Annotated in this window: 69 protein-coding genes and 1 pseudogene (1 of these 70 cut by a window edge); 39 read left to right on the top strand and 31 right to left on the bottom strand. The window is 63.2% G+C overall.

Going from position 1 to position 53,317, the window contains the following annotated elements:
• The 21 genes from HLH48_RS15655 to HLH48_RS15555 all read left to right on the top strand — a co-directional run.
• Positions 1-1,620, top strand: partial view of a type IV secretion protein DotO gene (locus tag HLH48_RS15655; RefSeq protein ID WP_182998425.1) — the 3' portion only. It extends 1,461 nt beyond the left edge of the window; 1,620 of the gene's 3,081 nt are visible here — the last part of the coding sequence; its start codon lies off the left edge, out of view; the stop codon is at positions 1,618-1,620.
• 41 nt (positions 1,621-1,661) lie between these two features.
• Positions 1,662-2,642, top strand: a complete 981-nt coding sequence (locus tag HLH48_RS15650; protein ID WP_182998424.1) for a TrbG/VirB9 family P-type conjugative transfer protein — start codon at positions 1,662-1,664, stop codon at positions 2,640-2,642.
• Positions 2,642-3,562 carry a toxin co-regulated pilus biosynthesis Q family protein gene (locus tag HLH48_RS15645; protein WP_182998423.1) on the top strand — a complete coding sequence of 307 codons (921 nt, stop codon included), beginning with the start codon at positions 2,642-2,644 and terminating at the stop codon, positions 3,560-3,562. Before HLH48_RS15650 ends, HLH48_RS15645 begins: the two co-directional genes overlap by 1 nt.
• 41 nt (positions 3,563-3,603) lie before the next feature.
• Complete coding sequence (locus HLH48_RS15640; RefSeq protein WP_246387388.1) at positions 3,604-5,280, top strand: pilus assembly protein PilN; 1,677 nt, start codon at positions 3,604-3,606, stop codon at positions 5,278-5,280.
• Positions 5,277-5,903 carry a type IV pilus biogenesis protein PilP gene (pilP, locus tag HLH48_RS15635; protein ID WP_182998421.1) on the top strand — a complete coding sequence of 209 codons (627 nt, stop codon included), beginning with the start codon at positions 5,277-5,279 and terminating at the stop codon, positions 5,901-5,903. The genes HLH48_RS15640 and pilP overlap by 4 nt, the downstream gene beginning before the upstream one ends.
• Positions 5,900-7,036, top strand: coding sequence for a type 4b pilus protein PilO2 (locus tag HLH48_RS15630; RefSeq protein WP_182998420.1), 1,137 nt, complete (start codon positions 5,900-5,902; stop codon positions 7,034-7,036). The genes pilP and HLH48_RS15630 overlap by 4 nt, the downstream gene beginning before the upstream one ends.
• The gene (locus HLH48_RS15625) at positions 7,033-8,733 is read left to right on the top strand and encodes an ATPase, T2SS/T4P/T4SS family (RefSeq protein ID WP_182998419.1); all 1,701 of its coding nucleotides are present in this window, start codon (positions 7,033-7,035) and stop codon (positions 8,731-8,733) included. The genes HLH48_RS15630 and HLH48_RS15625 overlap by 4 nt, the downstream gene beginning before the upstream one ends.
• Positions 8,730-9,881, top strand: coding sequence for a pilus biosynthesis protein PilR (locus tag HLH48_RS15620; protein WP_182998418.1), 1,152 nt, complete (start codon positions 8,730-8,732; stop codon positions 9,879-9,881). Before HLH48_RS15625 ends, HLH48_RS15620 begins: the two co-directional genes overlap by 4 nt.
• A 100-nt stretch (positions 9,882-9,981) precedes the next feature.
• A complete protein-coding gene (locus HLH48_RS15615) occupies positions 9,982-10,509 on the top strand; it encodes a type 4 pilus major pilin (RefSeq protein ID WP_182998417.1) in 528 nt (175 codons plus the stop codon).
• 5 nt (positions 10,510-10,514) lie between these two features.
• On the top strand, positions 10,515-10,991 hold the full coding sequence (pilM, locus tag HLH48_RS15610; protein ID WP_182998416.1) for a type IV pilus biogenesis protein PilM: 477 nt from the start codon (positions 10,515-10,517) through the stop codon (positions 10,989-10,991).
• Positions 10,991-12,523: a shufflon system plasmid conjugative transfer pilus tip adhesin PilV gene (gene pilV / locus HLH48_RS15605; RefSeq protein WP_182998415.1), complete on the top strand. Its 1,533-nt coding sequence runs from the start codon at positions 10,991-10,993 to the stop codon at positions 12,521-12,523. The genes pilM and pilV overlap by 1 nt, the downstream gene beginning before the upstream one ends.
• A 133-nt stretch (positions 12,524-12,656) precedes the next feature.
• Positions 12,657-13,214 (top strand): lytic transglycosylase domain-containing protein, encoded by a 558-nt coding sequence (locus HLH48_RS15600; protein WP_246387387.1) that lies wholly within the window; start codon positions 12,657-12,659, stop codon positions 13,212-13,214.
• Positions 13,215-13,292: 78 nt separating this feature from the next.
• The gene (locus HLH48_RS15595; RefSeq protein WP_182998413.1) at positions 13,293-13,736 is read left to right on the top strand and encodes a DotD/TraH family lipoprotein; all 444 of its coding nucleotides are present in this window, start codon (positions 13,293-13,295) and stop codon (positions 13,734-13,736) included.
• Positions 13,733-14,644: a type IV secretory system conjugative DNA transfer family protein gene (locus HLH48_RS15590; protein ID WP_182998412.1), complete on the top strand. Its 912-nt coding sequence runs from the start codon at positions 13,733-13,735 to the stop codon at positions 14,642-14,644. The genes HLH48_RS15595 and HLH48_RS15590 overlap by 4 nt, the downstream gene beginning before the upstream one ends.
• Positions 14,641-15,807: a secretion/conjugation apparatus DotM-related subunit gene (locus HLH48_RS15585; RefSeq protein WP_182998411.1), complete on the top strand. Its 1,167-nt coding sequence runs from the start codon at positions 14,641-14,643 to the stop codon at positions 15,805-15,807. Before HLH48_RS15590 ends, HLH48_RS15585 begins: the two co-directional genes overlap by 4 nt.
• On the top strand, positions 15,794-16,936 hold the full coding sequence (locus HLH48_RS15580; protein ID WP_182998410.1) for an ATPase, T2SS/T4P/T4SS family: 1,143 nt from the start codon (positions 15,794-15,796) through the stop codon (positions 16,934-16,936). Before HLH48_RS15585 ends, HLH48_RS15580 begins: the two co-directional genes overlap by 14 nt.
• A gap of 1 nt (position 16,937) precedes the next feature.
• The gene (icmT, locus tag HLH48_RS15575; protein ID WP_182998409.1) at positions 16,938-17,198 is read left to right on the top strand and encodes an IcmT/TraK family protein; all 261 of its coding nucleotides are present in this window, start codon (positions 16,938-16,940) and stop codon (positions 17,196-17,198) included.
• Positions 17,195-17,560, top strand: coding sequence for a hypothetical protein (locus HLH48_RS15570; RefSeq protein WP_182998408.1), 366 nt, complete (start codon positions 17,195-17,197; stop codon positions 17,558-17,560). The genes icmT and HLH48_RS15570 overlap by 4 nt, the downstream gene beginning before the upstream one ends.
• A 19-nt stretch (positions 17,561-17,579) precedes the next feature.
• Entirely contained in the window at positions 17,580-18,080 is a 501-nt protein-coding gene (locus HLH48_RS15565) for a lytic transglycosylase domain-containing protein (protein WP_182998407.1), read from the top strand.
• Positions 18,077-18,541 (top strand): hypothetical protein, encoded by a 465-nt coding sequence (locus HLH48_RS15560; protein WP_182998406.1) that lies wholly within the window; start codon positions 18,077-18,079, stop codon positions 18,539-18,541. Before HLH48_RS15565 ends, HLH48_RS15560 begins: the two co-directional genes overlap by 4 nt.
• Positions 18,538-20,907 carry a type IV secretory system conjugative DNA transfer family protein gene (locus tag HLH48_RS15555; protein ID WP_182998405.1) on the top strand — a complete coding sequence of 790 codons (2,370 nt, stop codon included), beginning with the start codon at positions 18,538-18,540 and terminating at the stop codon, positions 20,905-20,907. Before HLH48_RS15560 ends, HLH48_RS15555 begins: the two co-directional genes overlap by 4 nt.
• 19 nt (positions 20,908-20,926) lie before the next feature.
• Here HLH48_RS15555 and mobF read toward each other — a convergent pair whose 3' ends face one another.
• The 4 genes from mobF to HLH48_RS15535 all read right to left on the bottom strand — a co-directional run bounded on the left by mobF (position 20,927) and on the right by HLH48_RS15535 (position 25,139).
• Positions 20,927-24,085: a MobF family relaxase gene (gene mobF / locus HLH48_RS15550; protein ID WP_182998404.1), complete on the bottom strand. Its 3,159-nt coding sequence runs from the start codon at positions 24,083-24,085 to the stop codon at positions 20,927-20,929.
• Positions 24,082-24,378, bottom strand: a complete 297-nt coding sequence (locus HLH48_RS15545) for a hypothetical protein (RefSeq protein WP_182998403.1) — start codon at positions 24,376-24,378, stop codon at positions 24,082-24,084. Before HLH48_RS15545 ends, mobF begins: the two co-directional genes overlap by 4 nt.
• A gap of 93 nt (positions 24,379-24,471) precedes the next feature.
• Positions 24,472-24,795 (bottom strand): PIN domain-containing protein, encoded by a 324-nt coding sequence (locus HLH48_RS15540; protein ID WP_264812346.1) that lies wholly within the window; start codon positions 24,793-24,795, stop codon positions 24,472-24,474.
• 98 nt (positions 24,796-24,893) lie between these two features.
• A complete protein-coding gene (locus HLH48_RS15535; protein WP_182998402.1) occupies positions 24,894-25,139 on the bottom strand; it encodes a FitA-like ribbon-helix-helix domain-containing protein in 246 nt (81 codons plus the stop codon).
• A gap of 402 nt (positions 25,140-25,541) precedes the next feature.
• Here HLH48_RS15535 and HLH48_RS15530 point away from each other — a divergent pair, with 402 nt between their 5' ends.
• The 3 genes from HLH48_RS15530 to HLH48_RS15520 all read left to right on the top strand — a co-directional run bounded on the left by HLH48_RS15530 (position 25,542) and on the right by HLH48_RS15520 (position 27,955).
• Entirely contained in the window at positions 25,542-26,438 is an 897-nt protein-coding gene (locus HLH48_RS15530; RefSeq protein ID WP_182998401.1) for an NUDIX hydrolase, read from the top strand.
• Between the two features lie 75 nt (positions 26,439-26,513).
• Entirely contained in the window at positions 26,514-27,305 is a 792-nt protein-coding gene (locus HLH48_RS15525; RefSeq protein WP_182998400.1) for a hypothetical protein, read from the top strand.
• Complete coding sequence (locus HLH48_RS15520) at positions 27,302-27,955, top strand: hypothetical protein (protein WP_182998399.1); 654 nt, start codon at positions 27,302-27,304, stop codon at positions 27,953-27,955. The genes HLH48_RS15525 and HLH48_RS15520 overlap by 4 nt, the downstream gene beginning before the upstream one ends.
• Positions 27,956-28,800: 845 nt before the next feature.
• Here HLH48_RS15520 and HLH48_RS15515 read toward each other — a convergent pair.
• The 17 genes from HLH48_RS15515 to HLH48_RS15435 all read right to left on the bottom strand — a co-directional run bounded on the left by HLH48_RS15515 (position 28,801) and on the right by HLH48_RS15435 (position 41,517).
• Positions 28,801-29,079: a hypothetical protein gene (locus HLH48_RS15515; protein ID WP_182998398.1), complete on the bottom strand. Its 279-nt coding sequence runs from the start codon at positions 29,077-29,079 to the stop codon at positions 28,801-28,803.
• A gap of 81 nt (positions 29,080-29,160) precedes the next feature.
• Positions 29,161-29,850 carry a hypothetical protein gene (locus HLH48_RS15510; RefSeq protein ID WP_182998397.1) on the bottom strand — a complete coding sequence of 230 codons (690 nt, stop codon included), beginning with the start codon at positions 29,848-29,850 and terminating at the stop codon, positions 29,161-29,163.
• 359 nt (positions 29,851-30,209) lie between these two features.
• Entirely contained in the window at positions 30,210-30,437 is a 228-nt protein-coding gene (locus tag HLH48_RS15505) for a hypothetical protein (RefSeq protein ID WP_182998396.1), read from the bottom strand.
• Between the two features lie 14 nt (positions 30,438-30,451).
• Complete coding sequence (locus tag HLH48_RS15500; protein WP_182998395.1) at positions 30,452-30,652, bottom strand: hypothetical protein; 201 nt, start codon at positions 30,650-30,652, stop codon at positions 30,452-30,454.
• 72 nt (positions 30,653-30,724) lie between these two features.
• Positions 30,725-31,180, bottom strand: coding sequence for a single-stranded DNA-binding protein (gene ssb / locus HLH48_RS15495; RefSeq protein ID WP_182998394.1), 456 nt, complete (start codon positions 31,178-31,180; stop codon positions 30,725-30,727).
• 621 nt (positions 31,181-31,801) lie between these two features.
• Positions 31,802-32,509 carry a hypothetical protein gene (locus tag HLH48_RS15490; RefSeq protein WP_182998393.1) on the bottom strand — a complete coding sequence of 236 codons (708 nt, stop codon included), beginning with the start codon at positions 32,507-32,509 and terminating at the stop codon, positions 31,802-31,804.
• A complete protein-coding gene (locus HLH48_RS15485; RefSeq protein WP_182998392.1) occupies positions 32,506-33,012 on the bottom strand; it encodes a hypothetical protein in 507 nt (168 codons plus the stop codon). The genes HLH48_RS15490 and HLH48_RS15485 overlap by 4 nt, the downstream gene beginning before the upstream one ends.
• A gap of 168 nt (positions 33,013-33,180) precedes the next feature.
• Positions 33,181-33,771, bottom strand: a complete 591-nt coding sequence (locus tag HLH48_RS15480) for a cytochrome b/b6 domain-containing protein (RefSeq protein ID WP_264812347.1) — start codon at positions 33,769-33,771, stop codon at positions 33,181-33,183.
• 6 nt (positions 33,772-33,777) lie between these two features.
• Complete coding sequence (locus HLH48_RS15475) at positions 33,778-34,143, bottom strand: hypothetical protein (RefSeq protein WP_182998390.1); 366 nt, start codon at positions 34,141-34,143, stop codon at positions 33,778-33,780.
• A gap of 106 nt (positions 34,144-34,249) precedes the next feature.
• Positions 34,250-34,825: an HD-GYP domain-containing protein gene (locus HLH48_RS15470; RefSeq protein WP_182998389.1), complete on the bottom strand. Its 576-nt coding sequence runs from the start codon at positions 34,823-34,825 to the stop codon at positions 34,250-34,252.
• A 14-nt stretch (positions 34,826-34,839) separates the two neighbouring features.
• Positions 34,840-35,112, bottom strand: coding sequence for a DUF2312 domain-containing protein (locus HLH48_RS15465; protein WP_182998388.1), 273 nt, complete (start codon positions 35,110-35,112; stop codon positions 34,840-34,842).
• Positions 35,093-35,578 (bottom strand): transcriptional regulator, encoded by a 486-nt coding sequence (locus HLH48_RS15460; RefSeq protein WP_182998387.1) that lies wholly within the window; start codon positions 35,576-35,578, stop codon positions 35,093-35,095. The genes HLH48_RS15465 and HLH48_RS15460 overlap by 20 nt, the downstream gene beginning before the upstream one ends.
• Complete coding sequence (locus HLH48_RS15455) at positions 35,565-36,950, bottom strand: DUF1173 family protein (protein WP_182998386.1); 1,386 nt, start codon at positions 36,948-36,950, stop codon at positions 35,565-35,567. The genes HLH48_RS15460 and HLH48_RS15455 overlap by 14 nt, the downstream gene beginning before the upstream one ends.
• Entirely contained in the window at positions 36,938-37,624 is a 687-nt protein-coding gene (locus HLH48_RS15450; RefSeq protein ID WP_182998385.1) for a hypothetical protein, read from the bottom strand. The genes HLH48_RS15455 and HLH48_RS15450 overlap by 13 nt, the downstream gene beginning before the upstream one ends.
• Positions 37,625-37,870: 246 nt before the next feature.
• Positions 37,871-39,805, bottom strand: coding sequence for an ATP-dependent helicase (locus HLH48_RS15445; RefSeq protein ID WP_182998384.1), 1,935 nt, complete (start codon positions 39,803-39,805; stop codon positions 37,871-37,873).
• Complete coding sequence (locus HLH48_RS15440; protein ID WP_182998383.1) at positions 39,798-40,484, bottom strand: hypothetical protein; 687 nt, start codon at positions 40,482-40,484, stop codon at positions 39,798-39,800. The genes HLH48_RS15445 and HLH48_RS15440 overlap by 8 nt, the downstream gene beginning before the upstream one ends.
• A gap of 40 nt (positions 40,485-40,524) precedes the next feature.
• The gene (locus tag HLH48_RS15435; protein WP_182998382.1) at positions 40,525-41,517 is read right to left on the bottom strand and encodes a DUF3991 and TOPRIM domain-containing protein; all 993 of its coding nucleotides are present in this window, start codon (positions 41,515-41,517) and stop codon (positions 40,525-40,527) included.
• A 413-nt stretch (positions 41,518-41,930) separates the two neighbouring features.
• Between HLH48_RS15435 and HLH48_RS15430 the strand changes: the two genes are divergently transcribed.
• Positions 41,931-42,206: a WGR domain-containing protein gene (locus tag HLH48_RS15430; RefSeq protein ID WP_182998381.1), complete on the top strand. Its 276-nt coding sequence runs from the start codon at positions 41,931-41,933 to the stop codon at positions 42,204-42,206.
• On the opposite strand, the gene HLH48_RS15425 is transcribed toward HLH48_RS15430, so the two are convergent.
• Both HLH48_RS15425 and HLH48_RS15420 read right to left on the bottom strand, forming a co-directional pair.
• Positions 42,207-42,458 (bottom strand): hypothetical protein, encoded by a 252-nt coding sequence (locus HLH48_RS15425; RefSeq protein WP_182998380.1) that lies wholly within the window; start codon positions 42,456-42,458, stop codon positions 42,207-42,209. It lies immediately after the preceding gene.
• The gene (locus HLH48_RS15420) at positions 42,455-43,357 is read right to left on the bottom strand and encodes a DNA/RNA non-specific endonuclease (protein WP_182998379.1); all 903 of its coding nucleotides are present in this window, start codon (positions 43,355-43,357) and stop codon (positions 42,455-42,457) included. Before HLH48_RS15420 ends, HLH48_RS15425 begins: the two co-directional genes overlap by 4 nt.
• Before the next feature lie 38 nt (positions 43,358-43,395).
• Here HLH48_RS15420 and HLH48_RS15415 point away from each other — a divergent pair, with 38 nt between their 5' ends.
• A complete protein-coding gene (locus tag HLH48_RS15415) occupies positions 43,396-43,917 on the top strand; it encodes a hypothetical protein (RefSeq protein WP_182998378.1) in 522 nt (173 codons plus the stop codon).
• Here HLH48_RS15415 and HLH48_RS15410 read toward each other — a convergent pair.
• The gene (locus HLH48_RS15410; protein ID WP_182998377.1) at positions 43,882-44,115 is read right to left on the bottom strand and encodes a hypothetical protein; all 234 of its coding nucleotides are present in this window, start codon (positions 44,113-44,115) and stop codon (positions 43,882-43,884) included. The genes HLH48_RS15415 and HLH48_RS15410 overlap by 36 nt on opposite strands.
• 75 nt (positions 44,116-44,190) lie before the next feature.
• A complete protein-coding gene (gene ssb / locus HLH48_RS15405) occupies positions 44,191-44,682 on the bottom strand; it encodes a single-stranded DNA-binding protein (RefSeq protein ID WP_182998376.1) in 492 nt (163 codons plus the stop codon).
• 91 nt (positions 44,683-44,773) lie between these two features.
• Here ssb (HLH48_RS15405) and HLH48_RS15400 point away from each other — a divergent pair, with 91 nt between their 5' ends.
• On the top strand, positions 44,774-45,574 hold the full coding sequence (locus tag HLH48_RS15400; protein WP_182998375.1) for a hypothetical protein: 801 nt from the start codon (positions 44,774-44,776) through the stop codon (positions 45,572-45,574).
• A 43-nt stretch (positions 45,575-45,617) separates the two neighbouring features.
• On the opposite strand, the gene HLH48_RS15395 is transcribed toward HLH48_RS15400, so the two are convergent.
• From HLH48_RS15395 to HLH48_RS15385, 3 genes are all read right to left on the bottom strand, one after another.
• Positions 45,618-46,136, bottom strand: a complete 519-nt coding sequence (locus HLH48_RS15395; protein WP_182998374.1) for a hypothetical protein — start codon at positions 46,134-46,136, stop codon at positions 45,618-45,620.
• Positions 46,133-46,531 (bottom strand): hypothetical protein, encoded by a 399-nt coding sequence (locus tag HLH48_RS15390; protein ID WP_182973656.1) that lies wholly within the window; start codon positions 46,529-46,531, stop codon positions 46,133-46,135. Before HLH48_RS15390 ends, HLH48_RS15395 begins: the two co-directional genes overlap by 4 nt.
• 159 nt (positions 46,532-46,690) lie before the next feature.
• Entirely contained in the window at positions 46,691-46,849 is a 159-nt protein-coding gene (locus tag HLH48_RS15385) for a hypothetical protein (protein WP_220795150.1), read from the bottom strand.
• Here HLH48_RS15385 and HLH48_RS15380 point away from each other — a divergent pair.
• From HLH48_RS15380 to HLH48_RS23285, 12 genes and pseudogenes are all read left to right on the top strand, one after another.
• A complete protein-coding gene (locus HLH48_RS15380) occupies positions 46,806-46,994 on the top strand; it encodes a CopG family antitoxin (protein ID WP_343065429.1) in 189 nt (62 codons plus the stop codon). The two genes, HLH48_RS15385 and HLH48_RS15380, sit on opposite strands and share 44 nt — an antisense overlap.
• Positions 46,995-47,455: 461 nt before the next feature.
• Positions 47,456-47,692 carry a FitA-like ribbon-helix-helix domain-containing protein gene (locus HLH48_RS15375; protein WP_220795153.1) on the top strand — a complete coding sequence of 79 codons (237 nt, stop codon included), beginning with the start codon at positions 47,456-47,458 and terminating at the stop codon, positions 47,690-47,692.
• Complete coding sequence (locus HLH48_RS23290) at positions 47,689-47,853, top strand: PIN domain-containing protein (protein ID WP_264812342.1); 165 nt, start codon at positions 47,689-47,691, stop codon at positions 47,851-47,853. The genes HLH48_RS15375 and HLH48_RS23290 overlap by 4 nt, the downstream gene beginning before the upstream one ends.
• Before the next feature lies 1 nt (position 47,854).
• A complete protein-coding gene (locus tag HLH48_RS15370) occupies positions 47,855-48,106 on the top strand; it encodes a PIN domain-containing protein (RefSeq protein WP_246387386.1) in 252 nt (83 codons plus the stop codon).
• 298 nt (positions 48,107-48,404) lie between these two features.
• Positions 48,405-48,644, top strand: a complete 240-nt coding sequence (locus tag HLH48_RS15365; protein WP_182998371.1) for a ribbon-helix-helix domain-containing protein — start codon at positions 48,405-48,407, stop codon at positions 48,642-48,644.
• The gene (locus HLH48_RS15360; protein ID WP_456305413.1) at positions 48,626-49,066 is read left to right on the top strand and encodes a putative toxin-antitoxin system toxin component, PIN family; all 441 of its coding nucleotides are present in this window, start codon (positions 48,626-48,628) and stop codon (positions 49,064-49,066) included. Before HLH48_RS15365 ends, HLH48_RS15360 begins: the two co-directional genes overlap by 19 nt.
• Positions 49,067-49,373: 307 nt before the next feature.
• Positions 49,374-49,628, top strand: coding sequence for a hypothetical protein (locus HLH48_RS15355; protein ID WP_182998370.1), 255 nt, complete (start codon positions 49,374-49,376; stop codon positions 49,626-49,628).
• A 114-nt stretch (positions 49,629-49,742) separates the two neighbouring features.
• Positions 49,743-50,678: a DNA-binding protein gene (locus tag HLH48_RS15350; RefSeq protein WP_246387385.1), complete on the top strand. Its 936-nt coding sequence runs from the start codon at positions 49,743-49,745 to the stop codon at positions 50,676-50,678.
• Between the two features lie 210 nt (positions 50,679-50,888).
• Positions 50,889-51,215 (top strand): type II toxin-antitoxin system RelE/ParE family toxin, encoded by a 327-nt coding sequence (locus tag HLH48_RS15345; protein WP_182998369.1) that lies wholly within the window; start codon positions 50,889-50,891, stop codon positions 51,213-51,215.
• The gene (locus tag HLH48_RS15340) at positions 51,212-51,526 is read left to right on the top strand and encodes a helix-turn-helix domain-containing protein (RefSeq protein WP_182998368.1); all 315 of its coding nucleotides are present in this window, start codon (positions 51,212-51,214) and stop codon (positions 51,524-51,526) included. Before HLH48_RS15345 ends, HLH48_RS15340 begins: the two co-directional genes overlap by 4 nt.
• Before the next feature lie 133 nt (positions 51,527-51,659).
• The gene (locus HLH48_RS15335) at positions 51,660-51,956 is read left to right on the top strand and encodes a BrnT family toxin (protein ID WP_182998367.1); all 297 of its coding nucleotides are present in this window, start codon (positions 51,660-51,662) and stop codon (positions 51,954-51,956) included.
• Positions 51,925-52,122: pseudogene (locus HLH48_RS23285) on the top strand (BrnA antitoxin family protein); the annotation flags it as partial. The gene HLH48_RS15335 and the pseudogene HLH48_RS23285, both read left to right, overlap by 32 nt.
• Before the next feature lie 23 nt (positions 52,123-52,145).
• Here the strand turns inward: HLH48_RS23285 and HLH48_RS23280 are convergent.
• The 3 genes from HLH48_RS23280 to HLH48_RS15320 are packed head-to-tail and all read right to left on the bottom strand — an operon-like array spanning position 52,146 to position 53,129.
• Complete coding sequence (locus HLH48_RS23280) at positions 52,146-52,727, bottom strand: hypothetical protein (protein ID WP_246387384.1); 582 nt, start codon at positions 52,725-52,727, stop codon at positions 52,146-52,148.
• Positions 52,728-52,731: 4 nt separating this feature from the next.
• Positions 52,732-52,953 carry a hypothetical protein gene (locus HLH48_RS15325; RefSeq protein ID WP_182998365.1) on the bottom strand — a complete coding sequence of 74 codons (222 nt, stop codon included), beginning with the start codon at positions 52,951-52,953 and terminating at the stop codon, positions 52,732-52,734.
• Entirely contained in the window at positions 52,950-53,129 is a 180-nt protein-coding gene (locus HLH48_RS15320) for a hypothetical protein (protein WP_182998364.1), read from the bottom strand. Before HLH48_RS15320 ends, HLH48_RS15325 begins: the two co-directional genes overlap by 4 nt.
• Positions 53,130-53,317: the final 188 nt, after the last annotated feature.

Genomic DNA, 53,317 nt, shown 5'->3' with positions numbered 1-53,317 from the left:
GGCGCAAGCGGTCGGCCGGCCACGCTGGATCTGTTCATCGCCAAGTCCCGCTCCGGTAAATCGGTGCTGTCCAACCGTCTTCTGCTCGGGCTCATTCTCAGCGCCGCCTCATCGACGGGCGACGGCTACCGTCTGCCCTTGATCGGCAAACTCGACTTCGGTGAAACCGTCGCCGGCCTGATCGACGTCGTTCGGGAGGGACTGCCGGCTCACCAGAAACATCTGGCGGCCTACTGCAGAATGGAGCTTGCGCCGGGCTACGAACTGAACATCTTCGACGTGCTCCCTGGTTGCCGCAAGCCGACACAGGGGCACCGGGTCTTCCTGGAAAACTTCCTGAATCTCTGGTGCGTCGACGAGAACGGCCAGTCCTATGAGCGCATGAGCATGCTCATCAACGCCGTCATCGATGTCGTCTACGACATGGTGTCCGACGAAGGGATCGGCACTTACAAAAAGGGGTATCGACGGGGCGTCGAGCGCGAGGTCGATAACGCACTCGATCGATACGGCGTCGACGTCGACCGGGATACGACCTGGTATGAGGTCACCGATCTTCTTTGCGACCGGGAAGAATGGCGTATCGCCGGCTTTGCCAGTCGTCAGGCCGTGCCGACCTTCGGCGACCTGCTGCAGGCCGCGAGCGACAAGCGGATCCTCGACGCGTTCGGCGAAAACGATCCCAGAGGCACCGGCGAATCCCTGCCCCGCGTGTTCGCGAGCTACATCGCGTTCTTCCGCTCCCGATTTCCCACGCTCTGCACGGCGACGACACTCGATCTGAGCGACGCCCGTGTCATCGGCGTCGATGTCGAGCGGATCTGTCCCAAAGGCTCCGGACAGGCGCAGCGCCAGACCGAGATGATGTGGCTGCTGGGCTTCCACATGGTTTCCCGTAAACACCTTACCGATCCGGCCGACGCCGATGCCATGCCGGCACGGGTACGCGATTACCATCGACGCTGCTTCGTGGAGTTCAACGAGACCTACAAGCGCCTGGAGGCCGATGAATACCATCTCACAAACCAATCCGACTTTGTGGGCGCGATGATGGAATTCATCGCGCGCTTCTCCGCCCGCTACCGCCTGAGCCTCGCCCTCACCAGCCAGGAGTTCGGCGATTTCGGGCAGTATCTCGTGGACAATGCAACGGGCATCTACATCCTGAGCGGCGCCACAGAGGATAATATCAACGCTATGCAGGCCAAATTCGGCCTGAGCGGCGCGTCCGTCTCGGTCATCCGCCACGGACTGAACGGCCCCGCCCCAGACGGGTCCGGATCGCCTTTCATCATGAAAATGCGCGTTCACGACAAATGGTACGAGCATCTTCTCGTCAATACGATGGGACCGATCGAGATGTGGGCCCTGTCGACGAACCCCCAGGATCGCGCGTTGCGCTCACGCCTGTATGCCCGGCTTGGCCCGTCAGAAGCTCGACGCCGCCTCGCTCGCGTGTTCGCCAAAGGGACAGCCGTCCCGGCAATCGAGGCGCGGATGCTCGCACTCCGGTCGACCGGTACCGACGAGGAACAGGCTGCGGCCGCAGTAGAGGTCATCGCCCAGGAAATCGGTGACGGTGTCGGGCTTGGCGCGGTGATCCGCGAAGAAAATGCGTGAGCGTGCGTCCAACTCTCACCGGTTGACCCGATACTCTGTGCATGAGTGTTGCCGCCCCACGCTTTGCCGTTCTGCTTGGACTGACCGCTTTCGCCGGATGCGGCGGGCGCGAGCTCCCGCCTGTAACCGTGACGGCACCCGGCGTCGCCAATCCTGAGTTCGATCTGCATCGTGCGCTCGACGACATCAAGACGTTCCTCAGCGACTTCAACGGGCGGCTTCCCACACCCGCGCGCGCCTCAGTCGCCCTTCAGGTCACGCAGCCGATTACGTTGATCGCGGGCTCGCAGACGACGACGGCCGCCACGCCCTTTATCCCGTCGCCAGAGGCGTCCCGCATGGCCTCCCGGATGACCGGCCGCGACGGCACAGTATGGTTTGCCTACCGCGACGGGACACCACACATCGGAACCCGCCCGGGCACGCTTTCACTTGTGTGGCTCCAGGCCGGTGAGACGGTCGGTCCCGCCCCCCTGATGGCTGATCCGTCGGCAGGCTGGTCGATCGACCTGATCCCCGGAAAGCGCGGCATCCACGCCGCCCCGGCGATCGCCATCCGGCAAACAGCCGGGGCGCGGAAAGCAGCGCTCCACATCACCACCTCGAAGCGGAGCTACGCGATTATGCTCGATCCAGACGCACCGGCTGCCGACACGAGGGTGCGCTTCAGCTACAGCGCCGACGATCCGAACCGTCAGCCGGATATTTCCGCTTTCGAGCTTTCCGCTCGAACCGGCGGTCAGCCGGCCAGGATCGACACCCTGCGTGTGACCGGACCCGCCGTGTCGTGGAGACCGATGCGGGTTTACCGGGATGGGGGAAGAACCTATATCCAGTTTCCGCCCGATGGCATCAATTCCGCACCACGCCTGGTCGTCGTCAGCCCGGCGGATAAAGACGCCCAGAATTACCACACCGTTGGCGATTCCTACGTGATCGACCGTCTGATTGATGACGGCATGCTGATCGGAAACGAGAGCGGGCATCCGACCATTCGCTTCACACACGGTGAAGCACCGTGATGCGCGGCGGCATCCTTGCGCCCTTCGTTCTTGCCGGCGCGCTCTGCGCCTGCGCGGACCAGACACGCCTGTCCGAGCGCTCCCACATTTCCGGAGCGAGCTTTCGCGACGTTTCGGCGCTGACGGTGTTCATTGCGGACATACTCGCTGACACCCTGCCTCCTGCCACCACGACGTTGCGGGTCATTCCGCTGAGCGGGGACGACCCGGACCACGCGGCGTTCCTGCTCGCCAATACGCTGCGCGAGCGCGGCTTCGCGCTTTCGCCCGATGGCATGCCCTACCCGGGCTCGCATTCCGTGCGCTACGCCGTTTCTCCCGTCGGGGGCAACCTGGTGCTGGAGCTCGACGCAGACGACGCCTCCACGACCTGCCTGTATGGCCATACACCTTCGGGCGCATTGAAGCCGGTCGGAAGCTGCACCTCGCGAAACGGCACGTCGCTTACACTCCGCATCCCGGCCATCGCGCTACCGGACCGCGAGCCAATGGCCCTGGCAACGGCGGCGCCTGCCGTCGCCACGCATCCGCTTCCATCGCAACCGCGCGGTCCGTTCCCGATCACTCCATCAGGCCCGGCCGAGGTCCCAACCCAGACGCCTGTGGTGGCGCCCCTCCCCCGCCCGATCATCACCCAGGCTCCGCTTCCGGTCTGGGTTCTGCTGAAGGGAGAGCCTGTCCGCGACCAGATGCTGGCATGGGGGGACAAGGCCGGATGGACTGTGATCTGGCCTGTCGACCGCGAAATGAACTGGATCGTCCCCGTGACGACCTCCTTTACCGGTCGATTCGATGACAAGGAGAGTGGACCGCTGGCCCAGGTTATCCGGACCCTCGTCGCCGAGGACAAGCCCGTGAAACTCGACCTCTATTACCCCAACAGGACGGCTGTGATCAGCAATACGGGGGTCGCGCAATGAGACTCTTACGCAAGGCGGCGGATACTGGTCTGTGCATCCTCATGCTTTCGACCGCCGCCGGCTGCGCAGATTTCGATGCCGCGCGTCACAAGGAACAGCACATCGCGGATCTCGCCGAGAAGCTCCGGCCCCCGAGCCAGCAGTTGGTGGCCTCGCATGATGTCCCCTATCTCATTGGCGAACCGCTCGGCGAAAACGCGGTCGTTCCTGACATCCTGCAATCTCACGCCTCAATCATGATCGCTCGGCCGGTCAGTCTTCGCGACGCCGCGATCGTCGCCAGCCAGCGGACCGGCATTCCCGTCTCGATCACGCCGGACGCCGAAATGGAGCTGGCGGTATCAGCCCCGCTTCCCACCGCGTCATCAGGGTCGGGCGGCGCGCTACAGTTCGACGGCGTCAACATTCCCCCGCCCTCGGCAGCGCTGACGGCCGCGATGCCAGCAGCTGCGCCGACATGGTCCGGTGCCGGCGTCTGGCTCGACTATCACGGAAGCCGGCTCGGCGTCTTCCAGGCCGTGGCCGCCCGGTTTGGCATCTCCCAGCGATACGAGGACGGACAGATCACGTTCTTCCGGACCCAGGCGAAAACATTCATCATCCCGGCGTTCAACGACCAGACCACGGATGGCGCAATGATCACCGCCTATTCGGGCGGCGGCCAGAATGGCGGCGGATCCGGCGGCATGGGCTCAGGCGGGATGGGATCCTCCGGCGGCGTCAGTTCGATGAGCTCCATGGGCTCCATGGGCGGGAGCAGCGGCAGTTCCAGTGGCGGGAGTTCGACCGGTGTCACGACCTATAGCCACCAGCGAACGAACAACCGCTGGGAGAACCTCTCCAAGACCGCAGAGGCGATCTCGGGCGGCGCGATCGTGCGCGCCGACCGTGATCTCGGCACCCTCACCGTCGTCGGCACCCCCAGCCAGGTACAACGCGTCGCAGAGTGGGTGAAGGATCTCTCCGACAGCATGATGCGTCAGGTCGCAGTCGATGTGCGCGTCTATACCTTCAAGGCCACGAGCGAGACAAACTACGGCTTCCAGCCCAAAGTCGCCGCCAGCGATACCGCCAAGGCGTTCGCCTCGTCCATGACACCGGCGGCGATCCCGACGATTCAGTCGACCGACGTCCCGTTCAGCTTCGGAGCGAACATCCTCGATAGCGCGAAAGGCGCCGGTGCCCGTTTCAAAGGGACGGAGCTGCTGGTACAGGCGCTCAGCGAGCTTGGAAATCTGACACAGATCTATGATTTCCCGGTTGTGACAACGAACGGCATAACCGTGCCTTTCCAGAACGGCGAGAACGACACCTATCTGCAAAGTTCCGGCGCCGTCCTTGCCGCGAACGCCGGCACCGCCAGCACCCTCCAGCCCGGCGTGGTGATGAGCGGCTTTAGCGGCAAGGTGACGCCGCGCATCGTTGGCAACAAAATCATCCTTCAGGGGACGTTCACCCTACAGTCAATCCTCGGCATCGGGTCGGCGGGCTCGGGTAACTCCAGTATCCAGACGCCGAAGACCGCTAGTACGAATATCGACAGCAACGTCGTGCTCCGCAGCGGCGAGACGCTCACCCTGACGGGATACATGGACGATTCATCCCAGCGCAACCGCACGGGGGCCGGCTCGCCTTTCTTCTGGCTCTTCGGCGGAGGCGGCGACGCCCAGAATGCAAAGAGCCGAGTCATCGTGACTGTCGAGGCCCACACGATATGAGCAATCGCCAGCACTCCGGCTTCCAGAAGCTCGGGACGCTACTACTTGGCCTGAGCGTGGGTCATCCCGCCCGGGCCGATATGCCGCCCTGTGCGGAGCGAATGATGCACGCTCCTCCCGGACAGGCACTTTCGGTAGAGGCTCTTTCCGTCAATAGAAGCTGCCTCGGCGAGCTGTCGATCGAGGCGGCTGCCGCCGACCTGAAGGCGCATATCGCTGACGCAGAGCGCAAGATTCACGAAAAGCCAGCCGCCGCATCTCCGCTCACCCAGCCGAGTGCACTCCCGATGGTGCCGCCGATGCTGGGGTTGCCCCCGACGACAGGCCCGCACGGTGCCCCGCAAACGCCGCCGGAAGTTGCTTTGCCCCGCATCGTGATGATCACCTCGGACGAAGGACACGCACAGGCCGTCCTGCGTCTGGCGGACGGCACAACGCCGTCTGTGACACAGGGCAGCCAACTGCCTGACGGCACGGTCGTTCATGCGGTGACGGAGTACGGTGTCGTCATCGAGCGTGACACCAAGCTGGTCCGTCTCGCCCCTGATGATGGGACCGCACCGCTTGCCCCCTCAGCGGGCCTGGGCCGCCCGGAGACCCGCTCGGGTGGGTACCGCCCATGATGCTCGCCCTGCGAACCGGCGCGACCACGTGGCATTTGAACGGCACCTGGGCCGTTGTCGCCTCGAAGCCCAGTCGCCGGATGTTGCGGCGTCGGGCGCGCGGACTTGAGATGACGCACTTCGTCGTCATTCCAGGTGAACGCTGGACCATTGGCTATTTCTCCCTTCCCCCGAAGACGCGACAGCGCGCCATCCGCCCGGGCGCGCTCGCGCTGGCCAGGAAGATTGGTCCGGACAAGCTGATCGAGGTACAGATCACGGAGGACCAGTTCTGGATCGTCGGCACCAATGCGCGGGGCGAGCTTGAACGATTTTCCGATAGCGTGCTTTCGGCCTCGGAGCGCGACGCGCTGGAGACGACCATTCCACGCGAAATTCTCGCCGGCCGTGAGCGGGTCGGCTATGGCGAGGCTGAAGATCTCCTCCAGGGCCTTGAAGGCGCGACTGTCCCCCTCGTGCCGGTTTCCCTGGAGCAGCCCATCGGGATCGCTGTCGGCAGTCTGGCTGCGGCCGGCGCTGTCTGGTGCGCCTTCGCGGTCTGGCAGCATCACAGAGCGATCGTCGCCGAGGAAGAACGGCAAGCACTCCTTCTTCTCGCGCGGCGCCAGAATGCCAATGCCCAACGCGTCGTCCTCCCGAATGTCTGGCTTGCAGCCTGCGAAGAAGCCGTCGGAGCCGACCTGCTGCGAAGCGGATGGGCCCTCACGAGTTGGACCTGCCAGCCGCAAGTGCTGATCAGGACCTGGACGCGTGACGGCGGCACGCTGGCGACTGCCCCAGGCGGCAAGCTCGATCCTTCTTCCCAGGGGAATACAATCACCGAGACTGTCCCCCTCAGGCTCACCTATTCCCCTGCGGACAGAGCCCCGCACAAGGGCGGGCTGCGACGCCTCATTTCGAAGCTACAGGAGGCCAATGTCGGCATTCAGCTCGGTTCCGTTTCACCGACCGATTTGAAGGCTGCCGTCCACTTCACATGGCCGGCCGAACCCAGCGGCACCGATTGGAACGGCATTCCCGGACTCGAATTTACCGAAATGTCGGCCGCTACGGGGATCGACGCACAAAACTGGAAGACCGCGCCGGTGACCTACACGCTCACCGCACGCGTATCCGGAGGAACGGATCCATGAGCTTCATCGGCACTGTTTTCGGACGTGGCAAACGCGGACCGCGCCGGCCGTCGGGTTTCGATCCTTATGGCCGACATCTTATCGGCAAGAACCTCGAGCGCCACGTCCATGTCGACGTCGAAAACCAAACCCTGTTTCTCGACGAGGACCGGCGCAGTAGCGACGAGATGCAGGAATGGCTAAACGCCCATCGCCGGCTGACCGGGGCTGTCTGGCCGGCAAAATGGGAGGGCATCGCCGAACTGACCGCCCGCAAGGCGTCCTTTCGCGAGATTACGGCGATCCGGGATCAGGCGGGAGAGGGCGCTGCGACCGCGCGCGAAGCCGGCCGGAAGCTGCTCACGATCGCAGCGGCGTTCCGGATCAGCGATATGCATTTCCGTCACGGCGCGACGCATACCAGTATCGAGATCCGCCTTCGCAAGAAAATCATGATTCTCAAGGAAGTCTCACGCCATGAGGGGCGACAGCTGGAAATCGCGATCTTCAATCTGCAGTCGAGCCGCAAGAACACCTACTCGGAAAAGGATCCGCAGGATGGCGGCATCACCGGCGATGCCCTGCCCGGCACGGGTCTGGCCAACGTACGCATCATTCGTGGCCCCTCCTACCCGCAAATGGACGGCGGAGGCTTCATGTCGCTGCGCTTCCAATACAAGGAGGGCACGGGTGCCCGCCCGGAGATCCCCCCCGATATCATCCTGCGCTCGCCGAAGAAGCCGGAGGTCGATATCGAGGCGGAACTCCTGCCAAAAGGGTTCTCCCCAAGGCAGATAGACCTTCTGAAGTATCTGTGTTCGTTCCCCGCAGGGTTCGTGGTGCTGACCGGACCAACAGGCTCCGGAAAATCAACGACACTTCTTGCCCTGAGCCGTCATCAGGCCAGGATCGATCCGCACAAGCGCCTGATCACCATCGAACGCCCGGTGGAATATTTCATGCCGTGGGCCGTCCAGCTTGAGGTCTCGAATACAGACGACACCGAGCAGGCTCAACGCGAGTTTGCCGAACATGCCCGCAACATGCTCCGCATGGACCCCGATCGCGTGGTCATCGGTGAAATCCAGGACGTCGGCGTGGCGCTGGTCGCGGTCACACTGGCGCGGACAGGGCACTCAGGCTTGACCACCCTACACGTTGACGACGCCTTCGACATTTTCCCCCGCCTCGAGGACATGGACAACGATCGCCTGAAACGCCAGGTGATCTGCGACACATCGCTGTTCCGCGGCGTCGTGGCCCAGCGCATTCAGTCGGTGCTCTGTCCGCACTGCAAACTGCCCTGGGAGCCGGACGATCCCCGCATGCCGAGCGTGAGCCGCGACGCGCTCCGCAGTTGGGGCGACACGTCCGGGGTGTATCGCCGGAATCCCGACGGATGCGACCACTGCAACCACATGGGGAATGACAGCCCCACCGCCGTCGCCGAGGTCGTGGTCGCCAACACCGAACTGATGAGCAACGTAATCCGCCATGGGGTGGAAATCGCACGGCAATGGCACCGTGCCCGGCCGGACGCCGATACCACCATGGTCGAAAAATCGATCGCGCTTGCCTTTGAGGGCCGCGTCGACCCGGCCGACATCATCGGCGAAGTCGGTCAGATTCCGTTTCGGGACGAGCTGGAACAGGAGCGTCGCCGAGCGACCGCCGCACGCGCTGCCCGCGACGCCGGGACAAAGGAGCCGGCCCCATGAGCTTCGAACTCGTTCCGACCGACACCTTTGGAAGCAGGACGCTCGCCCAGGCGGACTGGTCCGAGCGCTTCCTGCTGAAACTCAATTTCGGCTGGCGCACGCGGGCCGATCTTTACGAGATGATGGCCCTGCGTCTAGGCGACGGATCGAGCCATACCACGCCAAGCCGGCTGATCCTCCAGTATATCGGCCGGCTCAAGCGGCGCACCTTCATCTCCGGCATCCTCGCCCGCGGGACAATCGACGTCCTGGAGCGGGTCTATTCGGAAATGGAGGACCATTCCCGCTCGTTCGCAGATGCCATGGCACCCCTGATCCCGGCCGACGAATATGGCACCCTCGTCGCCGGCGAACGGGCTCGGAACCTCGGTGAAATGCTTACCCTGGCCGTCGAGCGTCGCGAGATGGCGGACCGCATCGTCAGGGCCGCCCGCAAGCCGGCGTTGGTGATCGCACTGTATATCGCCATGCTCCTGGCCACCGTCATCGTGATGGCGGCGACGGCCCTACAGGACATCGTGGCCCTGGTGCGCAGCATGGGCGCCAGGCCGACATTCTCTCTCCGCCTGGTCACGAGCGTCACGGATATGGCCAGCGGCTCAGCCCCCTACTGGGCCACAGGCATCGTGTTCGTCTCGATCATCGCCGTTGTCATCAGCCTGCGTCATCTGACCGGCGCCTGGCGCGTCCGGCTGGAGATGATCCCGCCCTGGTCGACCTACCGCAATATCCAGGGCTTCCTCTGGCTGACGACGTTCGTGATGCTGGTCCGCTCCGGCGAATACGACACCAACGTCCTACGCGACCAGATGCAATATGCCTCTCCGTGGCTGAAGGAGCGCCTGGAGGCCCTGCGGGAGAAGATGCTGCACCACGCGGTGCTGCTTCCCGAGGCTCTGGAGGAGATCGGCTTTCAATTTCCGTCGCCGGAATTGATCGATGACATCAGCAATGTCTGGGGCGTTACGCAGAACGCCTACGACTACTTGCTCGTGCAGTCGCGCAAATGGTCGGCCGAAATCGAAAGAAAAGCCATCCGGCTTGCCGATCGCGTGATGGTCATCGGCACACTCGCGATGTGGATTTGTGCCGGCCTCCTCTATCTCGCATCTCAATCGATGATCCCGGTCGATGCATTCGGGGGGTGATCAGCAGAGCACACACCGGCGAGAACAGGCGACCGGTCCACCTAAACCTCCTAACGCAAACATAAAACTCCGCTTTCTCGGTCAGAAAGGACTTAGTCTTATGGAAAGACTTATCGCAATCATCGCAGCCGCGGTTATCGGAACAATTGGCCTCGGCTATGTCGCAGAGAACACCGTTCTCTCCTTCATGCACAGCGGGACCGAGGCCGCGATCGCACAAGCCGGCGATATCTGGTCCCAGACGCGAGCCGTCTACGGCACCACCGTGGCGGGCGGGCAGACAGATTTTACGCCCATCAACAACGCTGACGCGATCAAGGCCGGCATCGTGCCGGAGAAGTCAAGCCCCGATGGACAGACCATCCGAGGTCCCTGGCAGGGGTCCACGATCGTCCTCACCGGGACGACGAACACCCTCTATGAAGACTGGAACGGCGTCCCCTCGTCGGCTTGTGCGCGTTTTGCTTTGTCTCAGCCAACAAATGGCGTGTTCGTAAATGGCACCTGGATCGTGGAGACGGGCGTTCAGACCGGCGCCTCGTCGGCTGTCGCGCAAGCCTGCAACCGTGGCAGCACGGACAGCCTGAGCGAGGTGAAGTTCAGCTTTACCGAGACGACAGGTCAGTAACGGCAATGCTCGGCCAGCTTCTTCTCCCACTCGCACTTGTCATGATCCTGGGTGCGCTCGCGCTTGAGCAGCGGGTCATGAATGACCACCACTCCGGGGTGACGATGGATGAAGATGTGGTGGCTGACGGCTTCCTCTCCTACAAGCGGGCCGTGCAGGCTTATGTGCATGAGAGTCCCGGCATCACCGGGAGCATCTCTCTTGCGAGCTTACCCACCGCCGACATCACTGGGGCAACCTCGGCCATGCACAGCATCGTGCAGCGTAGCGCGGCCGGCACCACAATCCAGACCTGGTGGGATGGTGCCGGATCCGCGCGGCTTGCGGCCCTGCAGCGCCTCTCTGAGGGCGATATCGCTATCGGCCTGTCGAATGGGTCCACATGGCAATCCCCGGCAGGTGGCCAAATGGGCGCCCTGCCCGTTGCCGTGGCTGCCGGCGATGTCGTGTCAGTCGTCACCTTCACCGGAACCGGTTTCTGATGGGCTCACTCGTCTCTATCCTCGTCTCGACCGTGATCGGCGCTTACATGATCGGCCACCTCGCCCTGATGGTCGGCGCCGGTCACGAGCGCGCTCTCCAGGCACAGACTTCCGGGCAGTTTCAGGATCTTCTCACGGCAGCCCAAGCCTATCTTGATGCCAATCAATCGGCGCTGGCCAGCCTGGTGTCGGATGGCGCCCCCCATGAGATTGCGTTGTCGAGCCTGAATCTGCTGCCGAACTTCCGGGTTCTCAATCCCTATGGGCAAACCTGGCACGCCTATGCCGTGCAACCGACATCGGGACAGGCCGATATCGCGATCATCACCACGGGGGGCGCACAACTCAATCTCAAGACGCTTGCCGGCATCACGAATATTTCCGGCAGTCACTCCGGCTATGTGGGGCCGGACAATGTCACACCGGCGGTCAACAGCCATACCGCGGTCGGTGCCCAAGGAGGCTGGCAGATGGCCCTGGGCGGCACGTTCCCAAACCCAGGTGCAGGGCATCTTTACGGTCTGGCGTCGGTCACGACAGGCGCGCAGGATAATTCAGATGTGCTATATCGGGACAACGTGCCCAATCATCCCGAGCGCAATACCATGGCTGCCAATCTCAATATGGGCGGCAATGACATTACGAACGGTGCCAGCGCGAGCTTTTCCGGCCGGATCGGGACATCAGGGATTGACCCAAATGCCTTGCCGCCTGGGTGGGGAGGCGGGCTCGCAACCCTGGATGTGGCGGCCCAAGGGACGATCGGCGCCGGCCCAAGCGGACAGTTCCCGGCAAGCTGGATCAACAGCAGCGGCAACGGCCATGTCGATAATCACTTCGACGCGCGACAATTGGAGGGCGGAGCGGGCGATCCATTCGGTCCATGGACAGGCGGCCTGAAGCTCGGAAGCAGCTATGTTTACGGCGACGCATCCACCCTGAATCTGCGCACTCCGGGCGGCATCTCCATTCAGCACACGGGCTCGGGCGCCGCTGCCGACATCAGCCAGGTAGACCACGTCTACGCACAGAACAGTATCAACACAAATACGGACATGTACGCCGCGAGGTCCCTGATAATCGGGACCGCTGCGGGCGCCTATCAGGGCAATTCCTGCGCGCAAAACGCCTCCATCGCCGCACAGGCTGACGGAAGCGGTATCATTCTCCATTGCGAGAACGGCAAATGGACGACTGGTAAGCAGCCATGGCTGCATCGCGCCACATGCCCTGGATGGGACAGTGAAAACACCGTCAGTCATCAGAATCTAAGCGGCGACCCTCTTTACAGCAGCAACGGAGACGCCGAGTTCGTCACCGTCACGGGCACCGGCATAACCTACCATAATGGATACGCGACGCAGTTCGCCGCCTACGTCGATGGGAATCTTGTTGGCCTGTACCACCACGAAAGTGGGGATACCTCTATGGAGGTAGCCTCCGCGCTTACCTTCGTGGTACCTTATGGCTCGACGTGGTCGGTCGTCGGCTGGGGACGCGAAATTCCATTAACTTGCCAAGTCTACCAGTAGTCCAGACATGCCTCTCCTTCCCCCCTGCGCGCATGTTGCCGAGGTCGCCTACTCCGTCCCCGTAAAAATATTGGAGACCGTTGCGGCACATCGGCGCGACGGAATCGGGCCTCTCGGTATCCAGCCGGCGTGGATGGCCATCCTCCAGCGAGCGGGATTCGATCCCCAACTCATCCAAGGGCAGGCATGCTGGGGTATCATCGCCGGCGCGTGGATCATTGCGCGCGCTGGCGGCGCGAATCTTTCCGAACGCCACCACGTTCAGACGAGCCTGCTTCAACCCATCCTTGGGCCGCCCGGACTCGACGCATGCGTCAGCAACGCGGCAGGTGCCTACCACATTCCCGAACCGATTTACCGCGCAGTTCTGAAGACCGAGAGCGGCCAAGTCGGCAAGGTCGTTTATAACAAGAATGGCACGTACGACATGGGCATAGCCCAGATCAACTCGTCCCATCTCCCGGAACTGGCCGCAATGGGCGTAACCCGGGACCAGATCATCAATAACGGCTGTCTGAACCTGCATGTCGGTGCATGGATTCTGAGTCGCGAACTCGGTGGTGCGACGCTTTCAGCGCCCGCAGACTTCTGGCGCCGCGTCGGAAATTACAATTCCCGCACGCCAAGGTTCAACCAGGCCTATCAGGCAAAGGTGTGGAAGAACCTTCGCCAGATGGCATCGTCGCGCTGAGCTCCCGTCGACTCCACGCCAAGCAAATTTTCGCGGCCACCGTCCGCAACTCTCACCACTTCATGCTCCACTGCTCACATGAAGCGATCCCGTGCCCGCATTTTGCTCTACGTCTGCGTCGCCGCCCTTCACGGCTGTGACAGCGCCCCCGTTTGGCCCGCGCCACCTTTGCAGCAGCAAGCCCACCATATCGCCCTACGGCTCGAACGCACCGGACATCCGCGCTTTCCGCTTGCACGTCCGGACGCCGCCCTGCCGCCGGAACTGGAGCGGCCGATGTCCTGGCACTGGCGCGGCACATATGCCGACGCCGTTGCACTTCTCGCCGGCGCGGCCGGCTACACGCCAGTCATTCCCCCGGCACCGGGCCTCGCACCTGAGATCGCCGTCGACCTCAATCACGTGACGCTTCACGACCTGATCGACGAGGTAGCGGCTGCCGGCGCCGACTATGCACTGCTGCAAACCGACATCGCGCAGCACGAGCTGCGTGTGGCATGGCGCAGGAGGATCCTCCGATGAAACTCGGAAACAGGGCCGTGCTGTTCGCCGTGGTGGTCTCGGTTACGGGATGCGGCGTCTCGCATCAACCACTGCCGTCGGCCGATGTCGCGCCCCCATGGCCTGCCTCGAATCAGGCTTCGGCCGAGGCGGCGTCGCCGATCGACAATCCGATCAGCGGTAGCCGCGAGGCGCCCCAGGCCCAGGATATCCCGAGCCTTCCATCCCTGGAATCCGTGATGAATGCCCGACCTGGATACAGCCCCGCGCACGACGACGATCCGGGGCGGCTGTCTGCCGTAAAGCAGGCCGCCTGGGCCGCTGGTGCGACCTCGGGCCTCGCGGCGGAATCTCTCGCCATCAAGGTGATGCTCGACCGCAATGCCAGGCTGCTCGACGAAATCTGCGACTTCCGCTCGCTTGTGCTGCCGCAGGACGGAACAGGCCTGCTCCTCCTGCCTCCCGTCATCTCGGAGGCGGAAATGGACAAGGCCATCGATCCATCCGGCCAATCGGCATCGGAGGCCGACCATGTCTATCGCCGTCTGCAGAAGGCGCAACTCGTCGCCCGCCCCCCCATCTGGCAGAGCTGGCTGACACCCGCGGTGCAAAGCCCCCGCCCGACGCCGGAAAACCTACTGCCACGCACCCCCAAAGAGGTCGAAGTTTGGCGGCAGGCCGCAGCTGAAGGCTGGGCGGCGGGCACCGGGCAGGCTGTCGACCAGTTCCGCAACGATCTCGCGCGCCTGAAGCGCGACATCATGGGGATGGCACGGTGGCGGATCCTCGTCGCCGAGGGCAAGGCCACGCCGGGCGTATTCCAGGTCACCAGAAAGCCCGTCTCAGGCGACGAGAACATTCGGATCGAAAACCGCGACGATCTGCGGGTCCGTTCCTCCCCGGGGCTCGTTGCCGGGTCCGCGCCGTGACCGGGAACCGCAGCGCCAGCGATCCCGGTCGCTTTGCCACCGCCGTCATGGCCGCCTTCGCGCTCGTCGGCGGCCTGTCGTATGAGGCATGGACCTTTTATCATGCCGAAATATCCAGGGTGGTGGTCGACCTGAAGCTGCTCGAGTTCCGGGGGATGGCCACCCTCTTTCCGAAGGCCGACCCCTATCACGATGCGCTGCGCCGCATGCACCCTGACACGGTGACCGCCCATGGCATGTGGCGGATGCTCACACAGACGGGAATGTTCTACCGGCCCGCGACATCGACATTACTGCTCGCCTGCGCGTTCGCGTGCGCGCTTCGTGCGGCCAGCGTCCGGTTCGGCGGGCGCGTCGACATGACGGTTCTTCAACGCCTGGTCGCACAGGTCCATCCTATCGGCGCCGCCTGGGTTGGCTATCGCCTGCCGCCACGCACGCTGAACCCGGGCGAGCGCGTCCGGCCGCTCGATCCCCCTCTGAAGCCCAGGGAATGGACCGCCCGCTTTTGCGTGAGGGATGGAGCGTTTTCCCCCAGCGACGCCTCTGCCGCGCTGACGCGCCAGTGCGGGACACCTTGGACGACGCTGGAAGACGCCTCTCCCGTGGTTCAGTGCCTCGCGATGGCCTTCATACTTCATCATCGTCTCAAGACCAGCGAAGCACGTAAGCTGCTTGAAACCCTGTCGCTATCGGTACCCCACCCGCAGGCTGACCGCCTCCACGGCCCCAGAAAGCCATTCACGCCTTCACGCGCCTTCAGCCGAAAGATGGCAGCGATGGCCAAGGATGCCTCGTCGAAGTGGCCTGAGATCAAGGCGCTTGTCCCCCGACACCACTATACGACTGGCGTGCTCCTCACCTTGCTCCAGACCGCCCGCAGGGAGGGAAGCCTGCTGAATCCTGGGCTCTTCTCCGCCGTCCAGTTCTATGACCGGTCGCTATGGATGGTGCTGCAAGGGGTCTCGTTTCCGCCGGACAAGGGACCGATCTGGGGAGGTGCCGGCACCAGTGACGTCGAAGCCCTTGGGGCCCTGGAACATTGGGAAGCGGAATGCATCGCCGGTGCTGCGATCGCGAGACCGATGCAGGCCAGAACACGAGAAGCGCTGCAGAACCTGTACAGCCGCGAAGCCAGGGAGAACACCGATGGTCCTCTCTGACATCAACGCAAGAGCCCTCACGTTTCCCGACGACGCCGGGCAGTATCCAGTGGAGGCCCTGAGGCGCCTTCTCGCCTGGACCTCATCAATCGACGCGTCCCGCGTCGAACTGCGCAGCGACTCACCCGTCATGATCCGGCGATACAATGTCAATCACGACGTGACCCGGGACCGGCTCCGCACCGAAGAGGTCGAGGCGATCCTGGACAGCCTCTATGAAGGCAACGGTGCGTCATCGGGCGTCAAGCGTAAGCGCGCGATGGATTTCAGTACGGCGATCCTGCCCGACGGCCATCGCGGGCGACGGTATTCCTATCGTATCAACGCACATGCCTGTCAGGTCGGCGTCAAGCCAGGCATCTCCGTCGTGATCCGGCCCCTGGTCGACGTACCCCGCACCAAGGAGGAACAGGGCGTCGAACCGCTGCTGGATGAAGCCATGGACGGCGGACCCGGCCTCTACTGGATCACCGGGGGAACCGGCCATGGCAAGAGTACGCTTCTGGGCGGCTTCGTGCGGTCCTGGCTCGAGAACCCTGCTCTCGATTTCAATATCCTCGAAGGCTCCGCCCCGATTGAGATCCTTTATGACCTCATCGCACGTAAGCGCAGCACCATCTGCCAGATCGACATTCCGACGAACCTCGAAACCTTCAAGGATTTCATCGAAACGTCGGCGCGGAAGGAAGCGACGCACATCATCGTCCAGGAGGTCCGCGACGCAGGCACCATGATGGCGGCGATCCAGGCCGGCATCATGAATCACCGTATGCTCGCATCCCTGCATACCAACTCGATCCGCAGCACCATCGGGCGCATCAACAGCCTTTGCCCACCGGACCAGCGCGAGGACATGGCGAATAACGTCGCCGAACACTCGCGGGTCATCGTCAATCAGCGACTGGTCGAGTCACGCGACGGGAAACGCATCGCCATTCGTGAATTCGTCCGTGTCGATCGTAGGCTGCGCGACAGCCTCTTCGATAATCCGGTACGCCGCTGGAGCGGCCTGTTCAAGGACGCCATCGCCGACCGGGGACAGACATATGACGTTTCGATCGCCCGTGCCCTGAAAGCCGGGCTGATCACCGATGCGGTCGCCGACCGGGCTTCAAGGGAGGATGACTGACATGCGCGCATATTGGCGATACACGGCCGAGCCACTGACATTCTTCATTGTCGATGCTCGCGCACTGATCTTTCTCCTGATCCCCATCATCACGTGGGACAAATGGCTCACGATCATATCCGGGGTCCTTGTGCTCGTCTTCTCCGGGCTCGCATTCTTCAACATCACGCCGGTCGTCTTCGGCCGCATCCTCCGGGTGTGGGTCGTCGGCCCGGTCAGAACGCACATTCCATCCTACCGTAGAAGGCATTACGTCCGATGATCGCGATTGCGCTCGACGTCATCCGAAAGGATATCTCCGAATGGATCGGACGAAACGCAGACGGTTTCGGCTATCATGAAATCGACGGCACGTTCCATGAACTGGATCCGGAAAATCCGGATCTCACTCCGCTGTTTCTGATCGCGGCCGACCGTATCGAGCGTCGCGAAGGGAATATCGGTCTCGACCTGGCATTCTCGCCTTCGCCGCGATCGATCACTGGATACCGTCTCGAGGAAGCTGCCGTTCCATCGGTCGGCGTATTCTCGCTCGTGCTCGATCGCGCTCTTGCCGCAGCGATGGACTGTCATCGCCGGGTCGACATCCTTCAGCTCGCGGGGCTCGTGCCCCATGAAGGCTAGGTTCTTCGCCTGGCGTGCGATGCTGCTGATGATTGCAGCGACCGCATCGACAGCCCCCAGACATGCGGGCGCGACGTCCCCCGAAGAAATCCGGCGTTGCCTCTACGCGGCAGCTTCGGTGCATCGTGTTCCGCCCAATCTCCTGTACGCGATCCTCGTTGTCGAAGCCGGCCGACCCGGCGCCGTCAGCCAGAACAGCAATGGCTCGTTCGATATCGGTCCCATGCAGGTCAACGATTACTGGCTGCCCGCCCTCATGACCCACTGGAGCACGACACGGCAATCGGCCTACCTCGCCCTGCGCGACAGCGTCTGCGCGAATTTCGAGGCTGGCGCATGGATCCTGGAGCGGGCAATCCAGGAAACCAGTGATTTCTGGGATGGCGTCGCGCGGTACCACTCCCACTCCGGCCCCGAGAAGCAGCTTTATCTCGGCCGTCTGGCCAGAGCGTTCCAACAGATGGAGCGTAATCGCAACCGCCCGGCCATCGAAGGCCCCTCGCACAAGAAGGATTCATGATGAACATGACGATCTCGGGTCCGGTCCAAGACCTCAAGTCCACTATCCGTCCGGAAGGCACGATCGAACTCGAGTTTCGACATGCGTCGGACTCCCCGTTCTCGCAGCCGATCATCGTAACAGTGGGCCCACAATCGCGTGCCGGAAGTCGCGATCTCGTCGAGAACTCGCCGGCACATCCTGAGGTTACGTCAGGGACGGCCCGGACAATCCGCGCCCGACGCGCGCGCTGGCTTGTTCTCACCGGCGCTGGCGTCAGTCTTGGTGTGCTGCTTTCCACCTTCCTGTTTCATCGTGACGGACCGAAAGACCGGACATTGCCCTTCCCGCCGGGCATCGGCGGGTCGGCCCATGCCCTTTCTGCCAGGGGCGACGGAGGGGTTCTCGAGGGCACCACACGTCGTCCGCCTGCCCCGACCCAGCCCGCGCGAGCGTCGGTGCCCGACTTCGGCATGCCATGAAGGAGCTCAATATACAGGGTCCTCTTGACCGCCACCTCGTTGCCGACACCGGCTACTACCGCGACACACGGCGCCCTACTGCCAAGCTCTGGGAGTTCTTGGGGCAGCCTGCATCCGCCGTCGTTCCCGCAAGCCTGGCGATCGCCGGCTATGTCGTTCCCGCACTCGCGGATCTGACGTTCGTCGCCGGAGGAATCTTCACAGGCTTCGTCCTCGCGCGCCGTCCGGTTCTGCCGATGCGCATGCCGGCATTTTCGCGACGCAGGGATCCCGTGTTCCCGCTGCACAATTCGAAGCGGCCCGGCCCCGCCAAGGGCGACATGCTGCTCTTTCATGACCGGATCACCCGCCAACAGGGATGGATCGCGACCGAAGACGCCAAGACCCACATCGAACTTCCGGGCAGCAGCAACAGCGGCAAGACAAACTCGCTCTACGTAATCTTCGCCAACCTGGTCGCCCACGGATCGGGCTTCATCATGGTTGACGGCAAGGGCACGAATGCCACGTGGGCCGACACAGCCACGTTGATGCGCCTCTATGGCCGCGAAGGCGATCTCCGTATCCTCAACATGGTCGTGGCCAGCGGATCACGGGAATCCCATACCTGGAACCCCTTCGCCCACGAGAACGCCGACGCCATACGCAATCTTCTGATGACGCTGTTCATTCCGGAAGATACCGGCTCAGGGGCGGAATCGCAGAAATTCTTCACCGCGCGGGCCACGGATCTCATTACGGTCATGAGCGACGTCGTCGTCTGGATGCGCGACGTCTACGGCCTACCGATCAACCTGCCGACCCTGCGCAAACTGACCTCCGAATTCGAAAGCCTGATCCTGCTCACGCCAGAGGACGGCGCGGAGATTCCGTATCCGAGAGTCAACTACTGGGACAACGGGCGCCGTGAATGGCGTATGGTCACGCTAGCGCCCGAAACGTTGCCCGATGGCAGGCGAATTCGGGTCTTCCCTGAGAGGCTGAGTACCGCGATCCGCGCCTACATGGCCGAAACCGGGGGCTACAGCAGAACCAAGGGCCTTGACGCCCAGTCCAAGGTCAGGGAACAGCACTCGTACGTCGTCGGCGGCTTCGGCGCGACGTACACGCAGCTCAGCAACACGTTCGGCCACATCTTTGACGTCGACGACGGCGATATCAACATCCGCGACATCATGTTCAATCGTCGCGTCCTTCACGTCGTGCTGCCGAGCCTTGAGAACGACCAGAAGGTGAACGCGCGTCTCGGCCGCTTCGTGACGAACGCGATCCGCTACGGCATGGCTCCCGCCATCGGCGGCCAGCTTGAAGGTGAACGCAAGCGCATCGTGGATAACCGGATCTCGGCCGCGCACACAGTCTTCGGCGTCGCCTTAGACGAACTTCCGCAATACGCCTCCCAGGGGGCGGATGCCATCGCCGCACTCGCCCGCGAGATCAATTTCATGCTTGTGCTGGCGTTTCAGGAAATCAGCTCACTCTACGCCCAGATGGGCAAGGACCGGGCCAACGCGCTCCTGTCCAATCCGCGCCTGAAGATCATTCACTCGCTCGAAGACGCGACCAGCACGAAAGAATGGATCGAGAGCGGCATCCCGAAGGTCCAGGTGTCGGTTAATGCACGATGGCAGTTGGGTGATCTGTCGGGACAGTATTTCGACCCCGGCCAGGCCGATGTCCGGGAGATGCCGGCATTCACCTGGCGCGACATCGTCAGCCAGAAGCGAGGACAGGCAATCATCACGTTCTTCGGGCGCCGTGTCTTCGCACAGATGCTGGATCTGAAACTCGACAGTGGGGGCTATCTGCGCGTGCCTGAGAAGCTCACACGCGCCCCGAATTGCGGACCCGGCACAGGAGACAAAGCGGCCGCCATGTCAACACAGACCGCCCGAAATGCGATCCTGAAGGGCGCAGTGGCCCTCACCCCCGAAGACCGCACTAAACCGGCCGGCCAGATCGGGCTGCTTTGCGATGCCTATGCCCGCGCCATCAGCCAAGACCTCTCCCCGATCGACGAGGCCGGCGTCGTTCACGATTACCTGGCGCAGGTGCTTGGCGTGCCGGCGGGCAGACCGGAGGTGTCGTCCCCGCCTGAAAAGGCGAACCAGGAGCCGCCAGCCGCGGCCTCTCCCGCCGCTGCGGCACCGACCGAGGCCGCTGCGCCTCCCGCGACGGAGGATCACGCGGTTGCCGACGATGACTCCGCCGGCAGCGCTGTGCCGACGCCGGCGAAGGAAGGGCCTGTCGCCCCCTTCCAGGTCCTGGTGGAAGCGTATCTGAGAGTGTCAGGTCGGGACCCCGTCCCCTCGAGAGAGCCGACCAACGCCCCAGACTATGAGTTTGAGGCGTCCGCTGAAGCATGAGCGCACGGATCGAGCGATCCTACATTGCCGGCGCGGGCCCTCGTCCCCTTTCCTGCTCCTGCTGCCGCTCCAGTTCGCTCTGACGGGCACGGGTTTCTTCGGCCTTGCGAAGCGCGGTCTGCCGCTCCAACGCCTCTCGCAGCTCGCGCCCGGTCTTGCGCAGCGAGTATCCGAGATCACACAGGACAGCCGGCTCAACGGCAGCGACTTCCTTGGTGGCGGCGCGGTTGCGATACTCCTCCGAGGGATCCCGCTTCTGACCGAACATACGTTCACGCCGCTCGGCAAGCTTGGCCGCCAGCGTCAGGATACGCTCGAGTTCCTTGCGTGACGCCAGCAGATCAATCCCCAGCGCCTTGTATTCATGCCGTGCCAGATCCTTGATCGCCCTCTCCCAGAGGTCGGCGAGCGTTACCGGAGTCGGATCACCCAGCGGCCGGGAATGTTCCTCCGCTTCGCGCAACGCGGCTTCGGAGATCATCGTCCAGCACCGAAGGATGTGCCGGCTCTCCGCCACGTAAGCACGGAACCCTGTCATGCTCCCCGTTCCCCGAGGCATCGCGTTGATGTGCTCGTCCGAGGTGATACCCTGAGCGGAATCGATCGTCATGGCGTAACCGAACCCGAGGCGCGTCCGATCCGTTTTCCCAGTCGGATCGCGGAGCGCGTCCAAAGAGATCGTCGCCTCGACACCATCCCGGTTGCGCAGGCGCAAAGTCTTTTCGTCCCACCCCAGCACGGTAACGAAATCGCCATTAGAGCCGAACGTCGTTCGCCCGTAGCCGTTCGGTGTCGGCACGTAGATCCGATCGAACAGCCGCACCCGGTCGCCTTGGACGATCGGCAGGTCGAACGTCTGCCCCCGCTGATCCACAGCAGCGATGACCCGCTCCGGTCCGGTCAGTTCGCCACGCGCTTTCAGCCGATTGCGAATGGCAAGGCTGATCAGCGCCGCGTCCTCGTTGGTAGGAACGGAAATGGTGATCCCGCGCTTGGCGCCGCCGGCGGCGAGCACTTCCCTGCGCCTCAGATAGAACTCGGCAATTTCTGTCACCACCTGATCCAGATCGCCGCCGACCAGGCGCACCGTGCCGTCGGTCCGTTTCATCGCCAGAGCCTCGCTCACCCGGGCGACATCGCGTTGTCGCTGCTCGTCCTCCGAAATTGTGACGTCACGGCCGTTACTCCGGAACATGCCGGCAATCGCTCTGTCGCGGGCATCCCGCTGCCGCACGGTCGTGAGGATTTCGGGCGTTACCTCGGGCGGCAGATGACGCAAAAGCAACTCGACCGCGTCGCCGGCGCCGATCGACTGCCCCTGCTCCCGATCGCCGATCAGACGCAACGCGAAGCCCATCTGCTTCTGGTGCTGCAAAAGCCGCAGCATCTGCTCTGGCGCCACCTGACTCACCTCGTCGATCACCAGAACACTCTTGCTGTCGAGAGCAAGCCTGCCCCGGTCCAGATCGTTCAGAAGCTTTGTCATGGCAAACGCGCCGTCCAGGCCTGCACCCTTCATGTTCTCTGCCTGTTGCCAGGCCATGGCGGCACCGAACACCTTACGCCCATCCTGGTGCCACGCGTCGCTCAACACGCTGAGCATGGCCGTCTTCCCCGAACCCGCCACCCCCATCAGGAACGCAATCTGCTTCGCGCGCCCGAAATGGTGAATCATGTTAAGCTGCGCCTGACCATGAATCGCGTTGCTCTGAAAATCCAGGTTCGAACGGCCGATCGCCGCGCGAATGCTCTCAACCGACAGGGCGCCGCCCTGTGCCGCGACCGCTTCCGTGAGAAGCGCCTCCACCTCCCGTTCAACGCGCAACTGACGGGAATTCGTCACCCGGACGCGGCCATGCCGTTCGCGGATGTGCAGAACGCTCTGTTCCCCCTCAATCTGGAGGCCCCGTGCCTCCACCATGTCGACCACACGGGTGATGTCCGCAGCATCCTCGATGCCGGCAGCGATCAGGCCATGCGCCGCGTGGAGACGCAGCACATCATGGTCAATCACCGCGGCCGTCTTGAACTCTTCCGCGATCATCTTCGCAGCGATGGTGTATGCCTCCTCCAGCCGGTCGGAACGCGGGCGTAGCGCAGCCGGAGCCTCCGTCAGAACAGTGTCGTGCGACCAGCCGATCGCCGCCGCCATCTCCCGCCAGATCTCGCGCTCGTTGCCGCCATCATACTTGGCCTGACGGTAACGCAGGTTGGTCTCGTAGAGGACGCGATACTTCTCGTCGGCCGACATTCCCGCCCACTCTCGGCCCTGGGCTTTGGCAAAGGATTTTGCCCTCGCTTCCGTGTCGTGATGCCGCTTCGAAAAGGCGTCCCTGGCGTGCTCGGGGATCGCGCTGATCCGGATGGCGCGTCCGCGCTCATCCACATGCACCGCGATCCCCAACTCCCGGAGCCTCTGAGCGAGGATCGCCTGGAAATACGCACCATAGAGATGGGCGGTCGTGTCCGTGATGCGCTGGGAATCCAGCGAGCCAAGGTGCCCGCTTTCGGTGGCGACGATGTTGAGCAGCAGATGATGGATATGGGCCTGGGGATCACCAGGAACCGGAACCTCGACCCTCGCGGTGACCCCGCCATAGCCGTCCTGGATATCCAGGGTTGGCCGCGCCGTGTAATGGCGGAAAGCGATCCAGGCGACTTCGCCCTGTTCGACGAACATCTCACCGTTGACCGTCCGCCGGGCCTGGCCGACCTCCGATGCGACCAGGCGCATCGCAGCCTCGGCCGCCGAATGAATGGCAATCCAGATCACGCCCTGTTCGGCCGCCGTGCCGGCGAACTCCGCAGCGAGGGTGACGCTCTTGTCCGGGCTGAACGTCAGGTCGTAGGCCGATATCTCGCGCTTCCGACCCTTGGTCGCTTCCCATTCCGTGCCCGTATCCGCCCGGCGCGCCGTGACGAGACGCTCCAGGGTCTTGTCGCCGGGCGGCCGCGACAGGTCGACACCCAGCGCATCGGCAATACGCGACCCCATATCGGACATCCACGCTCCCCGCCCGTCCTTACCCGTGTAATAGGCATTCAGGCGGCGGCCGGTATCGGCGGCCGGATCCGTCGCCATCCCAATGTCCTGGCGCGGCTCCAGCTTGTTCTCACGAAGATAGGCGACGATCAGCTTGCCGTTGGCGTTCGCCGCGATTTTCTTGAAGCTCATCATGACGGGGCGCGCTCCGTCTGGGCGAGGGCTTTGGTGATGGGAGCGCGCAGGCTCTCAACGGCTGCGAGAATCTGCAGCAGTAGTTCACGGACGCCGGGCCCCGTCTGCGCCGCGTCTTCCTCTGGATGAAGCACCGCGTGGATATCGGCGATCAATCTGCCCTGAACGCTCAGGGTCTCCACGATCTGACGCAGGATCTCACGATCGCCGGTGTCCGCTTCCGCCTGCCTGACCAGAAAGTCCAGCCGCGTTTCGATCGCGGCAAGACGCCTCAGTGATTCGATCTGGCTCAAATCCCTCTCCTCCAATCGGACTTCAGTCTGATCAGAGGCTACAAACGACCGGTGAGAGTTCGAACTGGATGAGGCGTGCCCGAAGAGAGGGCGTCAGGGGCAGAGCGACCACGGGTTCAAAACCTCAACGCCACATCCAACGAAATCCCGCTCGTTGCGCGTCGCCAACCGAGCACCGCGTGAGAGCGCGCTGGCGGCGATTTGGGCATCAAACTGGCTGATCGGATTGCCGCCCCTCCTGCGCGCCGAGGCGATCTCCGCATAGGCCGCTGCGGCCTCACGATCGGACGGCAAAATGCGCCACGCAAATTCCTCGGCAAACATCTCATGAGCCACCGCGAGCAGTCGGTCCCGCCGTTGGCCTTCCGGCAGAAGCGCAAGGCCATAGAGGATCTCCGCCTGGGTCACCGCTGAGATGAACAGGGAGGCCGTTGACTGCTGCGAGAGCTAGGACATCACACGGTGATCTGGAGCCGGCCGCATCACCTCCGAGAGCACATTCGTGTCGAGAACGATCACCCGTCGAGTTCCACGTCGCGAATAGGCTCGCGCACGATATCAGGGAGCTCGACGCCACCGAGGGCGGAGAAGCGGCGCTGGATGGCCTCTCCCAGCGGGACAGTAACAGGGTCTTCCGAGGCGAGCACGGCTCGCAGAATGGCTCGGGCCTCATCTTCCATCGAGCGACCGTGCGTTGCTGCGCGGATACGCAGCTTACGCTTCAGTGCCTCGTCGATATTACGGATCGTCATCGCCGCCATGGCGTCCCCCTGCCGCAATCATTGATAGCAATGTCGGCAATGACTGCTGCCCACGCAACGCCTCCCGCCTGGGAAGGCGACGCCTCGGCCCATCCCGGGACTCCGGCGAGCGAAGGACGCTCCTCGGAGGGCGGCGTAGACGCACAAAAATATGCAAATGCAATTTGCATTTGTGTGCTGCTCTAAATGTTGTCCCGATCCTGTTCCCCTAGGAGTCCCTTAGCGGCCGCTATACGCCTCGGGCTTGACCGCCGGCGCAGCCGCCAATAGGGTCTGAGCCGCAGGAGGATCGCCGTGGCAGCGGTAGCAGCAGGCACGTCAGTCGGGGGACCAGGGAAAGTATGGGAGGCCATGGAGGCCTGCCGTACGGGTTCATGGGCGCACTCCCCGATCTACCTGTTCATGGTCGAGAACTTCGACCGCTGCGCGGAGGCGTGGGCCGACAAGAAAGTGCGTTGGGCGCGGATGGCGGCTGCTTTTGCGGAGGACGGCCTGACCAACCTCGACGGCGGCGCAGCCCAGCCCGAAACCCTGAAGAAAACGTGGTACCGGGTTCGCGCGAAAGTTGCTGAAGGCCGGGTACGGCTGGCGGAGGAAGCTGAGAGGAAGGCCCGAGAGCGACTGCGCCGCAAGCACGAGCGCGACATTCTTGATGCAGCGCGCCATGCGGCCGCACCTGATCTGCGGCCTGACTGGCAAAGCCGGCCCGCATACCAGGTGATGCCGGGCGCCGACGGGTTCACGATCCCTAGCGAGCCGGCGGACCGAATCGCCCCGACACCAGCACAAGCCGCTCCTGCGGTAGCACCCTCATACGCGGCACCGCCTCCGGCCACCCGCCACCAAGAGCCTGTGGCGGTGGAACCGCTGGCGGAGGGTGATCCGCTATTGCTCTCACCGTTAGCCAGCCAGGAGGAGCTTGACCGGTCGGATCAGGACTGGCCGTATCAAAAGCCACGCGCACAGTGGGGCGAGATCAGGGTTCTGACGGTAGAAACGCTGGAAGCACAGCCGGAGAGTGCCAGAAAGTGGCGCTATGGGCCGGACTTGCCGCCGGAGCGAGGTTTCGAACGCCTACCGTTGAAAATGACATTCGAGAGTGAGGACGACTGGCTGCGCTGCTGGTATTATCTGTTCAAGAAACGCCAGCGTGAGGCTCCTCTGCCTCAAACATACGCCGAGGTCATCATCGGAATAGCCGCAGGGCGCGTCGCACTCGAACTACCGATGGAAGTTTGCCTCAAGCGGCAGGCACTGGGGCGCGCCAACAGGGCGGCAACCCGAGGCATTTTTTCCTGATCTGAAACGCGGAACTCTCACCGCTGTCTGGCAGGCTCCCCCTTGGCGGACGATCTCGCCTGTGAGGGAGTTTAAATGATCATGAAAAACGCACAGCCTGCGGCCCCACCCGAGCGCGCGCGCTTGATCTGGCGCGAGGGCCGGGGACGCAACGGAGGAAGCACGTCTGAAATTGCGCTTGTTAACGAAGCGTTGAAGGCCGGCCGAAAGAACATTCGCATCGCGGATGGCGACATCCAGAACGACACGATGCGCCGCCAATTATCGCGCTATCCGGATCTCGTGCTGCCGCCGCCAAAATCCGGCGATCTCGACGACTTCAAGAAATGGGTAAGCGTGGCGATCGCAGATTGTGCCGAGCGTGGCAGCACCACGATCATGGATCTGGGCGGGAATGATACAATGCCGCGTCGCCTCGCTGAGGACCTCGATCTGGTCACCGGACTGAAGGAGGCGAACATCGATCTCGTTGTTCATGCCTTCTGCGGCACAAGTTACGACGACATCGAGAATGTCTATCGGGCGTGGAAGAACGGACCGTTCTGTGACGTCACAAATCGGGTACTCTTTCTCAACGGCGGTGTCGGCGACCGCTTTCGTATCCCGACCGCCATCATGGAGTTCTTTGTCAGCGACCGGCGCGTGCAAGAAATGGGCAGCGAGGGCGTCAAGCTGATTCCTGTTCCGTTCCTCGCGTGCCTCGGAGACCTCGAGCGAGCGGATATGTCAATTCACGACGCGCTTGAAGGCAAAAAGCCGAAATCAGGGGATACCCCAAGTATCTTCTGGCCCACTATGGCCCGACAGTGGCGCGATGCGTTCATGGCAGGCGTTCTGGATTCGGCCAGACCGGATCTGTTTCCATGAGCCCGGGCGATGCACAGCGCCTGTCGGCCGCGGAACTCGTCCCGGCTCGACAACGTGCGTTGCACGAAAAGACACTCGCCGCCCTTTCAGCGGCGGGTGTTCTCCCCCACGAACCACTCGGGCAAGCGGTCATAGCGTTTTCGCGGGAACACGAGCATCTGGCGGATTTGATCGTGCAATTGCTCAGTGCTTGCGACGGCGCGGCACGGCAGGTGGAACTGCTGCAAGAGACAGTCGCAGGCGAAGCAGGACCGCTGGTCGAAAAGCTCCGTGAGGAGGTGAAGCTCGCCGCAGTACTCCGCGATCGGGTGGAGAAGCAGGCCGAGAGCCAGGCCGCCACCAATACCCAGTTCATGGTGGCTTCAATCGTTCGAAAGGCGGAGGCGGCGCTGGGTGACGCGATGAAAGAGCGTTGGAAAGACGAGCTGCCATCGACGGTGCAGACGTTCGTGGACCTGATGACGATGCGCTGGATGGCGCTGAACCTCGCGACGTTCCTCCTATGTGCTGGGGCCGGTGGCGGATTGCTGTGGTATGGCATGCACCGTGACGCGGCGGTGGGGCTGTATTGCGTCAAGCACGCCGTCACCGACGAACAGCGTGTCCATTTATGGTGTGATCTCGACGCCGCCCTGAAGGGCAAACCGTAAACCCCGGCGAGGCGGACACCGACGGGCCAAGGGAGAGGCGGCGGCCTGGCTGGACCGTCTTCGGCCAGGGAGACCAGGCCCGGTTGTCCTCATAATCCAGCCCGAAGGGCCGGAGCGCGTAGCGCGGAGCAGGCGATCCCCGGGGCCGCGCGCCTCATGGCGCAAGCGGCCCTGGGGATCGCCTGTGGTTTATGAGGGCAACACCAAACGATGCCGGCCGGCGCTCCTGCCGCGCATTCGTCGGACCTGCGCGTTGTCCCCGTTTTCCAGCCCGGAGGGCCGAAGGCGTCCCGCAGGGACGCCGGAGCATATCCACCGGCCGCGATCGACCGCCAAGAGTCAGGATCGCGGCCGGTGGATATGTGGTAAACGGGGACAACGCGGCGCGCGGGAAGAACGACGTCGCGGCCGTGGATGCGCCGGAACCGATGGTCGATACCCATAATGAAAAGGGATGTCCGGCCCCTTCGGTCGGAGCCCGTGGGCTTCGCCATGCGCAGGGGCGCTCCCCGTTCGAAGGCGCGGCCATCGTCACGCCGGCACACGCGCCCCAGCACTGGAGAGTTCGAAGCAGGCTGCGCTGCTCGATGTCTTGAGCGTTATGCCCGTTTTCCAGCCCGAAGGGCCGGAGGCGCCCCGCAGGGGCGTCGGAGCATATCCACCGGCCGCGATCGACCGCCAAGAGTCAGGATCGCGGCCGGTGGATATGTGGCAAACGGGCATAACGCGGCCCGTGGGAAGAGCGGCTATGCAGCCGGGCCGTACGCCGCGTTTTTCATTTTAGCGCTTATAATGAAAAAAGGCGGCCCGGAGGGCCGCCTTCGCTTGGGCGATGTCTGGGGGCATCAGTGCCCAAACGCTTTGAAGAACGTCGGCGCGAGTCCGATCAGGGTAAGCAAAAGGCCGATCGCGCCGACCATCCATTTAACGGAACCGATTTCCGCCTTTACGGCGCCGTTCTCCGTTTTCATCTCGGCGCGGACGCTACGGAGTTCGGCCAGCAACGGAGCATTCGCTTCAGCGATCCTCATGGCGATGTAGCCCTCCATGGCTTCGACGACTTCAGTGGCCTTGTCGTCCTGTATATTGATCGATTGAAGGGATTTGAAAAGGGGAAGCTGCATTTCGGTATGGCTGCCTTCACGTCTGGGCGGTTAGGACCGGTTCGGAAGGGCCGCGCGGGCGGCCCCTCCTTCCGGCCGGTGTCAGAAGCCGAGCGCGTCGAGCGCTTCGGCGTTGGCGCGCTGGTCCAGCGTGCGGCCATTACGCGGGCTGTAGGGCTGCCATTCGCTGCCGAGAAATTCCGCATATGCCTTGGCCGCGCCCTCGGCAAGGGCCAGCAGGGCATAGGCCCGCGCCCCGGCCTGTGCGGCGAACAGGCGGGCATTCTGCGCCCGGTTTTCCTGACCGTCGACGCCCATCCGGTCCTCGTCACGGTCAGGGTTGCGCAGGGCCGAATTAAGCTCGCGGGAGACGGCGGCCTTGCTCTGGTAGAAGCGGGCGGCACCATGGGCGGACGCGATACGGGCACCGACGACGCGCTGCATGTGCATTTCCAGATTGCGATACTCGGTTTCGCCGCGCCACTCATAGGCCAGCACGGTGGCCATGGCCTTCATCTCGTCCATGGTAGCATTGTATCCCGCGCCGAACGTCTCGTCGTAATCGGCCACCGCAATGCCAAGGAGGCGCTCGAAATTGCCGGCAAGGGTCGCGTTTGGCGTCATCAGGCGGACCCCCTCAAGGGTGATGACGTTGTTCTCGCGGTTGCGCTGGATTGCTGCCTGAAATTCCCGGTCGCGAGCGGTCTTGCTCGGGGCCTGTGCGGACTTTTTCGCCTTGCGCTCTTGCGCGGACCCGAGAGCGGCGGCCATTGTGGTGGTAGCGTCGGACATGAAATCACCCTTTTCTGTTCTGCGTCAGCCCCGGCTTGGTGATCCACCACCAGACCGGGGCGCTTCATGAGAGGAAGCTGTTTCCCTCTCACAAGTCAAAGAATAGCGCCGATCCCGTAAGTTGAATAGAAGTATTACTGCATAACAACAGCCTATGTCATGTACTGATGTCATGACTCCGGAAATACTGTTGCAATATTGTTTGTCGGAACTTGACAGGGAACGGTTAATTCAAGTTCCTCGTCTTCAATGCAGGCAGTATAGCACTGCACAATACGCTTGCATCGTGGATGCGGCGTAGCACGCCGCAGCCGTAGGCCGCGCGTAGCGCGTCCACGACGGACATGGATATCCGCCCATCACCCCATCCGAATGCGATGGAAATCCGCGACTTCATATGCTGCGATTGCCTCCGCCGAGGTCGCGAACCCGAAGCCGACCGCCCACGGATGCCCTCCCTGCTCTTTCTGCTCGTCAATCACGCGAATGGTACCGTTCGCCGCGCGCTCAAGGCGGAAGGTCTGGAGCACCCGCATACGCACGTCCATATCGCCGGCGCTGCGTGTGAAATTGATGTCGTCGATCACTGGCCGATCCTCCCTCAATAGCCGAGCCAGTTGCGCGCGGCGGTCCAGGTAGCCGGGATACGGGTCGTTTCGATGCTGCCGCCGCCGCACGCCGAGTAGAGCATGCACCGGACTTCGATTTCGTCGTTCCCGACCGGGACAGCCGACAGGGTGCAATCGTGGCTGCGCAGAAAGGCAAGGAGCTTCGATACGGCAATGGAATGGCTGCACGTCATCAGGGATCTCGCTGACAGGCAAAAGGAAGAGGCACCGCGGCCGGCGTGCGATCCGGCCACGGGAGAGCGGTCCTAGAACGGAATCTCGTCCAGTTCATCGCGGCCGGCCGGTGCATTGGCACGAGTCTGCGTCATCCCGGGCCCGCTCCCGCCAACATGGCGGTCATCCGCGTCCCGGTTGCTGTCCAGCAGCACCAGGTCGCCCCGGAAGCGGTCCACGACCACTTCGGTGGTGTAGCGTTCCTGGCCCGACTGGTCGGTCCATTTACGGGTCTGGAGTGAGCCTTCGAGGTAGATTTTCCGCCCCTTGCGCAGGAAGCGTTCCGCGACATCGGCGATGCGCTCGTTATAGATGACGACCCGATGCCACTCTGTCTTCTCGCGGCGCTCGCCGGACGCCTTGTCGTTCCAGGTATCGCTGGTCGCCAGCGTCAGGGAGACGATCTTCGCACCACTCTGCGCGTGACGGATTTCGGGGTCCTTGCCCAGGTTGCCCACGAGGATCACTTTGTTGACGGAACCGGCCATTATCTACACTCCACAGCTACAGTATTTCCGAACCAGCTATTCTGGCCTTGCCGAGGGCCAATCCCTCTCGACAAGAAAAGAATAGTACAGGTTGCGCGGAAGCAGCAAGAAAAAACAGCAGAAAACAGCCAATATTGGCGATATTTATTTGCGTTTGTGCCACTTTTCTTGCTTGCGCTACTGAAAAAAACCGATTGCTTTACTAGACCACATCGCTGCCGGGGTGCGGGGCGGCGAGCGCCCGCGACGGTGACGAGAGCGCAGGGGATGGAGCGCTTTTCTGAGCCACATCCTGCCTTCGGCAAGACGACGGGCCGGGGGGTCTGTCAACAGGGGAGCGGCTTGAGCAAGCCGGTCGCCCCGCGGGCAGCGCGGGACCGCAGGGCCTGCGCTGAACGCGGGGTGGCCCAGGCGCGGCGAGGGTCGATCCCCTGTTGATAGACCGCACGGGCTGTTGTCACACTGTCGCTGGATGCGGTGCGTAATCCCCGGAGCGTGCCCCCCTGACGCGCCGCAGGCGTGTCAGGGGGGTCGAGGAGCCGTCACACTCCCCAAACACCCCATTACTCCCTTCCCCGACTGGCGGCAGGCAGGACCACGTTCAGAAGGGGCTCCTGCCAATCAGTCCGGGAAAGGGCAACCGGCGAACGTCTCCCATGCCGCAAGAACATGCGGGGGAAGATCCCCATGAAGCTGGAGGAGATCCGCGCGTCCGAGCGGGCGATAATCTCCAAACAAACCAAAGGTATCGACCCGTCCGAACAGGCGGGCTCTTCCCTCTCCGGGAGCAATGTCGAGGACGTCCGCTGTCTCGCCGGAGGCTGCCAGACGGAGGGCGGCGTACTGGTATGGCGGATTGTCGACCAGCATCCGCCAACCCGCGCTCCCGCAGGGCAGATCGCGGATTGCGTCAAAATGCCGGTGCAACGGAAAATGCGCGGCAGCCCGCTGGTTCACGTCGGTACGCTCGACCAGATTCAGGCAGGCCAGACATCCCTGCCCCTCGTGGTCACATCCGCCGTAGCAGATCATGGCTTCCTCCTGAAGAACGGCGCGATACAATTCCCTGCCGTCCTGCCACGCTCCGACCGCAGTCAGCATGAAGTTGCAGTATTCCGGCCTGTATTCGTATCGGATACAGGCCCCCGGCTCCCTTGCCGCGAGCTCTTCGGCGACATTCCATGCCGACTGATCGTACAGGCCGGCCAGATCAAACGTCATCACAGCCTGCCCATCCGCCGGCGGCGGCAACGTCAGCCAGTGGGCAACCGCCCGCAGGCACTCCGCAGGTCCGTCGATCCGGAACCCGTTGATGGCGCAGTTGCTCATGCTTCCGGTCCCTCGCATTCGACCGCGAACCAGTGCCGGTACCATTCGGCGTGCGGATCCGCCCGATTGAGCCGCTCCGCTTCCTGCTCGGCGAGATCCCGTGTCGGAAAAGCCGGGCTGAGTTCGCGCTCGGCCGTGCCGTCGACGACGATCCACCAGCCGGCCCGCTCACCATAGGCTTCCGGATCCGGTGCCAGGGGCCACGGTTCGGCCGCCAGCGGGGAAGTCGGCGCATCCGGGTCGGCGATCGCGTCGGCAGGTCCCGGTACTGCCTCTTCCACGATCGCAAGATACCGGGGGGCCCATGCGCCGTCATGGCCGTTTTGCCAGTCGTCCGGGTGGAGAACCCGGATCAACTCACACATCAGGCGCTCACGGACATCGGCGACCGTGTCGTCCGGTGCAACCGAAACCGACGCGACCGGCGCATGTTGCCGCCAGAGGACAGCTGGAACCGCCGAGAGACGGCCTCGAAACACGAGAGACAGGCGGTGGATGGGCATGGTGGTTTTCTCCTTCCTTACCCATCCACCCCGGCCGGGATCCGTGCGCCTGCTCAATGGCGGGCGCCTGCGCCCGGCCCGCAGGGCGGACCATTGAACTGGGGCGCGGATTCTGGCCGGCAACCCTTTCGTATTGCCTCTGGCTCCCTTTGCGGCTTCAGCCCGCTATCACGTCCGCTTTTCTCCCTGCGGATCTCGGCCGCATCTGTTGCCATTGTTTGCTGCACGAGAAGGAAGCACCCGATAAAGCACGGGGCGGCCACGCATCTCGTGAGCCACCACCATCGCGACATGTCCGGCGACAAGACATGCCAGGGCGCCGTCCGTCCAGAAATGGAGCGTTGCTGACGAGGAACGCACGCCATCGCCGACGACACGGCCGTATGCCGGAACAACATTCATCAGTTTCCAGCCGGCCGGCATCATCAGCAGTCCGGTGAGCAGGACGACGAAGATACAAACGTAAAGGGCCACCTGTCCCGCGACCATCATCTGCTGTTCGCGAAGCACAGAATCCCACTGATGAAAAGGCCGCGTCCGTAGATAAAGCACAGCGCGGGCTATGAATATCGGCACGAAGAAAGCGCCGAGCACGGGATTCACCGTGTCAATGACCAATCGCAGCGCCGATCCCCGGTCAAGACCCACAACGGCGAAGCCGGAGACCATGAGCCAAAGAATAATGGCCGCGCTCAGCCCGTGAAGAAGCCAGCGTATCGGCGGCAGGGGCAGAGCGGAGACGCGCTCCTTGCTCGGCACCCGCAATCAGGCGGTCCCCGCCACCGGCGTCATGAGCAGCGCCACATTCCGCTCGACGGCCGCGATCGCAGTATCCTGCAGGATCGGTTCATCCGGGTTGTTCTTGGTAAATCTGGCGGTTTTCCAGAGAGTGTTTTCGGTTACTATCCCGAGAAACAACCAGTTTTTATACATATACCATTCCACCGCCTTCAAGACGGACGGGTCCTCGGGGTCGGTACTGCTCGCCCGGAAAATCGCCCCGCCACGGATCACGAAACGGTCGTCGACATCGTCACCAATCGTCAGGACCCACCAGTGCGGGTTTTTCTCATACGAGCGCCGCCACACCCTTCGGTCATAATACTCCACGCCTTCCGGGCGGAAGCGCATGGTGGCGATCGATACGTAAGACATCTGTGCTGAGGCTCCGCCCGGACAGGAAGGGTCACGTCGGTCCGGCCCGCCTGACTCGGGCCACGGCACGACAGCCGAATTGTTATCGTGTGTTGTCGCGTGCATCCAATAATCTCTCGAACATGGCACCCGCGAGGCGCGCCAGGGCCGGCTCGAACTGTCGGCCGGACAGCCTGCGCAGATGGGCCTGCACCTCGGGCGTGCTCCATGCGCGTTTGTAGGCACGTGCGCTCAGCAGCGCGTCGATCACGTCGGCAATCCCGACCAGGCGCGCGGAGAGCGGAATCAGCCGGCCACGGAGACCCAGCGGGTATCCGGATCCGTCGAACCATTCATGATGGAGAAGCACGGCCTCCAATACCCGCGGATGGACGGTCTCGCCGGAGGCCTGGATCAGCCCCACGCCGAGTGCGGGATGCTGCTCGATCAGTCTGCGCTCGTTCGGCGTCAGACGAAAGCGCAGATCACGTAACGCCGGCGGCAGCACCAGTTTGCCCACGTCATGCAGCACTCCGGCATAACGCAGGATCGGCAGATCGATACCGTACCCGCCCGCAGCCGCCAGGCAGGCCGCCATGGCGCCAACCCGCGCACCGTGCCCGGGGTCGATCTCGTTGGAACGGCGAACCAGTGTGACCAGCGTATTGCCGGTGGTCATGCGCACGATCCGGCTCACATTCGAAGTGCCCGGCGATAGATGTCCATCAGCGTCTCCTGCTCTTCGACCTCGGCCGGCTCCTGGCGCCGGAGCCGGATGATCTGACGGATCACCTTGACGTCGAAGCCTGCGGATTTCGCCTCCGCGAAGATATCCTTGATGTCGCCGGAGAGCGCCTTGCGCTCCTCCTCGAGGCGCTCGACGCGCTCGATGATGCTGCGCAGCCTGTCGGCCGCGACGCCACCCGTGTTTGCGGATGCGCCGTCTTCAAAATTGATCGTGGACATGACGTGCGTTCTCTATCGACGTTTCGGGTTGGGGATGCATCCGGTGACCGTCGGCGAGAAGCTCCACCCAGCGGCCGACGCGCCAGTCCTGAACCGGACGATGCCTGTCCAGCCGCCGGAGCGTCGTGCGATGAATGCAGCTGCGTTCGGCGAATTGGCGTTCACTCCAGCCGATTGTCAAACATGCGAGGGTGAGCTCATAAGCGGTCGGCTGCGGTCTATTGCCGCCCGGCTGCACATGGACACTGAGGGGGCTCGCCAGCCGCCGGTGCAGGCGCTCGAGAGCGGCGATCCATTGCACGAAATCTGGGTCGGCGGGCGCGCCGGCGAGCCAGCGCGCAATGCGGTGACGATGCACGCGCGACCGACGCTCCGCCTGTGTCACGCTCCAGCCGATCGTCTCGAACGCTTGTCTGAGCGAGATGCCCTTGACCGCGAGACGACGCACCGGGCTATCGCCGGGCATCAGGGTCTTGCCCGTGTAATGCCGCCGGCGGAAACGGCGGGGGCTCAGGCTGAATTGCGGGTTCCCAGCTCCACCATCCCGCACGCCCATATCGGAGATCATACCAGGCCGTCTTCTCGGCCTGACGCGCCTGATAGGCCTCATCCGTGCGACCGAACACCTCCATGGGTGTCCGCCTGCCAGCCGCCCCGGTATCCTGCAGCACAAAGTCCGGCAGAACCGGCTCGGCATCCGGATCGTAGCGCAGCGGCTTGCTGAAGCGGCGGCCGGCGGCGACGAGGTCGTCTGCCACGCGCAACTCGAGCGCGCTCGCCACGGGCACCATTTGCAGGCTAGTTTCCATCAGGGCATAGTCCTGGACGTCCGCGATCACCCGGGTCGGGCCGGCCGGCGGCGCATAGACACGCATTGTTGCCGTCAGAATGACAAAGACGTTGGCACCTACAGAGGGGCGATCCGTTCCACCCAACACGCGCGCCGCGAGAGGATAACGGCCGGCCCAGTTCCCCAGGCGGCCGCGCTCAATGAACACACTCAGGCCGACATCCGACGTGCCGTCGAGGCTCATCCGCCAGCGGTCGGGCGCATGGGGAGTCGGCGCCGGCATGGGTAGCGCGCTGAGACGCCCGATCAGCAGTACACGGCTCCGGCCACTGTTCCGAACGGCGAGATCCTGAAGTGCCGTCGCACGGCAATCGGCCTTCCAGAGGACCACATCCGCTACTTGGGCCAGGGCAACGCCGTTGGTCTCGAGCCCCGCCATCGCCGTCAGCAGGCGTTGGCGGAGCACCCTGGGGAAGCGTGCTTTCGTCTGCGCCGGCGACCAGCCGGAAAGATGTGCCCGGTCCCAGATCGCCCACAACAATCCCAGCAACGTCAGACGATTCCGCTGGAGACCACCGCTTCCAAACCGACCTCTTTCGCGTTCCTGCTCGCGAGGGCCCTCAGCATCCGCGACACTCTTCGCCAGGCCAAACGGAATATCGACGGTCATCGACACCGTGCCGTCCTCGTGACTTCGGATCGCCGGCATACGGGCGGCGTCGCTCTGACCGATTTCGGACGTACCGTGGAAAGGGCAGCCGGGCCGATGGAGGGGGCCTTCCTGCTTCTGGCAGGCAAGATGGTAGACAGTCCGCCGCTGCCCCTCCACCTCGTCGGTACGCCCCTTGATCGACAACTGGAGCGGCCTGCCCTGGTCGTGACAGTCGCAATGAGGGCGCGGCAGCTTGCCGTGATGACGCGCGAGACACGCCTGGAAGACGGCCGGACGTGACAGCCGCCACGCATAGTCTACCCTCTCCGGCGGACCACCCATTGCAGACGGAAAGGTCAGCCATGTCTGGGGACGATTATTGATCATTTCCGCCATCCCCCGATCCCGTCCCAGGCCCGGTCCAAGACCGCCATGGCTGTGCCCTGCACGAACGCCGTGCTCGGCCCCTGAAGGCGCACTGTCAGGCGCTGCCCGGCGCGGCGCATGTCGCCCGGGGACGCGGTTCGGAACAACAGACCGTAAGCCCGGATCTCCGCCTCGCAGGACGCGATCAGATCCGCGTGCCTGGCGCGGAACGCCTGATAGGCCTCCAGACTGTCAATCGTCTCCGGATCGGGCTCGAGCTCGACCAGGCGTTGCAGCGCCGCAAGGGCACGCGTTTCTTCCTCGCCGACCCGGCGCCCTGGCCGTCTGGTCCGGCGGGGTGCATCGGACGAGGGCTGCCAGTGATCGCCTTCGACGTGTATGGCACGCACGATCGCGTCTGGATCCGGGCAATCCAGCGTAAGCTGCCGATCGGCGTCGTAAAGGCGTCCAAGCCAGCGATCGACCGGCAGGGGCAGCGGCCGACCAAGATGCAGGGCGTTCAGCCGAGACTGTGTGGCAATTCCTGCGCGGACCAGGAGAAAGCGCGGGGTCCATCCGAGGCGCCCGATCGTCAGCAGCAGGTCCTCGCCCGCGAAGCGGGGCTCCGCGCCATCATCAAAGGGTTCGTCGACCGGGCCCGGCAGCAACGCATGCAGCCGACGCATGGCCAGCAGCCATCGCACAATACGTGGGTCGTCGATCCCATGATCCCGGCAACGCCTGACATAATGATGCGGCTTGCCAGTCCGTTGGCAGAAAAACGAGGCGGTCCAGCCCAGACACTGCAATGCCTCCGTGAAGACGGGGGGCGCAATGAACGAGCCGGGCGGTGAAGGCGCGCCCACGCCGGGCGCGATGCGGGTCTGTGTCATGACCCTGAGTGCAACACCGAGTGGTGAGAGTTCCGAACCGGGTGGCGAAAAAAAGTGTCAGCGCCGGGCGACGTGGCGCAACCATCCCTGAGATCGGGCGTGAACCGGAATGTCGTCGATGAAGGGCGACGGACCCGATGGCTTGCTGCCGCGCTCCGCACACCAGGTGATCGTCGCCCGACGCATCGCACGCGTTACGGCAACATAGGCGAGACGCCGTTCCTCCTCGAAGTTCGTGCGCTCCGCCGGCAACGGAAACAGGGTCTCGTCCCACCCGGGAAGAAAAACGCGGGGGAATTCGAGCCCCTTGGAGGCGTGCAGCGTCATCAGGCGCACCCGCCCGTCCAGCGCCTCTCCCGGGGCGGCCGCGCCGAGCGCGGCGTGATCGAACAGGGCATGGGGCGTATCAAAGCCGGCGGCGATTTCCTCCAGTTCCGCCAGATTCTCAAGCCGCTCGCGCCCCTCGTCCTCCAGGCGCTGCAACATCGCACGATAACCGGTGCTGTCGGCGAGCCGGGCGATCTTGCCGGCGACGGTTTCCGTGTGCATGCCGACGTCGCGGATCATGGCGGTGAAGGCACGAAGCGTGATCGCCACCGCTCCCTCCCCTGGCATCTGGTCAGCTGCGGCACAGAGGGACAGATCGCGGGCATCCGCGAGGGTCTCGACCTGTGCGAGAGACCGTTCGCCGACACCGCGTGCCGGCACATTGACCACCCGACGGAACGCCTCGTCCGACTGGCGGTCATCCGGGGACACGACAAGACGGAGAAAGGCGAGCATGTCCTTGACGATCGCCCGTTCCCAGAAGCCGGTATCACCGACGATCACGTAGGGGATCCGCGCCCGCAGCAGCGCATCCTCGATCCCGCGGCTGAGGTAATTGTAGCGGTAAAGCACGGCAATATCGTGGTAATTCACGCCTTCCGCCGCCAACCGGCCGATCTCGCGGGCGATGGTACGGGATTCGTCCGCACCGTGTTTGCACGAAACGATCTCGATCGGGTCGCCAGGCCCCGCCTCGGTATAGAGGGTCTTCTTCAGGCGCTTGGCATCGAGCGAGATAATGCCGTTCGCGCCGTCCAGGATGTGGCCGGTCGACCGGAAATTGCGCTCCAGCGCCACCATCTGGCCGTCCGGGAAGGCCTTCAGGAAGTCGCGGAAATACTGCAGCTGCGCCCCCCGCCATGAATAGATCGACTGATCGTCGTCGCCGACCGCGAAGAGCTGACGGTGATCGCGGGACAGAAGATGGATCCACCGATACTGGGTCAGGTTCACATCCTGGAATTCGTCGACCAGGATCGCGTCGAAACGCCGTGCCCATTCCAGGCGGTAGGATTCATCGCGCATCATCGTGCGGGTCGGATACATCAGCAGATCGCCGAAATCCGCCGCATTCGCAGCCTGAAGCTCAGCCTGGTAAAGCGGATAGATTCGAGCGGCGTCCGCCATCAGCGGTTCCGCCGCGGCTCCGAAATAGCGCCGTGCTTCCTCAGGCAGCACCATGTCTTCCTTGAAGCGGCCGATATGCGCCAGGATGCCCCGGATGCGTTTGCGCAGGCGGTCGGGATCTGTATCCGCCTCTTCCGCCAGGCCGCCCTGGGCAATCTCCCGCTTGACCAGCCGACGGACAATGCGCGTGCAATCATCACCGGTCATGATCGCGAAACCGGGACGCAGGTCGGCTATACCGGGGTCTTGCCTGATCTGGCGTGAGCCGTGGGCATGGAACGTCCCGACCCAACTCGGAGTCCGCATCGGACCGAGCGCCGCGGAAAGGCGCTCGCTCATTTCCCGCGCCGCCTTGTTGGTGAAGGTCACGGCCAGCAGCCGGTGCGGATTGACGCCGCGGCGCACGATGCGGTCCACGGCACTGGCTACCAACGTCTTCGTCTTTCCCGTGCCGGCGCCTGCGAGAACGGCGATAGGACCGATGGCGCGCGCGGCCGCGTCCTGAGCAGGCGTCAACCCGGCCAGCGGGTCAGCCATCGATACCGATCTCGGTACCGAACAATATCTCGACCGAATCCGCCTGCGCCGCGTCGAGCCAGACCACCCGACCGTCACCGCAGACCAGTTTCAGCACCGCATCGAAATCCCATCCCCTGTCGAGGTCATACGGTCCGTCGACAATCAGTCCCCGGTAGACGTCACGACGGAACCGCAACTCCGCGAAATCCGTCGGGACTGGCATCAACCCGCAATCCGTCGCCAGAACGGCCCATCGGGCGACGAGTTCAGGATCCTGTGCCCAGCAAACGCTGCTCCGCGAGACTTCCGCCATCAGAGAGACAGGTTCCGGGCGCTCCGCCGGATCGTAATCACCGCTGAAGATCGTGGGGCGAGCGATCCGCTCCACAGCCGGGTCGACGTCAACCAGATCCGATGCGCCTGTCCTGCTGTCGAGAAGCAATTGAAACGGACGGTCAAACCGCCACTTCCCGTCGGCATGCTCTCCGGTCACGAGCAAGCCAACCTGGGATCCGGGACGGTCGGGCAGCCCGATGATCGCCCACGGTAGCTTCGTGCCCAGCAGGGGCGTCTTCCAGAAGACATGCTGTGTCTCCGGATGCTGCCGAAAGGCGGCCTTCAGGCGCTCGAGCTGGTCCCCCGGGGACTCAAACATCGCGTCAAGCTCTTCTTCGGTCACTTCGATGGGACGTTTCATTGTCTATTCTCGCAAAATATCCTGTGTGAGCAACTATAGCTCAGGCCGCCTGGGCGGCGGTCTCCGCCCAATATTCGCGCATCAGCCTCTGTAGAACCGCATTCCAGTCCTTCTCGCCCCCCGGCGGGGCGAACCTCTCGTAGGCAACGCCATATTCGGCAGCGAGCGCCTCCAGCATCGCGGCGTAATTCTCACCCGCCCGATCGTTATCCGTGCCGGCGACCAGCATGGCGTGGGGGATACCGCGCATCTCCTCCAGCCAGGAGCGCAGCGCAGTCTCTGTTTCAGGGCCAAAGCCGCCCGAGGTGGATGCGTAAGCGGTCCGCTCTCCGTCATGCTCGTCCAGCGCCGAGCAGGATAGGGCATCGATCGCCGACTCACAGACAACGAGGCGGGTCACCGGCCTGGTGCCGCGAAGCCGGAAGCGGAAGAGTGTCTTGACCGTCCCGGTCAATGAGCAACGCGTATCGGGTCCCCGCAGCTCCACGCCACAAATGGTGCCATCTTTCTCTCGATGGCAGAACCAGGCGGCATGGAAGCCGTCCCGGATGCAGTCCGTCCTGATCGCCTGGTCGAGGAGCCAATCGGGCAGGCAGCGCTCCAGCGCGAGGTAGTTCCAGACCTTGCTGCCGCGGCGTAGCGGCCGACGTCCTACCCAGCGCTGAGCCGGTGACTCCGCGGGCGTGACGCGCTTTTGCTCGCGCACGAAGACCGCACCCTCAGGCTCGATGCCGATCAACGCACCCAGTTCGAGGCAGCATTCCCGCCACCTCAGTTCTGGGCGCAGATGGCGGAGCAGGTCGAAGACCGTTCCCTTTCCGTCTGGATCGGATCCGGAACATCCCGTGTCCCACCATCCCTTTCCCTGGTGGGTCACGATAATGGGATAGCCTTTGCCGGGGCGATACTTCAGACAGTTCGCGGAGCTCTCCGCCTTGTCCAGCATGTATCCGTTGCGCTCCAGGACGGTTGCGCACGACACACCGCTCATGATCTGTTCGCGGTCCTGCTGGGAGAGTTCGAAACGGGCCATTGCCATTCCTCTCGATCCGATGACGGCAGACGAATACGTCCGCCCCTGAATTCCATAGAAAACATAAACGAATATTAGAACAATATCAAGATAAAATCTGTGATTTATGAGATATTTAACCCGGAACCTGAATATTTTCCACCCCGGACAAACAACAAAGTCTCAACGTATATGTAAACGGAACTCCAGATTCTCTCCGCTTCCTGAGCAGGCAGTCTCTCACGGCACAATACGCTTCCAGACAGAGAGCGAGCGCAGCGCGGGAGCGCCGTAGGCCGCCGAAGGCGTCTCTGTGAGCCGCCAGGCCGCCCCGTTCGCGCACGGGCCATCGAGGTTCATCGCTCCGAATTTTCTGGTACCCGGAATCGCGACATGATAGGTCCTGGGCCAAACAGTCCGGAGACCAGAGGAGCATGACCCGTAAACGCCGCCCGGCTGCCTCCCAGATTGATCTGTTTCCCGTCAGCGCCCATTTCCGCAAGATCCGGCCCGAGAAGAACGAATGGCGCTTCTATTCCCTGTCGATTCAGCCGGATCTGTTCGGCGGCGCCGTCCTGGTCCGCCAATGGGGACGGATCGGCACACGAGGCACGCAACGCCTGGACCTTCACCCCGATGAAGGCACGGCGGTGAATGCGCTGGCCGACCAGGTCGTCATCCGTCGGCGCCGCGGCTATACGGCAGCCTGATCAGGCGAACGGGTCGTCCACCGGATGGGCCTTCTCCCCGGCCGGCAGACGATCTGGCAGGGATGTCTCCTGTTCCAGACGGGCGACCAGCGCGTCGACGATCGCCTTCAGCGCTTTCGCGTCCTTCAGCCCGGCCTGATCCTTGCCGATGGACAGGCGTCCATAGAGCGCAACGCGCTCTTCTCCATTCTCGATCGTCAGGCCGTCGACCGACAGGCTCTCACCATGATCGGCAAAAGGTGTGAAGCTCACTGGCCGCCCTCCAATGTCCGCGCCAATCCGTGCAGCGCCGTTGTTCCCGCCCTCTCCGCGTCGCGAAGCATGCCGGATCTCTCCGCACCCTCCCAGCCCGTCCGCCTCGCTCGCGAGCGCGGAGCATAGGGGCTGGCCTCGGGCTGTGGAAGATCCGGAGCCTGCGCCTTCAAGGTGTCCGAAAGACCCGGGAAGGGATCGATCCCGACCTCCTGTATCAACGTTGCTACGCTGACGGTCGTGCAGGTCGGAGCATTGTTGTTCTTGCACACATAAACCCCGGCTTTCTCGGCCACGGGATCATAGACGGCCTTCCAGGTCGAACTCGGCACCAGCACATCGTCGCTGCCGATCGCCTGCTTCTGGCCACGGAATGCCGGTCCGGTCACGACGTAGACAACGCCGTCCCGCTCCGCCATTTCACGCACCGCCATCTCGACGCCGGTCCAGATCCCTTCATTCAGTGCGGGAGCCTGGGGGACGACGTTCGCGAGGGAGAACGTCTGCTCCTGCGCCCGCGCGTCAGGCGCATCCCCCGAGGGGGAGAGGTGGCCCTTGTCGTAACCAGAGCCGCGGTAATCCGCCAACGTCGCCTGATCGCCTGCGGGAACACGAGCGTCGACGTGGAAATATCGTGTTACCCGGCCGGTCCGCTCGGCCCCCTCAATGTCCTCCTCGGCCAACCGCTCTGCAGACCAAAGCGGCTCATGAGCGAGCCCCGAGACAAGCGATGCGTAATTCCGGTTGCAGAGCAGGGTGGTCCGTGCGGCGAGCCTGGAATTGACGAGCCGGGGAAGCTGGTTGTCGAAGCCGAAGCCGTCGCAGGGAGCAGCGCGGGCACATGTCACCGCGCACATGAGCGCCACGCCGGCACCGGCGAACAGCGTTGCTTGCAACATATTGTTATCCTTTACTTTGTCGCGCGTGGTGGTGTTGTATGTCCTTCATGCACGATCCGACCGAAGCCGGCCCCTCCAACAGCGCCCTGCTCCGCTTTCCGGTTGAGCGTCGGACGACGCCCACTCCAGAGCTGATTCGTAACCTCTTGCCCGAATACGGCACGGTGTACAACCTGCTCGCCCGCCATCACCTGGGCGATCCGCCCGAGCCTGCGCTCGTGGAGGCGCAAGGCCGTCGCACCGGCATGAAAATGCTGGGCGACATCACGCTCCCTGCGGATCCGCAAGCCGCGCGTGAGGACGTCACCCGCTGGTTTCAACCGCTCGTCGAACGCATGGTCCGCCGCTTCAGCGAGCTGCGCGACCTGACATGGGAAGCCGAACGCCAGACAAGAGACGAGATCTGGAATGAGGCGTATCAGGCCCGGGTGGCAAGCACCACCATGATCGCCTGGCGCACGGGGACCCGGTTGCTTGCCGCCTGGTCGGTGCTGGACGAGGCCCTGATCGCGCATGCCGACCCATCAATGGGCCGCATCGAGCAGCAGGCGACGGGCTGAGCGATGGAACGCATGGGCCTCGCGCCGCCACGCGGCGCGGGCCGCGGCGCTGATGGCGGCTTCGGCCGCCTCGTCCACCAGCAACGCCGCTTCAGCGAATGAACGGCGTGCGGCGCCGATTCGAATGCCGGCAGTCGTCGCACGATGGAGAACGGGCGCTGTGAGCACGGGATCGAGCCCCGTAGAAAACTGGCACATGGCAATTCTTCCTTTTCCGGATGCGACCACGTCAGCGGTCCTGCCACCGTGTCCGGCGACACGGCGGCACGGGCTTCAGTCGACGCACGGCGCGAAGGGAATTTCGTCATCGAGCCCGGCACCGGCGCTGGCGCCACCGAACGCGCTATCGCGGGCCGGTGCGCTACGCGAGGGCCGGTCGTCGAGCCCGTAGCGGCTTTCGTCACTGTGGCTCCCGGCACTGTCCAGCAGCACAAGGTCGCCCCGAAAGCGATCGACCACGATTTCGGTCGTGTAGCGCTCCTGGCCGGACTGATCCGTCCATTTCCGGGTCTGAAGAGATCCTTCCAGATAGATCTTGCGTCCCTTGCGCAGGAAACGCTCCGCAACGTCGGCAATCCGCTCGCTGAAGATCACGACACGATGCCACTCGGTCTTCTCGCGGCGCTCGCCGGATGCCTTGTCGGTCCAGCTTTCGCTGGTCGCCAGAGTCAGGCTGACGATCTTCGCGCCATTCTGCGCGTTCCGGACCTCGGGATCCTTGCCCAGGTTGCCGACCAGGACCACCTTGTTCACGCTTCCGGCCATCTCTGATTTCCTTCTCGTTTCTCTTCCCGGACGGGGCGGTAGCCGCGTCTCCCTCGGGTGCGGTCGACAGGGACCGGGCGGAAAGCGAGTGTTGATCCCTGAAGGCGTCAGTGGTGCGGAAGCGGCGTGCCGCTTCACGGTGACGCCGGAACCGCAGGCGGCCGCAGGCCCGGGGATTAACGGGAGTGCCGCCCGGTCCAGACCGCAGCAACCCGAGGGCGACGCGGCTACCGCTACTGCCTTCCCCACCCCTCCCTTCTCTTTCGTGACTCTCTCTTCTCAATCGCGATCTTTTCTTCTGCCCCAGTACATTTTTGTCTGTACATTGCGAATCGGCGCCAATAGAATCACGACAGTTTCGACTCACGCTGAGGTCATCATCATGGCGATACTTTCGGTCGACGGGGCCTACATTACGCTCGAAGCGCCGTTCCACCCCGAACTCTCCCCCCAGGCTCGCCGATATCGCGGACGATTCGTCGGCAAGGGCAAATGGCGGTTCGAAGCTAAATGGGAATCCGACTTGCGCGCCATGTGCCATATGCTCTTCGGCGTGGACGGCCGGCCGGAGACGGTAGCAGATCAGGTCGACCTCACAGTCGCGGTCGAAGAAAACGGCCGCTCTCCGCTGTTTCGACGCTTCCACGACGATATCTATCTCGGCGGGCGCCAGGTCGCGGGCGTATTGAAGGGCCGCTTGATCCCCCGACCAGGGAAGGGCATTCGGTTCGTACGGGGTGAGCCTCTCCTCGAGCACAAGGGTCTCCAGTGGTGGCTGTGGATTCCGACCGGCTCCGAGTTCATCATCCGCGGCGTACCGCGAATGGCGGTACCCTTCATGGAGTCCAAGCTGGACGGGCACGGCCGCCTGCTGACCGCACAAGCGGCATAATCCGACACCCCGCCTATCTGTTCTCGGGCCGGGTGCATTGCGCCTAGATGAGCGACAATTGCGAAGCCGGTCCAGGCCTCGCTGCGGCAGCATGCAGGTTTCCGTGCTGCGGTTGGTCATATTTCACCAGCAGACGGGCCAGTTGCTCCCGCTCGGCGCGTGCCGTCTCCTGCCTCTCTTGGGCGCGGTACGCCGCAATCAGCCCGGATTCGACGATGCGAGCCCGGATCTCCCGCTCAACATCCGACCAGACTGCCGTCGGCTGCCCCCAGCACGGATAACCCGCGATCTGATCGAGGAACGCGACCCGGCCTACGGTGCTGGCGAAATGAACATGCCAGAATCCATGAATGTCGTGATGCGCGATGAAGCCGAACATGTTCGACAGGCGCTCATAGAGCGGCTTCGTCCAACCCGACCTCGGCATGCCCCTCGCGATGAAGGCCAGGATCGCATCGCCCATCCGCGCCTTCTCGTCGGCACTGTGCCTGCGCGTCGCGGTAAAGCCCCCGGCGGCCAGCGCCGGACGCCGAAGGGCCGGAAACTGAACGCCGACCGTCATGCCGCGATCCTCCCCGCGCACCGGGCCCCGGCCGCACGGCGATAGGCGCCATGGAAGCGGTACACGTCGGGCAGGTCGGGATAGGGCGCGGCGATCGCGTCGTCCCCTCCCTCGTGCAGAAGCCAACGCAAGGCGACGGTCACACGCTTGCCATGCGCCAGAGAGCGGATAACCACGGTGTCGGAGCGGCGGGAGAGGTAGCGGTCCTCCCAGCGCCCGGTGCGCCGGTTGTAGGCACAGGCCATGCACTGGCCATTCAGAAACGCCTCCACGATCCAGGATGCGTAACGCTCCCTGGGCGCCGGCAGGCGGAAGATTGTGCCGACCGCAACGCAACCGACGCGCAGCGGGTTATCGCCCCCCTGGAAGGGGGAGGCGTAATATTGGCGGATCATGGCGTTTCTCCAGCGCTTCGGCGCGGTTCAGAACAGGGAAAGTTGCAGCAGCGGGCGCTCGGCGGGCACTGGCTGGGTGGGCACACCTGGCGTCGCCACGGGGGCGACCGGGGCTGAAGCCTCAGGCGCAGCAGCAGCACTTGCGGCCAGCTTGCGCGACTACCCGCCGAGAATATGGGCCGGCGTGAACCAGTATTCGCGGGTCTCCAGCGTCAGCGAATTGCCAACGATCACGGTCGCCGGGATATGCAGCAGCGAGAACTGGACGAACGCCATGTGCGCTGCGCGGGGATCCACGTCGATCGCGGTGACGTGCATGTATAGTTCCATGCCCTCGCTGCGCAGTGACAGGGAGGCGGAGGATTTCGTTGCGACAGCCGATCTGACCCAGTATGACCTGTCTGGATTCAAGCCCATGCGCTTTGAGATCGAACCCAAACCTGACGTTGCACAGCCTTGGTAGAGCGTGTTTCCGACTGGAGGGCAGTGGGCAAACCGCGATTTTCTGGCAACCGTACTGCTTGTTTTGTCTGTTCGTGGCACATGCGGTTGGTACGGTGACGCATCACCCCAGGCGGCAGTCCCTTAGCAGGTCAGACGGTATGCACGATCCTTTCCATGACGAAGAGGCTCCGGGAAAAAAGCCTGGGGGACCGCCTGATACGTCCGCGTTCGAAGGTACGGGTTGTCAACGGGCGTTCGCAATCGGCGAGATGCCCGTCGAGATCGCGGCCTTGCTCGAACAGGGCCTTGGGGATTTTCTGAAAGGCGGCTGAATGGGCGGCCCATACCGTCCAACCTGCTTCAACCTTCTCTCCGTTGGCGTCCTTGCCGTAAAGGGTGCCACAGGCGCTGTGATGTTGAAGGATGAGCAGTCAATGACTACAATGCAGTCATTGACTGCTGGAGGTTTCCGTGGCCGTCATGACCATCCGCAACATCGACGACAGTCTCAGGAAGCGGCTTCGCCTGCGGGCAGCCCAGCATGGCCGTTCCATGGAAGAGGAAGCACGCGACATCCTGCGCGCGGCTCTTTCCACCGAGGCTTCCTTGTCCGTGGATGCAGGACAAACGATTCATCAGCGCTTCGCCAGGCTGGGCGGCGTGGATCTGCCTGTTGTGGCTCGTGAGGCGATCCGGGACGTGGATTTCGGGGGGTGATCGTTCTCGATACCAACGTCCTCTCCGAGTTGATGAGGTCCGAGCCCGACCAGGGCGTGCTGGCCTGGATGTCCAGCCAGCCCCTGACGGCCCTGTTCACTACCACCATTACCCAGGCGGAGGTATGGACTGGCGCTGCTGCCGGAAGGGCGGCGGCGTAACATGCTGGTTGCGGCCGCGCGCGCCATGTTCGAAGAGGATTTTTCCGGCCGCATCCTCTCGTTCGACGGCGAGGCGGCCCAGGCTTATGCTGATATCGCGTCCCGACGCCGGCAGGACGGGGAGCCCATCAGTCAGTTCGATGCCCAGATCGCCGCCGCGACCCGCTCGCGAGGGGCTGCATTGGCGACACGAAACACACGCGATTTCGTCCGGTGCGGAATTGCTCTCGTGAACCCTTGGGGCGACGCATAGAACGCCTTCAGGCCGATTTCGGCCGCCGGCCGCGCCGGCGTTCCGGCAGGTGGGTGATGGTCGGTCCACCTGGGGCGCTTTCGGCCGACACCGGAGGGTCAACCTCGGCCTGGTCTGTGGTGGCCGAGATCCTGCACCCCAGGCCGATGGAGCGGGCGAGTTCGGCGCGATGGGCGGCATAGTTGGGGGCGTTACATAAAACTGGCCGATCGCACGTCACCGAGAAAGCGACATGGAAAATTTCACAAACCGGCAATATCGGTGTATAGGTGTTTATCTACCGATATGGAGGTAAGCCATGTCCACCACCCGCTGGAATATCGCGGTTTCATCTGAAGTGGATCAGTCCGTTCGCATGTTTCTCGCCGCCAATGGGGGAGGGCGCAAAGGCGATCTGTCCCGTTTCATCGAGGATGCCGTGCGGTCCTACCTGCTGGAACAGGCTGTAGACCAGGCTAAAGCGGCGACCCAGGATATGAGCGAGGCTGAACTGGCCGACCTGGTGAATGAAGCCGTGCAGTGGGCACGCGGGCACTGATGCGGGTTGTTCTGGATACCAATATCCTTATTTCCGCTCTGATATACCCTCGTGGCGCTCCTGATGCGATCTATCGTGCCTGGCGGGCGCACCGGTTCGATCTGGTCACGTCCATGGCCCAGCTTGAAGAACTCAGGCGCGTCAGTCGCTATCCCAAACTCCGACCGATTCTGCCGCCTCACCGGGTCGGGGCGATGATCAACAACATGCGCAAAGTATCCGTGGCCGAGCAACTCCCTGCCTTGCCGGCTGACGTGACCATCAACGATCCCGATGATGCCTTTCTCCTGACAATGGTGCTGGCGTTCGATGCCGACTACCTCGTGACGGGCGATCATCGTGCCGGTCTGCTGGAGAAGGGCCGTTTCCAGAGAGCGCGCATCGTTACACCCGCAGATTTTTGTTCCATCGCCCTTGGTTGAGTGTTTTCAGGCCGATTTCGGCCGCCTTCCGGGGGGCGTACATAAAACGGGCACAGATATACGCTAAGGATTATCGGTGGCTGTGATGGCTTACCGGAGAGGGCGGAGCTTCCCTTCTGGGATGCCGGCGTCGGTCCAGAGGTAATCCCCGGTCAGGTTGATATGCTGCCCCCCCCCTAGCCGAGAGCGATGCGGGAGCAGAGTATGCCCATCCCGGATAAGGGGGCAGCCGATTTTAAGTGAAGGAGAACGAGCGATGTAGGTACGCTCGGAAATCAGTCCGTGCGTCATGGAGAGGAAAGCTCCCATGTCTCGCACCTATCATCGCAGCCGCAAATACGGCCGTAATCATCGCTTGGCCAATCGCGCGGATCGCTGTGGGTATGGAGGATCACGGGATGCCTCGGAATCCCCCAACTGGTACAGCCATCTGCATGACATTCGCCCTGGCCGGCATCAGGACCGGCGTATCGCGCGCCTGATCGTCAAAGGTCAGCTCGATCCTGTCGAGGCCGTGTTTCCTTATACCGGCACCCGGCGACCCCATGAATATTACTGGTAACAACCAGGCGGGAATGATCGCTCATTCCCGCCTTCTCTATTCTGCGCCCTAGTGACGCGCATTTCAGACGATAACAGATAACAAAAATAACGAACTGAATAACAAATTACTTGTATGTTATCTGATATCTGTTATGATGTGCTCGTTATCCGGGAGGGAAGCGTTATGAGCGAAACCCTAATCTCTGCTGAAACTGTGGCCCAGGCGGCCGAATCCCTTGTCGGGCGGGGCGAAAAGCCCAGTGTGCGCAAGGTGCGTGACGAGCTGGGGGGCGGCAGTCCGAACACGATCCTGCCCCTGCTCAATTCATGGAAAGACAGCCTGCGCGGGCGGCCGGTTGATCCCCCGAAGGAAGAACCCCGGAGCGAAGCCAGCGATCTCGTTTCTGCCGAGATGGACAGTGCGGCCGAGCGGATGAAGCAGGGCTTTCTGGCGATGCTGGCCGGCTTTGTCGATGCGGAGCGCCAGAAGGCGCAATCCGCCCAGCAGGCGATCCAGGCGGCGGCCGACCAGAAAGTGGCGCTGGCCCGTGAGGCGGCGGATCAGCAAATCGCCGATATCCAGACGCAGGCGGTTGCGGAGCTGGCCGACGCCAGGGGGGAGGCCATGGAACTGGCTGAAGCTCTGGCTGCCGCCACGGCCGAGGCTGAGGGGCTGACGCACCGGCTGGACGCCTTGCAGCGGGAGGTGGACCGGCTGACGGCTGAATTGACCGCTGAACGCCATGCGCATCAGGCGGCGCGGGCCACGGCCGAGCGGCAGACCGGGGAGATCGATGCCCTGCGGCAGGCGGTGGCAGAGGCCCAGGCCCGCGCGCAGGCGGCGGAGAAAGCCCAGGATATCGCAGAACGTCGGGCCAGCACGGCTGCCACGGCGCTGGAGAAGGCGGAAAAGTCCCGTGAGGCGGCGGAAGCGCGTGCGGAATCCCGCGCGCAGGCGGCGGAGGCCCGTGCCATCCGCGCGGAGGAGCGGGCTGACGCCGGCTTCGCCGCCGCGCTCAAGGAACTTGCCGCTACCGTGACAACCGAGCGGGAAGGTAAAAAATCCTGACAGCCGGCCGCCTGTAAGGGAGATTAACGTCCATGGCGCGTTTGTGGGTGCGGTCGGATCTGCATCTGGAAACGGCGCTCTTTCCGGATGCCTATGACCCGCCCCGGCCGGGGGGAACCGGAGTGTCTCGCGCGTCAGAAAGAGATAGCGATCAATATAGCATTATTGCTATAAACTGCTTATGCAGAGTGATCATCATGTTTCATGTCTATGAACTGGACCGTCGAGACGCTTGGGCCAATCGTCGATGCCGAGATCGCGGCTCTTCCTGCGGATATGCAGGCCGCGTTCCTGCGTGTCGCAGAGCGGATTGAAGCCGTTGGTCTGGAGCGGGTGGGTGCGCCTCATATCAAGCACCTCCAGGACAAACTCTGGGAGATGCGATTCAACGGTCGTGATGGCATCGCTCGTGCCCTTTATGTGACCGCGATCGGACGACGGGTCATCGTGGTCCATACCTTCGTGGAAAAGACTCAGAAAACCCCCAGGGCTGCTCTGAAACTGGCGGAGCAGCGTGCCAAGGAGATTTCATCATGACCAGTCTCGCCGCCCTTAAGAGCAAGCTTCTGACCGATCCAGCGGTCAAAGCCGAGTATGATCGCCTTGGTCCCATCTTTTCGGTGGTAAGCGAGATGGTCGAGGCGCGTCAGACGGCAGGGCTGACCCAGGCCGAAATCGCCCGGCGCATGGGAACCACTCAATCGGTTGTGGGCCGGCTCGAAAGCGGTCGGCACATGCCGAGCTTCGACATGGTTTCACGCTATGCCGCAGCCCTGGACCGGCGGATCGATATCCATCTGGTACCTCGTCATAGCGCGGACGTTGCTCTTGCAGGCAGTCCTATCTGATCATTGATGCCTGATTGTGTCGTGGCCGTCTGAGACAGAAGGGAAAGCCAAGTCCGGTTGGAAACCATTGCATTCTACGGTGTTGCAAAACCATACCCGTGTAACTACAATTCTGTAACTACGGGGGCGGATTGTGACCATATGGATATGGGATCCTGAAAAGGATGAGAAAAACAGGGAGAAGCATAAACTGCCTCTGGAAGCCGGCAGGTTTGTTCTCGACGACGATCCGCTCGCATTGTCTGTGCCTGATCCCCATCCAGATGGGAACAGGTGGCGAACCATAGGAAAAGTGCAGGGCATCACAATTCTCTTCGTCGTTCATACAGAACCCGTGGAAGATGAGGAGGATGGCGAAGAATACGGTCGTATTATCAGCGTAAGAAAGGCAACTGCCCATGAGCGCGAAGCATATGAAAACGGACCCTGAACTGCTTCAGGCGTTACGGGCTGTGGAGGCCATGCCTGACGATCAGATTGTGACGGATGATGAAGCCCCAGAAATTCGTGACTGGTCACAGGCGGAACGGGCGCGCTTCTATCGACCCCGTAAAGTGCAGAAAACAGTGCGGTTTGACGCTGATGTCGTGGCTTTCTTCGAGAAGGACGGGCCTGGCTATCAGACTCGTATGAATGATGCACTGCGTGAAATTATGAATCGCGCCTTACGTAAGGCGCCCACGAAAACAGACGCGGGATCTGCACGGCCTTCACGGCGCGGGAAGACGGTACACGCATAAGAGTGGCTCTGGCCTTTCTTTGCCCACTTTCCTGCACGAGAAGGAGTTTGGCGCATCATGAGCAGCAAAAATTGCTCGATGATTCCCCGGGCCTCCTCGCCATCGCCGATAAGAACTCCCGCCATGAGGCGGCACACCTCGAATGGCGTGAAGAACTGGCCCCGATGCGCATTGTGCAGTTCCAGCATCCCGAAGACGGCGCCGAGAATGTCGGTCGGGCTTTCCTCCATCGAGAGGGCAACCTCCGCGAGGACGTTGGGCCAGGTCTCGATCGTCTGCCGGTCATAGCGGCCGACGATCTTCAGATACCGGGCTTCCCGCTCGTCGCGCTGCTTCAGGTCGACGGCGTTCGCCATGGAAATCGCCATTGCCTCCATACAGTCGGAGAACGTCGTGTAGAGGTCGTGCCAATACCGGGCTGCCTCCAGCAGCTTCGCGATCCTCCTGATCCGTGCGGACATCGGCTCAAACCTGCCGCTTGTGCCGCCGCGCGTCGCGCAGCGCGATCCGCCAGGCCGCAAACCATTGCACGAGGTCGCCGCCGTCGATCGGCTCATCGGCGTCGAAGGCCTCGGCCTGGTAGGCAAGCGCCTCGTCGACCAGCGCATCCACTGTCCCGGTGCAGGAATTGGGAGACGCCGTGATGGCGCCCCCCGATCCGTCGTGGGCTTCGGCGTGTCCGCTCATCGGGCCGCGACCTGAACCGGGTGCCGGTGATCGAGATCTGACGGAATCCCGGCGAGAAAGGCCGGCGCGGCGACGATCAGCCATGCGGTCAATGCGATCGCAATGCCGCCACCGATCAGCGCAATGGCTTCGAACGTATCGGTCAGACGTGTCGGGGTTTTGCGATGGTCTGCCATGAGGGCGCTCCTGCGGCTCGGATGGAAAGGCATCGGGAGCCGAAGACAGGGCAGACAGCGCTGACCCCTCTTTCTTCGTAATCATCCGGCGAGAGACGCGGGCGTATTCAGGCGGCGATGGTATTGTGGACCTGCTGGTGGGCTTTCCAGTGCCAGGGCAGGAGTTCATGGAGGCGTGGATTGGGGAT

This window comes from Gluconacetobacter sacchari (genome assembly GCF_014174255.1).
Lineage (GTDB): Bacteria > Pseudomonadota > Alphaproteobacteria > Acetobacterales > Acetobacteraceae > Gluconacetobacter > Gluconacetobacter sacchari.
This window is presented reverse-complemented; position numbering and strand designations above follow the sequence as displayed.

Bases quoted from the DNA above. Each gene is read 5' to 3' on its own strand.
- HLH48_RS15650 (WP_182998424.1), top strand. From the start codon at position 1,662: ATGAGTGTTGCCGCCCCACGCTTTGCCGTTCTGCTTGGACTGACCGCT.
- HLH48_RS15645 (WP_182998423.1), top strand. From the start codon at position 2,642: ATGCGCGGCGGCATCCTTGCGCCCTTCGTTCTTGCCGGCGCGCTCTGC.
- HLH48_RS15640 (WP_246387388.1), top strand. From the start codon at position 3,604: ATGCTTTCGACCGCCGCCGGCTGCGCAGATTTCGATGCCGCGCGTCAC.
- pilP (WP_182998421.1), top strand. From the start codon at position 5,277: ATGAGCAATCGCCAGCACTCCGGCTTCCAGAAGCTCGGGACGCTACTA.
- HLH48_RS15630 (WP_182998420.1), top strand. From the start codon at position 5,900: ATGATGCTCGCCCTGCGAACCGGCGCGACCACGTGGCATTTGAACGGC.
- HLH48_RS15625 (WP_182998419.1), top strand. From the start codon at position 7,033: ATGAGCTTCATCGGCACTGTTTTCGGACGTGGCAAACGCGGACCGCGC.
- HLH48_RS15620 (WP_182998418.1), top strand. From the start codon at position 8,730: ATGAGCTTCGAACTCGTTCCGACCGACACCTTTGGAAGCAGGACGCTC.
- HLH48_RS15615 (WP_182998417.1), top strand. From the start codon at position 9,982: ATGGAAAGACTTATCGCAATCATCGCAGCCGCGGTTATCGGAACAATT.
- pilM (WP_182998416.1), top strand. From the start codon at position 10,515: ATGCTCGGCCAGCTTCTTCTCCCACTCGCACTTGTCATGATCCTGGGT.
- pilV (WP_182998415.1), top strand. From the start codon at position 10,991: ATGGGCTCACTCGTCTCTATCCTCGTCTCGACCGTGATCGGCGCTTAC.
- HLH48_RS15600 (WP_246387387.1), top strand. From the start codon at position 12,657: ATGGCCATCCTCCAGCGAGCGGGATTCGATCCCCAACTCATCCAAGGG.
- HLH48_RS15595 (WP_182998413.1), top strand. From the start codon at position 13,293: ATGAAGCGATCCCGTGCCCGCATTTTGCTCTACGTCTGCGTCGCCGCC.
- HLH48_RS15590 (WP_182998412.1), top strand. From the start codon at position 13,733: ATGAAACTCGGAAACAGGGCCGTGCTGTTCGCCGTGGTGGTCTCGGTT.
- HLH48_RS15580 (WP_182998410.1), top strand. From the start codon at position 15,794: ATGGTCCTCTCTGACATCAACGCAAGAGCCCTCACGTTTCCCGACGAC.
- icmT (WP_182998409.1), top strand. From the start codon at position 16,938: ATGCGCGCATATTGGCGATACACGGCCGAGCCACTGACATTCTTCATT.
- HLH48_RS15570 (WP_182998408.1), top strand. From the start codon at position 17,195: ATGATCGCGATTGCGCTCGACGTCATCCGAAAGGATATCTCCGAATGG.
- HLH48_RS15565 (WP_182998407.1), top strand. From the start codon at position 17,580: ATGCTGCTGATGATTGCAGCGACCGCATCGACAGCCCCCAGACATGCG.
- HLH48_RS15560 (WP_182998406.1), top strand. From the start codon at position 18,077: ATGATGAACATGACGATCTCGGGTCCGGTCCAAGACCTCAAGTCCACT.
- HLH48_RS15555 (WP_182998405.1), top strand. From the start codon at position 18,538: ATGAAGGAGCTCAATATACAGGGTCCTCTTGACCGCCACCTCGTTGCC.
- mobF (WP_182998404.1), bottom strand. From the start codon at position 24,085: ATGATGAGCTTCAAGAAAATCGCGGCGAACGCCAACGGCAAGCTGATC.
- HLH48_RS15535 (WP_182998402.1), bottom strand. From the start codon at position 25,139: ATGGCGGCGATGACGATCCGTAATATCGACGAGGCACTGAAGCGTAAG.
- HLH48_RS15530 (WP_182998401.1), top strand. From the start codon at position 25,542: ATGGTCGAGAACTTCGACCGCTGCGCGGAGGCGTGGGCCGACAAGAAA.
- HLH48_RS15525 (WP_182998400.1), top strand. From the start codon at position 26,514: ATGATCATGAAAAACGCACAGCCTGCGGCCCCACCCGAGCGCGCGCGC.
- HLH48_RS15520 (WP_182998399.1), top strand. From the start codon at position 27,302: ATGAGCCCGGGCGATGCACAGCGCCTGTCGGCCGCGGAACTCGTCCCG.
- HLH48_RS15515 (WP_182998398.1), bottom strand. From the start codon at position 29,079: ATGCAGCTTCCCCTTTTCAAATCCCTTCAATCGATCAATATACAGGAC.
- HLH48_RS15510 (WP_182998397.1), bottom strand. From the start codon at position 29,850: ATGTCCGACGCTACCACCACAATGGCCGCCGCTCTCGGGTCCGCGCAA.
- HLH48_RS15500 (WP_182998395.1), bottom strand. From the start codon at position 30,652: ATGACGTGCAGCCATTCCATTGCCGTATCGAAGCTCCTTGCCTTTCTG.
- ssb (WP_182998394.1), bottom strand. From the start codon at position 31,180: ATGGCCGGTTCCGTCAACAAAGTGATCCTCGTGGGCAACCTGGGCAAG.
- HLH48_RS15490 (WP_182998393.1), bottom strand. From the start codon at position 32,509: ATGAGCAACTGCGCCATCAACGGGTTCCGGATCGACGGACCTGCGGAG.
- HLH48_RS15485 (WP_182998392.1), bottom strand. From the start codon at position 33,012: ATGCCCATCCACCGCCTGTCTCTCGTGTTTCGAGGCCGTCTCTCGGCG.
- HLH48_RS15475 (WP_182998390.1), bottom strand. From the start codon at position 34,143: ATGCGCTTCCGCCCGGAAGGCGTGGAGTATTATGACCGAAGGGTGTGG.
- HLH48_RS15470 (WP_182998389.1), bottom strand. From the start codon at position 34,825: ATGACCACCGGCAATACGCTGGTCACACTGGTTCGCCGTTCCAACGAG.
- HLH48_RS15465 (WP_182998388.1), bottom strand. From the start codon at position 35,112: ATGTCCACGATCAATTTTGAAGACGGCGCATCCGCAAACACGGGTGGC.
- HLH48_RS15460 (WP_182998387.1), bottom strand. From the start codon at position 35,578: ATGCCCGGCGATAGCCCGGTGCGTCGTCTCGCGGTCAAGGGCATCTCG.
- HLH48_RS15455 (WP_182998386.1), bottom strand. From the start codon at position 36,950: ATGGCGGAAATGATCAATAATCGTCCCCAGACATGGCTGACCTTTCCG.
- HLH48_RS15445 (WP_182998384.1), bottom strand. From the start codon at position 39,805: ATGGCTGACCCGCTGGCCGGGTTGACGCCTGCTCAGGACGCGGCCGCG.
- HLH48_RS15440 (WP_182998383.1), bottom strand. From the start codon at position 40,484: ATGAAACGTCCCATCGAAGTGACCGAAGAAGAGCTTGACGCGATGTTT.
- HLH48_RS15435 (WP_182998382.1), bottom strand. From the start codon at position 41,517: ATGGCCCGTTTCGAACTCTCCCAGCAGGACCGCGAACAGATCATGAGC.
- HLH48_RS15430 (WP_182998381.1), top strand. From the start codon at position 41,931: ATGACCCGTAAACGCCGCCCGGCTGCCTCCCAGATTGATCTGTTTCCC.
- HLH48_RS15420 (WP_182998379.1), bottom strand. From the start codon at position 43,357: ATGTTGCAAGCAACGCTGTTCGCCGGTGCCGGCGTGGCGCTCATGTGC.
- HLH48_RS15415 (WP_182998378.1), top strand. From the start codon at position 43,396: ATGTCCTTCATGCACGATCCGACCGAAGCCGGCCCCTCCAACAGCGCC.
- HLH48_RS15410 (WP_182998377.1), bottom strand. From the start codon at position 44,115: ATGTGCCAGTTTTCTACGGGGCTCGATCCCGTGCTCACAGCGCCCGTT.
- ssb (WP_182998376.1), bottom strand. From the start codon at position 44,682: ATGGCCGGAAGCGTGAACAAGGTGGTCCTGGTCGGCAACCTGGGCAAG.
- HLH48_RS15395 (WP_182998374.1), bottom strand. From the start codon at position 46,136: ATGACGGTCGGCGTTCAGTTTCCGGCCCTTCGGCGTCCGGCGCTGGCC.
- HLH48_RS15390 (WP_182973656.1), bottom strand. From the start codon at position 46,531: ATGATCCGCCAATATTACGCCTCCCCCTTCCAGGGGGGCGATAACCCG.
- HLH48_RS15380 (WP_343065429.1), top strand. From the start codon at position 46,806: ATGTGCGCTGCGCGGGGATCCACGTCGATCGCGGTGACGTGCATGTAT.
- HLH48_RS15385 (WP_220795150.1), bottom strand. From the start codon at position 46,849: ATGCACGTCACCGCGATCGACGTGGATCCCCGCGCAGCGCACATGGCG.
- HLH48_RS15375 (WP_220795153.1), top strand. From the start codon at position 47,456: ATGACCATCCGCAACATCGACGACAGTCTCAGGAAGCGGCTTCGCCTG.
- HLH48_RS15370 (WP_246387386.1), top strand. From the start codon at position 47,855: ATGCTGGTTGCGGCCGCGCGCGCCATGTTCGAAGAGGATTTTTCCGGC.
- HLH48_RS15365 (WP_182998371.1), top strand. From the start codon at position 48,405: ATGTCCACCACCCGCTGGAATATCGCGGTTTCATCTGAAGTGGATCAG.
- HLH48_RS15355 (WP_182998370.1), top strand. From the start codon at position 49,374: ATGTCTCGCACCTATCATCGCAGCCGCAAATACGGCCGTAATCATCGC.
- HLH48_RS15350 (WP_246387385.1), top strand. From the start codon at position 49,743: ATGTTATCTGATATCTGTTATGATGTGCTCGTTATCCGGGAGGGAAGC.
- HLH48_RS15345 (WP_182998369.1), top strand. From the start codon at position 50,889: ATGAACTGGACCGTCGAGACGCTTGGGCCAATCGTCGATGCCGAGATC.
- HLH48_RS15340 (WP_182998368.1), top strand. From the start codon at position 51,212: ATGACCAGTCTCGCCGCCCTTAAGAGCAAGCTTCTGACCGATCCAGCG.
- HLH48_RS23280 (WP_246387384.1), bottom strand. From the start codon at position 52,727: ATGTCCGCACGGATCAGGAGGATCGCGAAGCTGCTGGAGGCAGCCCGG.
- HLH48_RS15325 (WP_182998365.1), bottom strand. From the start codon at position 52,953: ATGAGCGGACACGCCGAAGCCCACGACGGATCGGGGGGCGCCATCACG.
- HLH48_RS15320 (WP_182998364.1), bottom strand. From the start codon at position 53,129: ATGGCAGACCATCGCAAAACCCCGACACGTCTGACCGATACGTTCGAA.